The organism is Candidatus Nomurabacteria bacterium (genome assembly GCA_023898525.1).
Taxonomy (GTDB): Bacteria; Patescibacteriota; Minisyncoccia; order Phycocordibacterales; family UBA918; genus OLB19.
In genome coordinates, this window is record CP060227.1 from 1 (window position 1) to 57,671 (window position 57,671).

The following is a 57,671-nucleotide window of genomic DNA, read 5'->3' on the forward strand; positions in this document are numbered from 1 at the left end:
CTTGCAAAGGGGGCTATGTAAGATGTGGCATTTTTATGCGTCTAAAACAGTTCCTATTTAGATATGAAGGATAGAATCACAAAAACTAACGAGATTATTCCAAAATCACCTTGGGCTTTTTTTTTGGTATGCGATAACACCGCATAACAAGTGGGGAATTTTAGCGGTTTTATCAGTTGTGTTGGCGTCCAGTATTTATGTTAGCACCAGCTACGTATTTAAATTGATAATTGATGCCGTAGAAAATGGGGATATAGATAAGGTTATATTATGGGGGTTGGTTTTTCCGGTGATATTGTTCGTATTTCAGGCTTTATATAGATTAAGCGGATATTTTGCCGGTTATTGGATAAATAATACCGTGAAATCAACCAGTGACGATTTGACTAAATATATTCTGCATCATAGTCATGGCTACTATGTAAACCGCTTTGCAGGTTCTGTTACCAATAAGGTACGTAATGTTGTTAATGCTATTGACCAGATGTTGCCTGACATATTATGGGGACACCTTAGCTTTCTGGTTAGCTTTCTGGTTACTTTTGTGCTGATTATGAAAGTTGATTTACTCTCGTCTATGTTGCTTGTGCTCCTCATTATAGTTCTCTTTTTTGTAAACAGAAAGCTATCTGTTAAAAAAACTTTGTTATCTAAAATTTACGCTGATTCAAATACTGCTCTCCAGGGTAGATTGGTTGATGTTATTACAAATGTTAATACTATGAGGCAATATACTCAAAGCAACTTTGAAATAGGGGGGTTAGAAAAATTGACAGAGCACAAACAAAAGTCAGGTATTAACAGCTTTCACTATACTGAAATATTGCTAATTTCAAACGTTTTTGTTTTATTTTTATTTTCAATTGGGATTTTTTGGATATTGGTTAATAAGTGGGCACTAGGTTCTATCTCAACTGGTGATTTTATCTTGTCGCTTTCTTTGATACTTAATATTTCAGGTTCCTTGGTATTTATTGGACGAGCTTTTAATGCGACTGCTCGTATGGTTGGGGAATTGAAAGAAGGGCTGGACGATTTATTGATTGACTATGAAATTGTTGATGATATTGATGCAAAACCACTTAAAATTGATAAAGGTGAGATTGTTTGGAATAAAGTAAATTTTAAATTTGATGATAACGATGTATTTTCTAATTTTAATCTAGAGATACCTGCTAGTCAGCGTGTTGGCTTAGTGGGGTCATCTGGAGCAGGGAAGACTACATTTGTGTCACTGTTACTTAGACAGCACGATATTGATGGCGGTGAAATTCTGATTGATGGGCAAGATATTTCTAAAGTAACACAAGATTCTTTGCGTCAGGCCATTGCGGTTGTGCCACAAGAGCCAGCCTTGTTTCATCGCACAATCAGAGAGAATATTGCTTATGGTCGGTTGGAGGCTAGTGATGAGAAGATTATTCAGGCCGCCAAACAAGCCCATGCCCATGAATTTATAGAAAAGTTGCCACAGGGATATGACACCTTGGTGGGTGAAAGAGGGGTAAAATTGTCTGGTGGTCAGAAACAAAGGGTGGCTATAGCCAGGGCGATACTTAAGGACGCTCCTATTCTTATTTTAGATGAAGCGACTTCAGCTTTAGATAGTGAAAGTGAGACTTTGATTCAAGAAGCACTCCATGAACTTATGAAAAACAAGACAGTGATTGCTATTGCTCATCGTCTGTCAACGCTAAGAGAAATGGATCGGATCATTGTTTTGGAAAATGGGGCTGTTATTGAAGACGGAGATCATAATAAGCTGAGACAATCCGGTGGGATCTATGAGAAGTTATGGAATCACCAATCTGGTGGGTTTGTGCAGGATAATTAGAAATTTGTAACTGGTTGTTGTTTGCCCTGTGTAAGAGTATTAGATGCACGTGTTCACTACGGGTTATAATATTCTGTATGAATAGTAATGTATGCTCCACTATAAGATTTGGGCTACTTCTTTGTGTAATTGTGTTAGGATTTTTTTCTGTCTCCCAGTTAGCCTTGGCCAAAAATATAGTTGGCTACAGTGATCTGTTGAGTGATTCAAGCCCCAGTACTGCTTCTAACCACACCCTATCATTTACACTAAATACGACTATTTCACCTGGTAGCTATATTGAGGTTACTCTGCCCAGTGATTTTGAGACGCTCGGTACCTCTACTTTTGCGGCGGAGAGAAATGTTGAATTATATGTAGACGGTTCACTTCGAGATGCTTCCAGTACTCTAGATACAACTGTTGACTTAGTACAAATTACACCTGGTACACCTGGACTTATACGGTATACACTTAACCCAACTGTCGGTATTTCTTCTGGCTCTAAATTAGAGCTAAGAATTGGTAATAACACTTCCAAGAGAAATGTATATAGTCAGTCATATGCAACCTCGACTGGAACAACGACAGTTGAAGCTGATGTTAAGCCAATCGTAAATGGTCCTACGACTGGAAATAAAAAGGTACAGTTACGGATCTATGATGGTGCGCAAATAGCTGATGCTGATTTTGTAATCTATGTGATAGATAGTGTTACAGTTGGTCCGGTTGATACCACTGAGGAAATACCACCTCTTCGTTTTAATGGATCACCAACCACCACTATTACAGGTATTACGGCTAATGTTGAGATTTTTTTAGAAACAGACGAATTTGCTATTTGTAAATGGGACTCGTCTCCCAACATCGACTATTACTCTATGTCAAACACCTTCTCTGGAACAGGTCTTCTCTATCACACTCATATAGTGCCTGTAATTCCAGGTACCCTTAATACTTTTTATGTGCGGTGTATTGATGACGAGGGTAACTTTAACATTGATGATTACCTTATCCAGTTTGCGGTTAGTGATAAGCCGACCGGAACAGCAAATACAGATGGAAACATTGCTGGTGATGGCACTGGCTCTGGAAATGATGGTACGGGTACTGGTACTGGTGGTGGTGGTATTTCGGGATCGTCTGATGGTGCCTCGCCTGGTTCTGGTAATTCATCAGGTGGCGGTGGTTCGGGCGGGGGGTCAGGTGGAGGGACGGGTGGTGGGACTGGTAGTAAAGGTGGTGGTGGTTTTGAATCACCCGACGCTCCTTATAGAAGTGGAGACGCTAGGGTTATAATCAGCGGCTACGCTTATCCTAATAGTGAAATAGTTGCCCTGGTTGATGGTACTGAAGCAATCAGAGACAAGGCTGATGCACAAGGTATTTATTCAATTACAATTGATAATATTGCCAAGGGGGTCTACACTTTTGGGGTATACGCTATAGATTCCAAGAAGAATAAATCATCAACTTTCAGTACATCGTTCACGGTTAGTGGTGGTAGAACTTCTGAATTGTCCAACATTAATATTTCTCCTAGTATGGTAGTAACGCCAGATCCTGTAACACCAGGACAAACACTACAAATTAGCGGTTATGCTTTGCCAAACGCAAAAATAACTCTGGAAAACGTTAAGGACGGTGGGTCCATTACCAAGATCTTTAGTACAAATTCTGACGGTAGCGGTGCTTGGTCTACTGCTCTGGATACCTCGGGATTTTCAGTCGGAACATATAAGCTTAAAGTAAAAGCTGAACAAGACGGTGCTGTTGTTACTAACTTCTCAACCTTTCTTTTTTACGGGGTGGGGCAAAAGGCAGTAAAGCCATCAACAGCTGACTTGAATGTCGATGGTAAGGTAAACCTGGTAGACTTTTCAATTCTTTTGTTCTGGTGGAACACCGATGGTGGCAATTCTAATCCATCAGCTGACATTAACGGTGATGGGAAGGTTAGTCTTACTGATTTCTCAATCTTGCTCTTTAACTGGACTGGGTAAGTAATAAAAATTTGTAGATGAAACTTTACTGTGGGTAAAACCTAAAGAAATTTTAAATATAAATTATATAATTAAAACAAGTATGTCATTTTTGCAACGTCTGAAAAATCGTGGAGTCCGTTCTGATCAAGCTTCTTTACAGTCGGAAGCTGAAGAGACGGCGGTTGATAAAGTCGCTCAGCTTGATGTGGATGTATATCAGACAGAAAAAACAATTGTCATATTTGCGCAATCAGCCGGAGCGGACATGAACGACATTAATGTTTCAATTGAAGGAGACGCAGATATTGTGCTAATTGAGGGGAGAAGAATACGTCCAGAATACTTAGTCTTTTCTAAAAAGAAGGAACAGGGTGCTTTCTTTGCACAGGAATGCGTTTGGGGTGATTTTTATCGCAGAATAATTCTGCCTGAAAGTGTAGATATAGAAAAAGCAGAAGCTAAAATCAAAAACGGAGTGTTAATATTAGTGTTACCACTTCTTAAATCGTCTGAGAAGGAGCGGGTTCGTTTAAGAGTTAAGCAAGACCGTCGGTCAGTAAAATAATTTTATGTTTGGAGAGTACTTTAAAATTGGAATATCATATAAAATACTGGCAGCAATTATTGGCGTCACTATGTTTTTTGTTGTCTCATCAGTAGCTCTCGCTGCAACTTTGCAACTTAATCCTGGTACTGGTACTTATTCAGCTGGTCAAACTTTTACAACAGTAGTTAAGGTTCAGCCTGGTGGCAAAAGCATAAATGCTGTTGAGGCTACTCTGAAGTATGATCCGGCGACTATTAGTGTGGTCAGTGTAAGTAAAACCGGATCAGCTTTTTCTCTTTGGACGGTTGAGCCAACCTTCTCTAATAGTGCTGGGACAGTTACTTTTGGTGGTGGTAGTCCAACGCCTTTTTCAACGGTTTCAAATCTAGTATCTATTACCTGGCGTGCTGTTAAAGAGGGTGATGCTAAGGTTTCTTTTTCTGATGTGTCGGTCTTGGCAGCTGACGGACAGGGGACTGATGTTTATGAGACATCTTCCCCTGGTACCTTTACCATTAATGTCGCAGCTACACCAACTCCAACTCCTCAAGCCAAACCCCAACCAGTTGTTGAGCCAACAGCCGAGGAGGATGAAGCTATTGTTTACGGCGATCCTCCTCGGGCACCTGAAGTCGGTTCTCAAGCTTTCTTAGATGCTGAGGTCTGGTACAAAATTACAGAAGGTGTCTTTAGTTGGACATTGCCGTTTGATATAAATGCTGTTGCGGTAGAGATATCAACCTCAAGTGACAATAAGCCGGAATTAAACGAAGACGCTATATTTGAACCACCTATTGATGATTTTCGTGTAACCGGAGATATGCTGACTGATGGTGTGCAGTATATAAGTGTCAACTTTGAGAATCAGGTTGGCTGGGGAGTGCCGACTAATCGTAAGATTCAGATCGATACAACACCTCCAGAGCCATTTGAGATTTTTATAAAAACCGGTACTACTCCATCCTCATTCCCGACCGTGGTCTTCGATGCGGTAGATGAAACATCTGGTGTAGATTACTACGAAATGAGAATTGCTGATAAAGAACCAATAAGAATTACTCCAGATGAAGCCAAGCTAGGTTACTTGCTCAAAGAGTTAGAGGATGGAACTTACACGATTCAAGTTAAGGCTTTTGACAAAGCTGGTAATGTGCGTGAAGGTTCAAAGCCAGTTTTGATTACCGCAGGCTGGACAAAGCCGGTGGTAAGCGAGGAAAAGAAGTCTTTTTGGAGCTTTCTAACGCCCGCTAATATATTTATATTCTTCCTGATAGTGATTATTATTCTACAAGCGGTATATATTTGGTATGAGAGAAGACAAATGAGAATCAAGGAAGAAAAGCTGCGTAGGGAGACTAGGGAAGTACAAGACCAAATGGAGAAGATATTCTCAGCCTTACGTGACGAGATCTATGACCGGGTTAATATGATTACAAAACGCAAACGACTGTCTAAAAAAGAGAAAGAGGCGGTAGAGGGACTCAATCAGGCTCTTGAAGTCTCAGAAACCTTGATTGAAAAGGAGATCAATGATGTAAAGTCAATTTTGAAATAATAGCTACTAAACAAAATCCACAGAAAATAATTAATACCGCGCATGTTTAAGCAATATGCGCGGTATAATTATGATAGGGCATATCTTATTTGTGAAATAAGATGTGACCTTGTGTGTATTAGTAGAAAACTTTGGAAAAACAATATTTTTACAACACAATAGACAGTTTTAAAAAAAAGATGCTTGATGCGAAAAATGAGAATTCGTGGCTTTTTGTCGTGCAAAAAATTGGTATAAGCACCTTGTTTTTTTTGACATTTATTTCTTTTTTATTTACAAATACTTTCCCGAGTGTGTACGCTGGTACACTGAAGCATCTGGATCCTGATCAAGTGCCAATAAATATTTTTCCTTCCGAGGTAATTTCAGAGGGTTGGAATAATCTTAATGCTGTAACCAGTCAAGATCTTAAAGAATATTCCTTGTTTCAAGAATTTAATGAGATAAACTCAGTCTTTATAAATTCTAAGAGTATAAAGACAGATGTCTTCACTGAAGATAATGTTGTTAATGGTATTCCAAATTTTTTAAATGATGAACAAAAACCATTCTCAGATGTTGTGCCTGGTGCCTTTATTGCTTCAACGACTGTTCAAGATTCGGAGTTGTTTGAGGTAATTGAAGGTGAGTCAGTTCTTCAAACTGATGTCCTTAATAAAAATTCTGGTGAAACACTCGATATTGATAGCGTAAACATAGTATATCCAGTTGAACCCATTACCGAAATTAAATCAGAATCTGATCCAGTATTTGAATCAAAACCAGAATTTGAAATTGTTCCGAAATCAGAGTTAGAACAAGAAATACAATCTCAATCTGAACATGAAATCGTTGACGACCAGTCTGCTGCTATTGGTTTTCCTTCAAATTACCTTGTTTTTAATAAAGTGGCAAAATTGTATCGTTTTGCTGTTGCTGAGGTGATTGAGATAATATCTACATCGACAGATACAATTGAAAAACTAGAGACAATTGAACAAGAGGAATTGATTAAAGAACAAGTATTTGATAAGTCAGAATTTATTAATGACGAAACTGAAAGTTTGTTTGTAGAAAATTTAGAACAAAAGACAACTGAAATTGAAGACATAATTGCATCTTCTACCAATTTAGAAGAAATTAGTATAACTGATGAAGAAATCAGTTTACCCTTAGATAATACAAGTAATTCCGAATCAGGTGATTTGATTGCAGGGAAAAAGGAGGTTTTGAATCAAGTACCAAACTATATTTCTTTGAGTGGGTTTGATGTTCCAAATTTGGTGTCTGGTCAGTTTATAGATAACTTACAATTAAGATTATCTTTGGCTGGACAATATGATTTAATCGACGGTGAAAATATCCCATCAATTGAGGTTAGTTACTCGTTCGATACTTTTTCAAAAGAATCAGGTAGTATTATTATTGATGGTGAAATATCAAATGCTATAAATGGTGGATATTATTTAATATCCCTACCCAGTATTTCAGATCCTGCATTGTTATCTGATCTCACAATTAAGATTTCCTTTATAGGTGATATAGAGAGACTTAATGCACTTTACGTTGATTCTGCTTGGTTGGAAATGAATACAGTTATTTACGATAAAAATTTGCTGGCTTTGCGGTCGAATTTGGATGAAATGTTGAAACATCTTAAATCTCCTATGATTATGAAATTTATGAGTGATGAGATCGATTTTACTCGTACTGAGCTTCCACGATTTAATTTACGATACGAATCACAAAGAAATTTCCTAGTACAGACTTTTCGAAGTTTTATAGGAAAAGATTTAGCGACAATAGACAAAATTTCGTTCAAACACAACAACTTCCAAGAAATAGGAGTTTCACCTAAAGTGTCTATTACATCTGATGGTTTAATTTCTATTTCACTTGATGACGAAGATAAACAAAAGCTACCTCCAGGGGTCTACACAGTTGAGGTATCCGTTGATGAGGGTGGAGTTATTACAACTGATACTTTTGAATTTCAATGGGGTTTACTTTCTGTTAATACAAATCAAACAGAATATGGTAATGGGGAACAAGTAAAGATATCTATGGCTGCTCTAGCTTCAAACGGAAGTACGATATGTGATGCTAGATTAAATCTATACATAACTGATCCAAAAGGTTTTATTTCATCTGTTCCTGTACTTAGATCTGGAAAATGTGAGGGCGATAATGTGGTTGATGTTCCAGATTATAGTTCATTAATTACTACTGGCGAATTCGGTGAGTACGAGATTTATTTAGAGCGTGTAAATAATTCTGGTGATGTTTTGTCGCATGTTACAGAAACTTTTTACGTTGTACCAAATCAAGATATTGTAATTGAACGAAATGGTCCAACTCGTATTTTCCCACCCGCTTCTTACAGAGTAGATCTTTCTGTACATGCTCTTGACCGATCATTTGATGGTAAATTAGTAGAACGTGTTCCAGCTGATTTTGTAATTAGTGATACTAATGCGGAGATAATAAAAAACAATAATTATACTGAGTTGGTGTGGGATATGACAATGTTAAATGGGGTAACCAAAACTGTATCATATGAATTTAATGCTCCAGATTTATCTCCTTTTTTGTTTAACTTAGGTCCTGCAAAATTAATAACAACGGAAGAAATAGAGATTGTGACTGAAGTTGCTACTGAAAACAATAATATCCAGTCCATATCAACCGAAATTTCCATTCCATCATCTACTGAATCAGTTCATGTACCAGAGACAGTAGGTGCTACTGAGTTTGTAACTTCAACTCAGATAAATGAAATAGTTTTGTTTGAGGAACATCGTCAGTGGCAGATTGCATCTGATGCTTTGCAACCAAATATTCCAAGTTTATCTGAAACTCCATCTTTTGATAACTTACTTTCAACTACCACTACTCCTACTATTGGTGGTTTTGCAACAATTGATCCAGATGGTGATGTGGTCGAGTATGAATTCCAAATTGATGATAATTATGACTTTAGTTCTCCTGCTACCACTACTTATTCATTTAATTTTCCAACTGACGCCGGTTGGAGCGCTGCCACCTTCGCTTCAGGTGCCACTACCACCTATACCATCCAACCGGCTGACGCTCTAACTGATGGTGTGACGTATTGGTGGCGAGTGAGAGCGAAGGATCCTACTGATACTGACACCTGGACTTCATATAGTCAGACAAGAAGTATTACCATCGATACTTCTCTTTCCAGAAAAGAATGGCATCAGACACTTGGTTATCAATTTGAAAGGGACTCACTGGTCAGTATTGCTACAACTACCGGCGCCGCCGGATTAGCTACTGGGCTTGGACCTGTCCCCACCATAGAAAGCTTTACCTCAAACACCGCTCTCACTACTGGAGCTTCTATTACCCTTACCAAACCATCAGGAGTAGAAGTGGGAGACTTGTTATTAATCATGGTAGGAAATGACGATAATACCGCTACTGCTCAGTGGGATAATGCGACTCTTAAGCCATCTGGTTTTACATTGATAAACGAAGCTGGAAACGCTACGGCTGATGCACATACAGCTGCTTTCTACAGAATTGCTGACGGTACCGAAGGAGCAACAATCAATGTACCTTCACAAGCTAACGCTGATTACTGGGGATACTACGTTCGCGTTTCTGGAGTTGATCAAGTGACTCCAATAAACGTAACCGGAGCAGATTATATGTCTGGTAATAACACCAATCATTCAGTCACCAGTGTTACTACTGTGACTGACAATTCATTGGCATTTTATCTTTTGGCTGGAGACGGTGGTGATACTTTTCCATTTACAGTTTCCGGTACTGGCTGGAGTGAAAGTTCAGAAATACAAGCTGGTACCGGCTTTGGTAATGCTGCTGGTGCTTGGGGAACTCGTGATATGACAACTGCTGGTGCTACCGGTAACGCTACTGTGGGTATGAGTGTTAGTGATGGTGCGTCTGGTTTTCAATTTGCTTTGACGCCGGCGTCTATAACTTCAGGAACGATTATGTCATCAGAAGTTGATTTTGATTGGGTGTCTAATGAAGACGATTGGGGAGATATTAGTTGGAATGTCACTGAGCCGGCAGGAACCGACACATTTTTAAGTGTATATTATTCAAACGCTACTACTTGTGATACTTTGGTTTCTGATGTGGATTTACCTGGTAACAGCGTTGGATTTGATGCGACTTCAACCGGGATGGTTATATCCTCACTCTCCACCTCAACCTATAATCGTATTTGTTTAGAGATGACGCTTGATTTGGGTACGGGTACAACTTCACCAACTTTAAATGATTGGAGTATTAACTGGGATTTGCCAAATCAGGTGCCAAATATACCAGAGTATGATGTTCCACCAGCTTTTGATAACCTTCTGGCTACTTCAACACCTATTTTAGGAGGTTTTGTATCTACTGATTTTGAAAGCGACAACATGGAATACGAGTTCATCTTAGACAATGACTTTGATTTTGGCTCGCCGCTCTTAACTAAACAATCTTCAAATTATCCAACTGACGCCGGTTGGAGCGCTGCCACTTTCGCTTCAGGTGCCACTACCACCTACACCATTCAACCGGCTGACGCTCTAACTGATGGTGTGACGTATTGGTGGAAGGTACGAGCTCGTGATCCGAGTGGGTCTAATGAATGGTCTGATTATTCTGAAGCTAGAAGCGTGACTATCGATATTTCAGTTCTAGAATTAGCTTGGCACCAAACATTGGGATATCAATTTGAAGACGGAGTATTTGATAATGCAGCAACGACAACGGGAGGTGTTTGGCTGGCTTCTACCAGCTCTGCAAGTAGTGTCCCCACCATAGAAAGCTTTACCTCAAACACCGCTCTCACTACTGGAGCTTCTATTACCCTTACCAAACCATCAGGAGTAGAAGTGGGAGACTTGTTATTAATCATGGTAGGAAATGACGATAATACCGCTACTGCTCAGTGGGATAATGCGACTCTTAAGCCATCTGGTTTTACATTGATAAACGAAGCTGGAAACGCTACGGCTGATGCACATACAGCTGCTTTCTACAGAATTGCTGACGGTACCGAAGGAGCAACAATCAATGTACCTTCACAAGCTAACGCTGATTACTGGGGATACTACGTTCGCGTTTCTGGAGTTGATCAAGTGACTCCAATAAACGTAACCGGAGCAGATTATATGTCTGGTAATAACACCAATCATTCAGTCACCAGTGTTACTACTGTGACTGACAATTCATTGGCATTTTATCTTTTGGCTGGAGACGGTGGTGATACTTTTCCATTTACAGTTTCCGGTACTGGCTGGAGTGAAAGTTCAGAAATACAAGCTGGTACCGGCTTTGGTAATGCTGCTGGTGCTTGGGGAACTCGTGATATGACAACTGCTGGTGCTACCGGTAACGCTACTGTGGGTATGAGTGTTAGTGATGGTGCGTCTGGTTTTCAATTTGCTTTGACGCCGGCGTCTATAACTTCAGGAACGATTATGTCATCAGAAGTTGATTTTGATTGGGTGTCTAATGAAGACGATTGGGGAGATATTAGTTGGAATGTCACTGAGCCGGCAGGAACCGACACATTTTTAAGTGTATATTATTCAAACGCTACTACTTGTGATACTTTGGTTTCTGATGTGGATTTACCTGGTAACAGCGTTGGATTTGATGCGACTTCAACCGGGATGGTTATATCCTCACTCTCCACCTCAACCTATAATCGTATTTGTTTAGAGATGACGCTTGATTTGGGTACGGGTACAACTTCACCAACTTTAAATGATTGGAGTATTAACTGGGATTTGCCAAATCAGGTGCCAAATATACCAGAGTATGATGTTCCACCAGCTTTTGATAACCTTCTGGCTACTTCAACACCTATTTTAGGAGGTTTTGTATCTACTGATTTTGAAAGCGACAACATGGAATACGAGTTCATCTTAGACAATGACTTTGATTTTGGCTCGCCGCTCTTAACTAAACAATCTTCAAATTATCCAACTGACGCCGGTTGGAGCGCTGCCACTTTCGCTTCAGGTGCCACTACCACCTACACCATTCAACCGGCTGACGCTCTAACTGATGGTGTGACGTATTGGTGGAAGGTACGAGCTCGTGATCCGAGTGGGTCTAATGAATGGTCTGATTATTCTGAAGCTAGAAGCGTGACTATCGATATTTCAGTTCTAGAATTAGCTTGGCACCAAACATTGGGATATCAATTTGAAGACGGAGTATTTGATAATGCAGCAACGACAACGGGAGGTGTTTGGCTGGCTTCTACCAGCTCTGCAAGTAGTGTCCCCACCATAGAAAGCTTTACCTCAAACACCGCTCTCACTACTGGAGCTTCTATTACCCTTACCAAACCATCAGGAGTAGAAGTGGGAGACTTGTTATTAATCATGGTAGGAAATGACGATAATACCGCTACTGCTCAGTGGGATAATGCGACTCTTAAGCCATCTGGTTTTACATTGATAAACGAAGCTGGAAACGCTACGGCTGATGCACATACAGCTGCTTTCTACAGAATTGCTGACGGTACCGAAGGAGCAACAATCAATGTACCTTCACAAGCTAACGCTGATTACTGGGGATACTACGTTCGCGTTTCTGGAGTTGATCAAGTGACTCCAATAAACGTAACCGGAGCAGATTATATGTCTGGTAATAACACCAATCATTCAGTCACCAGTGTTACTACTGTGACTGACAATTCATTGGCATTTTATCTTTTGGCTGGAGACGGTGGTGATACTTTTCCATTTACAGTTTCCGGTACTGGCTGGAGTGAAAGTTCAGAAATACAAGCTGGTACCGGCTTTGGTAATGCTGCTGGTGCTTGGGGAACTCGTGATATGACAACTGCTGGTGCTACCGGTAACGCTACTGTGGGTATGAGTGTTAGTGATGGTGCGTCTGGTTTTCAATTTGCTTTGACGCCGGCGTCTGGTGTAGTGGGGTCTGTGATTTCACCGGAAGTTGATTTTGACTGGGTATCTGGACAGACTAATTGGGGTTTAATCGAATGGAATATCACAGAACCAGTTGGGAGTGATACATTGTTACAGGTTTATTATTCCAGCAGTACTGTTTGTGACACTTTAATACCTGACGGTGATCTTTCTGGAAATGCTGTCGGCTTTGGTATTGATCAAAATAATTTGTTTATTAATTCACTCTCCACCTCAACCTATAATCGTATTTGTTTGAGTGTGTCATTTGACCTCGGAGTGGCCGCTAGTTCACCAATTCTTGACGATTGGACTATAAGATGGGTAATACCAAATCAGGCTCCAAATACACCAACTTTATCGGAGACACCAGCTTTTGATAATTATCGCGCCACTACTACGTTACCAAGTTTAGGAGGTTTTGTATCTACTGATTTTGAAAGCGACAACATGGAATACGAGTTCATCTTAGACAATGACTTTGATTTTGGCTCGCCGCTCTTAACTAAACAATCTTCAAATTATCCAACTGACGCCGGTTGGAGCGCTGCCACTTTCGCTTCAGGTGCCACTACCACCTACACCATTCAACCGGCTGACGCTCTAACTGATGGTGTGACGTATTGGTGGAAGGTACGAGCTCGTGATCCGAGTGGGTCTAATGAATGGTCTGATTATTCTGAAGCTAGAAGCGTGACTATTAGTACTGCTATTACTATACCAGAGTGGTTTCAGACCACTGACGATCAATTTGCTTCAAACTTTGCATTAATAAACGCCACTACCAGTGATGGACTTTCTATTGATGCAAGTCCGGTATTGGTAGCAGAGTTGGATGGTTGGTCGACTGGTAACACAAAAACTATTAGTGATGGTAGTGATAGAGCTTTAATAGTAACTATCATTTCTGAAGATTCTGGAACAAACACAAATGTCGATACTGTCACATATGGTGGGCAAACTCTAACTGAGATTGATGATCAGCAAATTGGTACCGGTTTCAGTAATGGAGCTTGGGTTGGTTATTTAGACGAAGCTGGTATTCAAGCTGCAGTTGGCACCACTATTACTCCAAGTTGGATTGGTGGTGCACCTGGTAATGGTTTGCAGTACATGTCTGCTGTTTACGAAAATGTTAATCAAGATAATCCTGTTCGAGATTATAGTGGTAATGCTTTGACTTCAGGTACTACAATTACTCCAACTGCTTCAATTGATGTTTTTTCCGGTGACATGATGATTTATGTAACTGAGACAGAGGATAGTTTAACCCACACTGCCGCCACAGGTTACACTGAAGGAGTAGAGCAGGATACTGGTGGTAATGGGTTTGTAAACGCCAGTGCTTACAAAGCTATAACTAGTGATGGTAGCGAATACCCTGAAGCCAATTGGTCTGCCTCAGGTAACAGATTATTGATGATAGCTTTTGCTTTACAACCAAGTCCAGAAACTGGTTCTGTAATGTCCTCTGAAGTTGATTTTGATTGGGTGCCAAATCAAACTGATTGGGGTGAGGTTATTTGGCATGTGAATGAGCCGACGGGCACCGAGGTGTTGTTGCGTGTTTACTATTCTAATTCTGCTACTTGTGACACATTGGTACCAGACGGTATTTTAGCAGGTAATTCAGAGGGAATTGTTTCTGGGGGAAGTCCGCTTGATATTTCAAATCTGTCAACTTCAACCTATAATCGTATTTGTCTAAATGCTACCCTTAGTAAAGGAATAGCGAGTGTTTCACCAGTCCTTGAGGATTGGGCGGTAAGTTGGGAGAAAAGCCCGATTTATGAGCAAAATGGTTTCTGGTGGTATAATAATACTAATGCTGTTACGCCAACTGATACTTGGCCACCAGGAGCCACGACCGGGGAGTTGTTACAAAATGAGGTAATTAATAGTACTTATCCAACTAAAACTGGTGATGTGCTACGTTTACGTATGGGGGTCGGAGTGACATCAGTGAATTCTTCTGGATCTTCATTTAAATTGCAATATGCTGCTGGAGATATTTGTTCAGAATCATTGGAATGGAGTGACGTAGCTCCAATAGGTAGTAGTACAGCATTGTGGAGGGGATACAATAATGTTTCGGTTAGTGACGGAGATACTTTACCAAGTGCTAGCTTGTCCGCAACAGACAAGTTTGAAACTTATGAAGAAGAAAATGATACATCAGCAATACCTAATGCTATTAATACAGGAGAATACGGAGAATGGGATTGGGTTATAGAAAACCAAGCTGATTCTGGTACCTCGTATTGTTTCCGTATGGTAACACCTGATGGTAACCGTTTTAAAACCTATACGAATTATCCAAGATTGGTAACCAACCAATCTCCGACTGTGGTGTCATACCCTGTACCATTTGATAATGAAAAAATGGCTAGCACTTCGCCCTGGTTTGAATTTACTGGAGTTGATCCGGAAGGAGAGAATATAGACTATCAGATTCAAATTGATGATGATGTTGACTTTAGCTCACCTGTTGCCGACCACAATTCTGTATCTAATTCAATTTACTTTGAAAACCAAGATACGATTTCTGATAAATCACCGTTTAACGATAGTGAGGAAATACGTTACGTAATACCGTCAACTCTTTCAAATGATGTAACTTATTGGTGGAGAGTCAGAGCTATTGATAGTGAAGCTTCGGCTAATTATGGAGATTGGACAACAGCTAAGAGTTTCACTATTGATACAGGAGTTACAATATCTACTTGGTTTCAAACCACTGAAGAACAATTTGATACTGACACGTTGGAACAAACAGATGCTACCATATCTGACGATGTTCAGTTAGCGAGTGGACAAAGTTTTGGTACTACAACTAGTAGTATGATTGATTTTGATTGGGTAACAATCGGAAATGCTTGGGGTGAATTTTCATTTACTGAGACAGGATCTGCTAATGATATTCTTTATCATATAGAATATAATAACGGATCTTCTTGGCAATTAATTCCAGACGCTGATTTAGCGGGGAATGCTTCTGGCTATGATACTTCACCAGTTGATCTGATTGATCTAGATACTGAGACATATAATCAAATCAGGATTCGTGCTAATTTTGAAAACGGCAGTCCGTCAATTCAGGATTGGACTGTTAATTGGGGGCTTCGAGTTTCGGTACCAACACATCAACTTTTATTTGATAATGAAAAAACTGGTACTACGTCTCCAACATTTACTTTCTATACCACTGACCCAGAAGGTGATGACTTGGAGTATGAATTTTCATGGTCGACTGATGTTACTTTCGCATCTGGTTCTACTACTGTAAATTCCTCTTCTTCACCAGGTTTCGTTAATATCGACAACGGTGCTGACACGTCACCTTATTTTACTGGAAATACTATCAGTTACACTATGCAAAGTTCACTAACAGATGGTGTAACTTATTGGTGGCGTACTCGTGCTAAAGATCCGACTGGAGGTAATAGCTATTCGTTCTGGTCTGAGCCTTGGAGCTTTACAGTTGATACCACTGCTACCACTTCAACATGGTTTCAGACCACTAAAGAGCAATTTGAGACAGACACATTGGCTAGTACTATTGCTTCTACTACTGATTCAATAAGCACTATTCCATCTTCTGTGGTAACTTACAATTTTAATGGAGTTACAAGTCCGAGCGCTACACATGTCGGGCGGGATTTTGAGGTAGATGTGCTTGATCCAACTGATCCACCAACCGTTGACGCAATAGATACTCTTACTGTGCTTGGTACTTCTGCTAGTACTCCAAACTTACGTTCTGGAATCGCTGGTTATGCAAGCGATGCAGAAGCCACAAATGGTCAATATACTTCACTTTCCTCTAGTGATGATAATAGATGGACTATTACTGACCCAAACGCTGGTGACAACGCTGTTTTTTGGGCGGAATTTGATATTGCAGAAGATCCAACTAATATAGATCAAATAGATATTACACTTGAAGGATTTCAAGGAGCTGCAACCGATGTGGCTTGGCTTGGTATTTGGAGACCAGGAACAACTACTCCGTATTGGCAGGAATTAGATCGTTTTCAGCAGACCGTTACTGACGGTACTTATACAGGTACTATAACAACTAATATCTCAGAATACTTTGATGGTAACAATAAAATTCATGTAATTTTCTTCAATGAAGATGATAATGACTCGCTGTTTGTTGATTATGTGGAAGTGATAATTACTAGTAATAGTGCCAGCTCTGGTTCGGTTATAGGTACACCACTTGACTTTGATAATGGAAGTGGACCAGCTTGGGGCAGTATGTTTTGGAGTGATAGCGAGCCAGGTAGTAGTTCCTTATATTATCAAGTTGAATATTTGAATGGTATTGGTGAATGGGAATTGATACCAGATTTAGATTTGTCTGGTAACTCTGCTGGATTTACTACTTCACCAATAGATTTAAAATTACTTAACACTACTACATACAACGAGATTAGACCGGTAGCAAACTTTACCTGTGTAGCTGCTGATTGCCCAACCTTAAACGACTGGACTATAGAATGGTCTCGTGGGTTCACTGTTTCTGGTACAGCTTATGAGTATGATGGTGTGACTGCCTTAACAACAGGTACTGTAGCGGTAGCAGTAAATGGTGTGTTGCAAACAGGTAAAACTGCAAGTATCTCTGCAGGTAGTTGGACTATTGATAACGTTACATATTTTGAAGATGATATCGTTACTGTTTTTATAAATGGAGCGACTGATGCTGAAGAAGCGGTTGCGGTAACAGCATATGATGGTGTTCCTGATATAACCGGCATGAGATTACAGCAACGACATCTTACAATTGGTTCTGATGATAATGTAGCTATTACTAATGCAAATTTACATACTTATGACTTTACTAATGACGAGGATCTTTTCTTTGATGTGGATGGCAGTAATGTGTTGAGTATGTGCGCTGATGTTAGTTGTGAAGATGCAGGTATTGTAGTGTTACCAAACAACACCTATAACCCAGGCGCAAATTTAACAACACATGATTTTACCAATGCCGGGACACTAGTGTCAGGAGTGAATACCTTAAGAGTGTCTGGCTCTTGGGTAAACTCAGCTACCTCCACTATGACTGGCTCAACTGTCATTTTCACCGCTACTTCTACTACTGAAACTATAGATTCAACTGGTGCGGTCAGTCCAGCGTTTAATAATGTGACATTTGGAGAAACTGCTGGTACTGCTACTTGGACTCTCGGTAGTCTGTTTGATGTTAACGGTGTTTTGACTATTGATTATGGTACTTTAAATCGTGGAATAGAAGAAATTTCGGTGGCCGGAAACATTATTACAAATACTAATGGTTATTGGAGCGGTATTGGTACAACTACCATTGATGGTACAAATCCAACGACTTGGACAGATAACAATGCTGTTAACCAAAATATAGGGTATGTAGTAGTTGATGGGGTAAGCAAGGTTCTGTTGGCTGGTAGTAATATAACTATGCAATCTCTAACCATTGAAGCTAATGATATATTTGATTTAAATAACCAAACAGCAACGATAAATGAAGGATGGAATAATCTAAATACTTTCACTCCGCGGTTGGGAACGATAATATTTGCCGCTACCACAACTAACCATTCAATTACTGTTGGCGGTGATTCATTTTATAACCTTACTTTCAATGGTTCGGGTGGTAGTTGGGCGTTTACAGAGCCTGCACTTGTAGTTTCAAATGACTTTACTATCGCAACAGGAACTGTGACTATGCCTACAGCTACAACTACAATTTCCGGTTCTTTTGATTCCACAGGCGGAACTTTCGCTCATAATAACGGTGTGATGTATTTTAATTCTGGTTCGGCTGAGACAATTACTTTTGATGGTGGTTCGTTCACTAATGCTTCTTACGATTTAACTTTTAATGGAGCTGGAAATTGGACTGTTAATGACGTAAATGCTACCAGCTCAAATGATGTAACAATTACTGCTGGAACACTTAATTTTCCTACTGGTGTGTTTTCAATTGGAGGGACGTTAGTTGATACTGGAGGAGTTTATAACGGAGGTAGTGGTACAGTTTTGTTTTATAGTAGCGCCAGTGAAATTCTGACTGCCGGTGGTTCTGCTTTTAGTAATCTTGAGTTTGATGGAATTGGAAATTGGTCGTTTAGTGACACAAATGTTACAGTGTTTGGTGACTTAGTCGTTACTCAAGGAGCTTTAACTTTACCGAACGGTACTTTTAATCTTGGTGGATCGTACACTAATAATAGTACTGTAAATCCTGGAACAGGAACTTTGAAATTTAATTCAAACGATATTGGTGAGATATTGAATTTTGGTAGTTCATCACTTTATGATGTTGTTTTTGACAATGTGACAGGAGGTTGGACTATTTCCACTCCAGCCACAACCACGAACGATTTTACTTTAACAGATGCTAGTGACTGGACTTTGGCCAGTGGTCAAGTTTTATCGGTTGGTGGAGTATTTACTAATAATGTCGGTGGTGCCTCGACTACTTGGACAGGTACGACTTTATCGCTTGAAAATGGAAATTATAGTATAAATACTAAATCAGACTTAGGGGATAATTATGAAACATTAAGTATTGCTACGAGTACCCATGTTAGAATGTGGAATTCATTGGCTAACTCTCATGTTGTTGACTCCGGTGGTTCACTTTATTCACAAGATCACAATTCTGTGGATGGAGATTTGTATATATTTGGAAATTATATAAATACAAATGGCGTGGATTATTGGAGTTATGCCACTGACTTTGACGGTGCAGACTTAAGTGGAAGTGAACGTCAGTCAAACGTACGTTTTGCAAATGGTGCAAAAGCAACTTTTGTAAATAGTATAGTAGATATTATTGGAACAACTTCAGCTTCAACAACGATAGCTAATCAAGGTGCGGGTACATATACGGTTGATTTTAGCGGCGGAACTACTACAGTTCAATATTATGACTTTACAGATCTGGGTAGCACTGGTGTTTCATTTTTGGATTCAGTAATCGTTCCTGTTTTAAGAAATGGATCTTATACTGTATCAACACCAGGTGGTTCGGCCATAACTCTGTCTTCAACTACAATTGATATCAATCCGGCTAAGCAGGTTTATAATGTTACTTTCGCCACCACGACTCCTATGAGTGGGTATAATATCAGTCAAACTGACGGTACTCCTACTTCGTATTGGTGGTTTAGAGAGGGATCAGGTAATCTTAATGGTGAAGCGAATGATAATGATACTGGTGATCCTGGTTCAGTTCGTTTTGATGATAGTTCACTTACTATTACTGTTGCTGGCGCAGTGTATCAAGATGATGGAATCAGTCCGATTATTGGTGGTACATGTGATGGAGTTACAAATAGTGTTCGATTGGTGGTTAATGGAAGTACTACATATGATGGCTCTTGCAGTAATATAGATGGTACATATAGTATTTCTGGTGTGGTGATAGTAGGTGATCCAACTTTGACTATTTATCTAAATGATGCATCAGGCGGAGAGAAGGGGTCAGTGATAACCCGAACACCAACATCTGATATTCTGGATCTAGATATATATGCCAACCGAGTTATTGTTCGTAACGAAGACGTTGATGCTGTAACGATAGCCAATATGGCTACGTACGATTCAGACGATGATATTGATCTAAGTTTCACTGCTTCCACAGGAACCACTCCTGTGCTTGTAACTAATCAAAATACAGAACTTTATGTTTGGCAAAACAAAACCTTTGTTCCTGGTGGAGCAATTACTCTTAGTGCAAACAGTCAAGCAAATAGCTATGATGGTTCTTTGGTGTTAGCAACATCATCTACGTTTGTTGCTAACGGTACCAGCACTTATATTATTGGTGGGCGGTTGGTGCAGGGTAGTGGAGCTTCTTTCGTACCGGCTTCTTCTACTGTCATTATGAATGCAACTACTAGTGGTAAGAGTATTACTGCTAATGAATTGGTCAATTTCTACGACCTAACCTTTAGTGGAATAGGTGGTGGTTGGAACATTGGAGCAAATATAGAGGTGGATAATAATATGCTTATTTCCACCGGAACAGTTACTGGTACTGGAGATATAACTATCTTAAATGGATCGTTGACTGGTGACGGAACTTTGTCATTAGGAGGTGGAACCACCACTATGTCTGTCAGTAACAATTTGGGTGGTAATACCGCTTGGACTTTCTACAATTTAACTCTCGGTAACGGTCTAGTAGTCGGAACTACTACTCCATTGTTTACAGCTACTACCACAGTGTCAGGTACTTTAACAATCGCTAATGCACACTTCTTGGATGCAGGCAGTACGATTTGGGATTTGGCAGGAACAGGTACTGTCTTTACTGGATCTGGAACTTTTATTTATGATACTAGTACTGTGCGTTACAGTGGAGCAGGAGCTGATGTAACGTCACTTAATTACTACAATCTTGATATAAATGCTGGATCTGGTTCGCAGACTTATACATCTACTGGTCTTGGGATCTCTGTTAATAACAGCTTAACCATCGGTGGAGAAGCTAGTACTACTTTTGACCTAAACACCAATGATGTTGCTGTTGCTGTTTCTGGTGACGTGGTTATTCAGAACAATGGTTCTTTTATAGCTAGTGATAGTGCATTACTGTCTGTGGCTGGTGATTGGTTAAACTATGGTAGTTTTACCCATAACTCAGGTACAGTAACCTTTGATACACCTACTGCTACAAATATAAATGCTGGTTTATCAGCTTTCGGTTCTGTTGATATCAATGGGGTTGGTTCATTTACTGTGTTGTCGCACGCTACAGCTACTAATGCTTGGTCACTTTCTAATCATTCTTCATTTACGCTTTCAGGTGGTCAGACTTTAGCAGTGGGTGGAATTTTCTCAAATAACCTGGCTGGTGGCGCTACTACTTGGAGTAGTTCTACTTTAGCTTTGTATGGTGGTGGTAATTATGAGATAAATGCTTCGACCACAAATGACACATATGGTACATTGGAAGTTAGAGATACAACACAGATTCGAATGTGGAATTCCGATGCTTCTAGTTACGACGTTAATTCAACTGCTTCTTTATATTCACAGGATCATGGTAATGTTGATGGAACGTTAAATATTTATGGAACATACTCCAATTCTATACTCGTCGATGAATGGAGTTATACCATTGATTTTGATGGTACCGATTTAACTGGCGGAAATGAGCGGCCAGTTACTGTACAATTTGCTTCTGGTTCAGGTGTTGTTTTGTCAGCTGGCGGAACATTAAATGTTATTGGTAATCCAATTGCTTCAACTACTATCACAAATCAAGGGTCAGGTACGTATGGTATCTCTGTAACTGGCGGTAGTACAAATTGGTCTTACTACGAGTTGCGTAACTTAAATGCCACAGGTCTTTCGTTTTCAGGAACTCCAACAGTAACCACATTATCTAATGGAGATATTGAATTAGCTGTAACTGGTGGTACAGGAATTTCTGTAACTGATTCTGTTATAGATAATAATCCAGCTAAGACCTTTACTGGAAATAGATTTGCTCTTGGCGCTGCAGCTACAGGTTTTAATGTGACTGCGACTGGTACTTCAGTAAGCTCTTGGCGCTTTACTAATCACTTTGGTGGCTATGATGGTGAATCTTTTGATAATGATCCTGACGGTGATCCGGGGTATATAGTCTGGGATGATTCAGCTGCCTTAATCACAATATCTGGAAAGGTTTATAGTGATGAAGGTTCTACCATATCCACTATTTGTGATGGAAGTACTACCAATATTTCTCTGGAAGTGGCTGGTTTAACAAATTACCTTGCAAGTTGCGATTCCGGTACTGGTTCTTATAGTATTACTAACGTAGCTTACAGTCCTGGAGATTCATTTGTAGTTTATATTGATGGAGAATCTGCTAAAGCTGCTACTGTAAGTTCCGCTCCAATTTCTAGTATTGGCAACTTTAATCTCTATGAAAATAGAGTAATTGTGCGACACGAGGGTGTTGATCCTTTGACCATTGATGATATGTCAGTATGGGATTCTTCTGATGATCCTGATATACCATTTACAGCGATCAGTAGTAGTCCAGACACTCTTGATTTGCCAGCTAACTATAAATTGATAGTTTGGACAGGAAAGACTTTTACTCCCGAAGGTGATGTGACCATTGCTGGGGGTGGAGCTGGTCAACCTTATGATGGAACTTTGGAATTATATGCTAATTCAGTCTTTGATTCAGGAACCGGCAATACACACACTATCGGAGGTAGTTTTGTTGCTAGTTCAACAGCGACCTTTAATGCCGGTACTTCCAATATAATTTTGACTACTACTGGTAGTAATCGTTCTGTGTTAGTTAATGAAAACCCTTTCTTTAATTTAACCTTCAACGGAAGTGGTAGTTGGTATATTATTGACCCTAATATTTATGTCAATAACGATGTAACTATTACTAGTGGTGTAGTTACTATGCCGATTGCCACCAGTACTTTTGCAGGTTCGTTTGAAAATAATGGTGGAAGCTTTGTCGCGAGTGCAGTCTCCTTGTTCACAAGTACTTCATCAGGTAAAAATATTAGATTTGGCGGTTCTAGTTTTACTAAAATGCAGTTTACTGGTTTTGGTGATTGGACCATTATCGATACAGATGCTACATCAACTGGTTCAATAATTAAAACTGATGGCGCGCTTACTTTGCCGTCAGGTCAGTTTGCTGTTGGTGCAGATTTTCTAAATGAATCGGGTAGTATTGATCATAATAATGGTGAGCTTGTATTATTCAGTACTAGCTCAAATATGCTTCAGGCAACAGGTTCAGACTTATACGCAGTCACGTTTGCCGGTAATGGAAACTATACTATACTTGATACAAACTTAACTTTAATAGAATCGTTAACGATTTCAACTGGAACAGTCACTTTCGCTTCAGGAACTTTGTCGATCGGTGGGTCGTTTGATGCTAGCGGTGGTTTATTCAATAATTCAACTGGAACTGTGTTGTTGAACAGTACTACAACTGGAAGAATTATTGATCCAGGAACTAGTGCGTTCTATGATCTGCAAATAGGCGCTCCAGCTGGAGGATATACGTTAATAGCTTCTGCAACCACCACGAATAATTTCACTATTGCTTCAGTTGGTAATTTTGTTACCCAAAGTAGTCCTACCATATATGTGGGTGGGGTGTTCACGAATAGTGTGGGTGGAGGAGCGACTGATTGGGTGGGGAGTACTTTATATCTGGATGGTCAAAGTGCTTATACTATTAACACAAAAGCAGTTGGTGGTGATAATTATAATGTGTTGAATATTGGTGTTAATAGCGATATAAGAATGTGGAATTCTGCAGCTACTACTACACAAATAGATACAAACGCTTCCTTGTATTCACAAGATCATAATGTTGTGGATGGGGATCTGTATATTTATGGTGATTTTACTATTGCTACTACTACTGAGTATTGGAATTACGCGACTGATTTTGATGGTACTGATATTTCTGGTTTTGAGCGTCAAGTAAATGTTCATCAAGCTACAAATTCAACCACTACACTACAAAGTGGAACCCTTAATGTTGTTGGAGTGAATGGTAATAAAACTAATATAACCAATCAGGGAAGTGGTACATATGCCTTTGATTTAACCGGCGGTACATTTAATGCTTTATACTATGCTTTTAGCAATCTTGATGTTAACGGTTTAAATATTTCAGGTACGCCAACTCTTACTTCTCTCTCGAATGGTGATTTTGAATTAGCTGTAAATGGAGGTACTTTAATTAAAGTAACCGATCAAGCATTAAATGCTAATGCTTCAAAAGTTGTTACTGGTAATAGTTTTTCTACTACGACCGCGATCGCTGGAGCGAATGTGACTTTAGTTGGGTCGACAACCAACGTGTGGACATTTGTCAGTCATACCGGAAACTTAGATGGTGAAGATTTTGATGTAGATGATGGTACAGAGTGTGGATCTATACGGTGGAGTAACAGTTCGTGCCTTTTGACGCAACAAACAAATTTCCGTTGGCGAAGCGATGACGGAGGAGCGCAGGTTCCAGACAATGAATGGTTTGATGTTAATTGGAATGCTCGCAAACAAGTTCGTATTAAGAATGTTGATCCAGCTACTTACACCGATGCCGCTATACAAATTTTTGTAGCTTATGACACTGATATGCAAGCTGACTTTGATGACCTTAGATTTACTGATAGTACCGGAATAAGTGAGATACCTTATTGGTTAGGTTCGACTACTAATGCTGTGGCTGCAGAGGTATGGGTAAAGGTGCCAAGTTTAACCGCCAATGAAACTACATCAGTTTTCATGTATTACAATAATCCAACTGCCACATCTACTAGTTCAAGTACCCAGGTATTTATAGCCACGGATGACTTTGAAGATAATAATATTTCTGAATACAGCGGTCAAACAAGTCTATTTGGAACCGGAACTAGCTATAATTATGATGGAACATATGGCCTAGATAATCTAGGGAATGAGTCTGGTCGTGCTAACCTTGGTGGTATTTATAGATTTGATCAAACTGTAAGTCAAGGTGAAACTTTCAGATATTTACAATATATTGATACATCAGCTGGTTCTGGAGATGAGGTTTGTACTATGTTTGGTGTTCAGTCACCTGGTTCAACTAACCAAAATTACGCAGTTTGTTTGGAACAATTTGGTATTGATAGAGTGTCTTTGGTGAAAGATGTGGTTGATAATGATAGTTCAGGTACGATTCTAGCCTCGTCTACTATTACATATTCAACTGGTTGGTATGAAGTGGAAATTGATTGGGGAACCGATAATAATATTTTTGTTTCTTTGTATGATTCTGCCAACACTTTAGTAGCTACAACATCAGTAACTGATAGTACTTATACGTCTGGTGGTTATGGTTTTACTTATTGGTTCCACAATGGTGGATGGGATAGTATCAGTTCACGTCCAACTTTAACAAACGAGCCAACTATTTATTTTGGAGTTGAACAAGTTGATGGTGGTGCGACTTGGGAGGCTGCGCAAAATAGTCCTACATCATTTAATGTTAGTGATGTTGCTCGACTTAGAATATCAATTGATAATACCGGTTTACCTATTACAAACCAACAATTTTTGCTTGAGTACGCACCGCTTGGTGTAGCTCCAAGTTGTGAAGCTGTCGCTTCAATTGGTTACTCATCTGTTCCATCGCAAGCTAGCTGTGGAACATCCCCAGTCTGTATGCAAAGTTCAACACATATTACAAATGGTGAATCTACAGTTGATTTGCTAACAAATGTAAGTGGAATATTTGTTCCAGGAGAAGTGAGAGAAGATCCGACGAATATTACCAGTAATCTAGATGTTGACCAAAATGAATATGTAGAGTTGGAGTATGTTATTATACCGACCAATAATGTGGTTGATGAGAACTTATGTTTTAGAGTAACAAATAATGGTGTTGATTTGGATACATATTTAAGTGTTGCAGAACTTCAATTAAAATTTGACCCGACTTTTGGAGCGGTGAATTTAAATAGCGGTCTTGATATTAGTTTAACTTCAGGAACTACTACTTTAGTTTATGCAACTGGGACAGTGACTGATCTTAATGGTTATAGCGACTTAACTAATGCTACAGCCACTATCTACCGCAGTGGTGCTGGAGCAAGTTGTACAGCTAACAACAATAATTGCTACATATTAAGTACCGAGAATAATACTTGTAGCTTTACTGACTGTTCCGGTAATAGTTGTACTCTGTCTTGTGTCGCTGATATGCAGTTCCATGCTGATCCAACCGACGCTGATACCTATGAAGGAGAAGAATGGTTGGCTTATTTGGAGGCAGAAGATTCAGTTGGGGGTTATGATTTTGCCTCTGCGCCAGGAGTTGAACTTCTGACCTTGCGGGCCCTGGCGGTAGACTCAAGCATAGACTATGGGTCCCTGACCCCTAACTCTGACACTGGTAGTTTTAACCCGACCACTACTGTGACGAATCTTGGTAATGCACCGATTGATGTTGATGTTACAGGCAGCGATATGACTGGCGGATTATCTTCAACCATTCCGGCTGATCAGCAAAAAGTAGCCACCTCCACCTTTACTTACAGTGCATGCCCAACTTGCCAGCAGTTGTCGTCGACTACTCCGGTGACACTTGATTTAAATATGTCAAAACCAGCTACCACTACACCACCGGTAGAGTCTGATGTGTACTGGGGAATAAATGTACCGTTCACCACCGGCAACTCAGCTCACTCCGGAGTTAACCTTTTCACGGCTATTGGTATTTAGAGTTAGTCTAAGGAATGATATGATTAGTTTAATGTACAAATCTAAGGAAAAGTTCTTTGTCACATTCCTGGCTTTAGCTATGGTATTCACTTTTATACCTCCTACTTTTCTTTCTTATGCACAGAATAATGATAAAGAACCTCCGCAAATATCGAATGTTGAAGTGGCTGATGTGACTGATAGTGAGATTACTATTACCTGGGAAACTGATGAAAACGCTGATTCAGCTGTAAACTTTGGTCTCCAGCCTGATTTGGGTATAGTTCGTATACCGGTGCCTGATCGAACCAAACATTCAATTACCTTGCAAAACCTAGAGTCTGGTAGAGTTTACTATTTTCGTGTAGTTTCTGCTGATGATAACGGTAACCAAGGGATTTCAGCTGATTATAAGATTCAGACTAGCGGTAAGCCAGAAATAGGTTCAGCGGAGGGAAGTGGCAAAGCTGATACTGAATTCACTACCAACAATCCTCCAGCTAAGGAAACTAGTACTCAAGAAATAATTAATCAGATAAATCAAATTACCGACCCACTTCAGCTACAAGAAATTGTAAATGAAGTAGTAAAGGCCATTCAGGGTATCACCGAAGATCTTACTATTGTTGGTCCGCCAACAGTAATTCCAGAAACAACCAGTGCATTGGTTAGGTGGACTACTGACCGTGAGTCCACCTCTGAGGTATTGTTTTCACCTAAGAAAGGATTTGATGGCCTAAACTATGCCTATTCTCAAGCATCTACTGATGCGCCCACAACTGAGCATGAGATTAGATTGATTGGTCTAGATCCATTCACGGACTATAATTTTAAGGTCAAGTCGGAAGATAGCTACGGAATTATTGGTGAAAGTAGAAATTTTACTTTTAAGACCAAAGCTTCATTGCCAGAAATTAAGAATCTGCGCGTAGTTAAGGTGGAGGAGAACGCCGCTACTTTAGCCTGGGATACGACTGTACCAGCTAAGGCGTTGGTGGAATACCAAGACCAAACTACCGGTGAACAAAATTCTGTCGGTAGACCAACTTTGACCACCTCTCACCAGATGCGCTTAGCAGACCTTACTTTGGGTTCGCGGTACGTGGCTTATGTAATCTCAGAAAACTCCGGTGGCGATCGGGTACGGAGTCAGCCAATTCAGTTTGTGACCATGCGGGACATTGCCGCTCCAATCATTTCAAACGTAACTAATGAGTCAACTCTTTTTCCGGGTGGAGAATCCAGAATACAGACGATCGTTGAGTGGGTGACTGACGAACCGGCCGACTGTGTTATGACTTACCGTGAAGGGGTAGCCGGTGGTACCGAACCGACTGTACGAGAAAAAGAACAGGCTGAGTACGAAGTTCAACACGTAGAGGTGGTCGTGGACTTTGCACCGGCTACCGTCTATCAGTTTTGGCTTAATTGTGCTGATGAGGCAGGTAATGATGTACAATCTGAAAATTTTGTACTCTTCACACCAATTCAAGAGAAAAATATCATTGACTTAATTATCGAAAACTTCCAGAGTACCTTCGGTTGGGTTAAGAATATTGGTGGGTAAAATTAGCAAATAAGCGCAGCGACTAGTGCGAATTTTCGCGAGTAATTTTTATCGAAAAAAAATACAGGAGAATTTTAAATTGGGGATAGTGTGTGCAGATTATAAATCTCTGTAATGGCATAATTAGGTCATGGCGAAACCGCTGATTGTTTGTCGTGACCTATCGATTATTTACAACAAAGGAAAGTCAAATGAATTTAAGGCTCTGACCGGGGTAAATACAGATATTTATGAAGGTGAATACATCATCTTGTTTGGTGCGTCTGGTTCTGGTAAATCTACTCTAATGTATTCCATCCAAGGCTCTTTACCCCCGGGAGAGGGTACGTTATTGATACGCGGAGATGATATATATTCTTATCCACCAGAAGACCGTGTGTATTTTCAGCGTTACGTAATGGGTATTATATTTCAATCCTTCAACTTGATTCCCTCGCTTTCAGTCTTAGACAATGTGGCTCTGCCAATGATCTTTTGTGATGCTGACAAAGCCAGTCGCGAGCGGCGAGCTCAATCGTTACTAGATCGCTTTGGGGTTGGACATGTCTCCCACAAAGTACCAGCCATGCTTTCTGGTGGTCAGCAGCAGCGTGTGTCAGTGGCACGGTCTATGGTTAATGATCCAAAAATTCTTTTGGCAGATGAGCCGACTGGTAACCTAGACTCAGTTTCAACTCAGCAAGTGATGGATAAGATAGACGAAATTAACACATTTGATCGCCGCACGGTAATTATGGTGTCACACAACGCGGCACACCTAAGCTACGCTCATCGTGTGTACTATTTAAAGGATGGCCATATTGTGCGAGAGGTGGTAAATCCTCAACGTAAGCAAATAAAACCTGTGAAGGAAGGGGAGACGATAGTGACTGAGCTTGAGCAGTTGGCTAGACTTTTTCCTTATGACTCGGTTGATACCCTTCGAGTAAAAAGTATGGTTAATTTTTTGACTCAGTCACTTACGTATGACCAGCTTATCCGATTGGAGCGGGCCATAGTCTTGTTTATTAAAGGTAAGCTTGATAAAAGAGCTTTCATTAAAGGTCTCATTGAAACAGAGGAAAATGGTGGGGTAGAGGTGTCATTAGCAGAAGCCAAAAGAATGGCTTCAGTAGCTGAAAAACTAATTACTCAGTCGGACGACATTAGACGCTTTAGAGCAAAAAAAGATAATGCTGACATTTTCTTCAGTCAACACCAGCTGGCTGAGCGTTTACGAGACCATTTAATCGGCACATTTAAGATTAAGCTAAACAAGGATCAAAACAACAACCTAGTTGAATTAATTGCTGATCGGGTGACTGGTGTAATAGAAGAAGCAGAATTTAATGAATACCTGAGTAAAAGTATTCGTAATGATGGGTTGAGTTTAGATTCAAAGGAAGCCGATGAACTGACACGTTATTTTGAAAAACTAATTGCCCAGGGAGTCGATGTGAGTTATAAGAGTTAGTGAGTACAACTTGAGATTTATAACAACTTTTGATGTTACTATAATTATAGTCGCTAGACACTTTGTTTAAATGGTTTGTTCAGGAAAGGTTTGGTTGGTGTTACGATTTGGAATATTATAATTATAAGTTTGTAGAGATGTTTTAATTTTTTGCGTGCGTTCGACCACAAGCGTCCAGCAATTTTCTCAGGGAAAGAAAAAATTGGGACGTAAATTCAGAATAGTCGCTACGCTCGTTTCTTCATTTAATGCGAGTTCAAGACCTAGCTCAACTTTCAACCAGAATGTTTAAGACCAATCCAATGCGTACTTGGTTGACGATTTTAGGTATGGGTGTTGGTACTGGGGCGGTAGTGGTCCTGGTGGGTCTCGGCTTTGGGTTGCAAAAAATAATTCTTGAGCAAATTGTATTTGGTGAGACCTTACTTTCTCTGGGCGTGTCCTCTACAGGAAGTCAAAATTTAAAACTAACTAACGATACTTTAGAGGAATTTCAAAAAAAACCTGAAGTTTTAGATGCTTCTCCTATGGCTAGGTACCCAGCTCTGGTTACGTACAAAGGACTAACTGGTAATGTTTTTATTCAAGGCATTGAACCACCATATCTACGTTATGCTGGTATTACAGCCACTGATGGAGAGGTCTTTACAGATGATGATGCGGGCAACACGGACTCGGTTATGCTTTCACCAGCTATCATAAAACTATTTGGCGTTGATGATCCAGCTTCGTTTGTAGGTGAAAAAGTATCATTTCGACTCTTGGTACCAACAGAAGATGGCTCAGGAGATATTCAAGAGGTGTCGATTGATAAAGAGTATACAGTCCGTGGAATTACCAAAGAGGAAGGTGTTTTGAACGTTATCATGATGCTGCCCGAACTAAAAAACTACGTGACTGTCGAGGAGTATGAAAGAGTCCAGGTTAGGGTGGATAGTAATGAAAATTTACCAATTGTTGAAAAAGATCTTATCGAAGAAGGGTATAGGGTGACTGCCTTATCTAAGACAGTGGAGCAAGCTTCTAAAATATTCCAAGGAATTCAGGCCGTTTTAGCAACTTTTGGTGGTATTGCTCTAGTTGTGTCGGCAATTGGTATGTTTAATACCATGACTGTGACACTCTTAGAGCGAACCAAGGAAATTGGGATCATGCGAACGATTGGTGCGTCTCCAAAGGATGTAAAGAATTTGTTTATTTCGGAGTCAATTGTAGTTGGTTTTTTAGGGGGAATAAGTGGAATTGTGATGGGTGTTGTTATAGGCGTTACCATCAATGTACTGCTTAATATTGTAGCTGGACAATTTGGTGGGCAGGCAGTGACGCTATTTTCTTTCCCCATCACTTTTCTTCTTTTTATTGCACTTTTCTCCGGAGCAGTTGGGTATCTCACCGGTGTTTTTCCCGCCCGTCGGGCTGCTACTTTAAACCCACTTGATGCGATACGTTATGAGTAAAAGAGTATAGATAAAAGTTGTGTGTATAACTAGCAAGCTATTTAAATAACAATTAGATACAATTAGCAAGTAAATTAAATTTAAATATATTCAAATCATGTTGTACAACTTACTAGGGAATTCAAATAAATTGCATACAGCTGGGAAAATCACTATTCTAACTGCGGCTACCGGACTACTTATATTCATGTTTGCTTTTGTTTTTAATGCCGGAAAGACTGAGTTAATGAAAGTCGAGGCCCAAACAGCCACTACTACACTGACTGTTTTGAACACTCCTCCACAGTGGATTAGTACGACTACTGAAGAAGTTGAATCTTCGACTTCAACACCAACAAACTCTGGAGACGAAGTTTCCTGGATTGCTGTAGCTGACAACTCTGGCTCAGCTCCTTATTTTTTGCTGATATGTAGCACAAACGCAACCCCTACACCTAATGCCGCAGCTGATCTTGGGAGTTTAGGTACGGCACCGCCAGACTGTGGAGGAGGGGTACAATGGGGAGTTTCCACAGCAACGGCTGCTTTATCACAAGCTAGAGTAGCTACTACCACCACTGAGGCTATGTCGGAGAGTAATGACTGGTTTGCTTGGGTGTGTGACGACGATCCGGTAAATCCAAGGTGTAACGATACATATACACAAGGTACAAATGCCACAAACTCGTCACCGTTTATAGTAAACCACCGTCCAGTATTTACTACGTTCTATAATAATTCTCCAGCTGATCCTGGCGTTACTTTTGACTTTTTCTCTACATCATCGGATCCAGATGTACTTGGAGGTGATGACGCCATTAAGCTTTATGTTTGTAATCTAAACGATTTTGTTGCCACATCATCTGATTGTGGTCCGGGGGGAACAATTGCCAGTACCACGATTACCATTAATGACAACGCAACATCCACCTACACATTACCGAGTGTTATACAAGATGATGTTTATGATGCATGGGGATTCATTATAGATGAACATGGTCATACAGCTTCTGGTGGTGCACAAGCCACGAATGTTGGTTTCACAGTCAATAACGTAGCGCCAACAACTGTTACTGGTAATGTCAATATAAATGGAGGAGTCGATATGCCACTAACAGTAGATAATGGTGAGACAACCGGATTTACTTTAGACTTTGAACTTTCAGATGCTAACAGCTGCCAGAATGTCTCAGCTGGTGACGAAATCACAAATTTCACTGTTGCTCTACAGAGATCTACGGCTGCCTGCGATGGTACATCTGCCTCTTATGATCCAAATAATTGTTATACGAATCAGGTCGCTACAACTACATGGAATTTGTCATGTACAGCGTCAAGTACTAGCTGTACCGGTGCTACAGATCCAACCATGCGCTGGGATTGTACCTTCCCACTGTGGTTCGTGGCCGAGCCAACCGATGCTCCGTCTCCGTACGCTGCGAACGACTGGATTGCTGTTATTGCTGGCGTAGATGATAATAATGCTACAGGTACAGCCGCTACAGGAACTATTCCGGTAGAGCTACTAAGTTTCCCGGCAATTGATCTTCTGACAGCAGAAATACCATACGGGGCACTTGAACCAGGAAACAACACTGGAACACTGAATGCAACTACAACCGTTCAAACGGTAGGTAATACTGGCCTTAACGAAAACGTTGATGGTGATGCCATGTGTACAACATATACACCAAGTACACCATGTCCAACCTCAGCTACGTCTACTATTCCTGACTTTGAGCAAGAGTTCGGTACCTCGTCAGTGTCTTATGGATCTGGAACTAGTTTGTCATCTAGTACGCCGCAGCTAGTTCTGCTAAAGGTACCAAAGACCACTTCAACCTCTACTCCTAATTCAGGAATTACATACTGGGGTATCAATGTTCCTTCTTCAATTACATTATCAGGTGCTTACACTGGCCTCAACACGTTTGCTGCAGTTGTCTCTTCTTCGACGGATTGGTAACTAGGCATTAGTGAATACATATTGTTTCAGCCGCTGTTATCCAGACAGCGGCTGTTGCATTTTATTGTTATTTTTCGGATAATTATATGTGTGTATCAAGCACGAGTAATTTTTAAAATTAAAATATTAGTGGCTGCTTGTCTGCTGTTTTTTATGGTGGGCACACAAATTGCTAGTGCTGGTTTTGGTATTACCCCTCCATATGTTCGCAATACAAGTTTGACAAAAAATTCGACTTACGAACAACAAATACTCCTAGTTCGTGGTGACCCAGATGTTCCGCTAAAGGCTCAAATCACGATAGATGCTCCGGAGATTCAGGATTGGATACAAGTTATAGAAGGTACTTCAATTCCGCTACCTCGTGGAGAGCAAAAGGTGCCCATGACAGTCCGTGTTGTTGTGCCAGATGACGTTGAGTTTAAAAATTATAAGGGCGTTCTAAGAATTAAAACCCTTCCTGATGACACGCAGGTGGCAGCGGGTGCGGTCAATATTTCTCTAGGGGCACAGGTTGATATTGATTTAACAGTGATTGATCGAGAAATCAAAGATTTTCGCGTTCGTAAGATATCAATGTCTGACTTGAATGAAGGACACAAGCTGGCCTGGCTCTATTTTCCAGGAAAGATAAAGTTTGGAATATTACTTGAGAATACTGGTAATGTTGATATAGCACCGTCAAAAGTTGAGCTACGCATCTTTGATTTTTCTGGAAATGTTCTACTAGAGGAGACAGCTCAGAAGGGTAAGATTAAAAAAGTTGCACCATACTTGACTGATGAAGTTATAGCTGAAATACCAACTAGACTCCCGGCTGGCAATTACGTGGCTAGATACACTATTTATAACGATGATGAAATAAAACAAGAGGGTGAAGTTAGTCTAAGTATTTTGCCATATGGCACGCTGCAGGAAGCTGGTTTTGGTTTTGGTGGATTATCTCTCGCTCACAAAATATCTGTACTTCTACCAATCTTTATAATAGTAATTTTAATTCTTTACTTTATACATAATCGTAGACGGTCGAATTAGTTAGATATGAAACTGTATTCTTTCCTGTTTCTTTATCTCTTCTTAATTTTATTTACTGCACCAATTACACTAGCAGTTACTGAAGGGACAGCAACCACAACCCTTACTCTAAGTATATGTGGTAATTCATTAGTTGACCCTGGAGAACAATGCGATGCACCTGGAGAGACTGGTGTATACAGCACAACCATTGTTGGAAGACAGTGTAATGCTTCATGTAATTTTGGCCCTTACTGTGGTGATGGTGTATTACAAACATTCTACGGCGAAGAATGTGACGACGGTAATAATGATAATTCAGACTTTTGTTCTGCAATCTGCAAAGTTGAACCAGCTGGATCGGGTGGTGGCGGTAGTAGTGGTGGCGGTGGTGGCGGTGGAGGCAGTAGTCGTGATCTAGGCGATACGCAAATTAGTGTAACTGGTATCGCCTACCCGGGTCGCACGATAAACATATTATTGGATTCAGAGCCGGTTGGAAGTGTTCGCACTTCAAACTCAGGTACCTTTGATTTTGCGACTGACGCATCACCCGGAACAGCTTCGCTTAGTTTTTGGTCAACAGATGTTTCGGGAGTTCGCTCAATCACATTGAATACTACTTTTGATGTAACACAGGGTGCAATCACGAATATATCAGGAATTGTATTGCCGCCCACGATTAGTGTAGCAAACCAAAATGTTAATCCCGGTGATATTGTTACTGTAACAGGGCAGTCGGCTCCAAACGCTACAATTGAGCTTCATGTTAATAATAGTGAGCTAGTTGAAACTGGTACCTCAAGTGCTGATGGTGTTTGGTCAATTAAACTTGATACTGGTAAATTACAGGTTGCAGAACATACCATTAAGGCTCGCTCAATATCTAAGTCTGGTCAACTTTCTACTCCAAGTAGCTTTAGTACAGCCTTACAGTTATTTGTGGGCGTAGAAGGAAAGATGACCACTCCATCTGACCTAAACCGTGACGGTAAGGTAAATTTAATTGACTTTTCAATCTTGATTTTCTGGTGGGGCTCAGATGGAGGTAACTCAAGTCCGTCGGCTGATATAAATGGAAATGGTAAAGTAGGGATTGAGGACTTTTCAATTCTTCTGTTCAATTGGAGTGGTTAGGAAGCATTTATGTTTTTACTCGAGGACTGTCTGCGTAATTGTGTATAAGTTTATCTAATATTTCTTTCTTCAAGATACAATATAAAAGTACTTGTATTGGAGGTAACCAATTAGTGTTGCTGCGAATAAGGTCGCGATTGTTCGGATACTTCAGCCGAGTATTACAGTGCAGGTATGTTTGCAGTGCATTATTTGATGCACAGTGTGGAGACTGTTCATCGTATGAACATTTTGTTCATCTGAATGAACATGAAGTCGCGGCATGTCGAGTTCAGACTGCAGACTAAAATACAACGTAGAGCATATGATAAGAACGCAATCTTCGTTCTCATTGCTCCAAGCTACTGCAGTACTAAGCATAATAGCGGTCATTCTTTGGTCGCTAGGTGCCCCTGGTATCCGTTTTGCGGAAGCTGCAAATGTCAATTCATTTACTGACACACTCTCGGATTCGGCACCATCAACAGTATCGAACCACACGATTACTTTTGTAACGCCGACCGGACTGGCGGCTGGTGAAGCAATCACACTGACTTTCCAGTCAGGATTTACAGGAATTGCATCACTGGTTGCTCAGGACCTTGACCTTTTTGCGTCAGGAACTGAAAGAACGCTTATTGATGGAGCTGCATCGGGTGCTAGCTGGAATGTAACCGCATCAGGTCAGGTTATCACTATTACAAGTGGTACCGATACTATCGGAGCTAACGCTACAGTCACCATTGAGGTCGGTACAAACGCAACGTCTGGTGGAACCGGTACTAATCAAATTAGTAATCCAACCACTGGATCGTACACGATTGATGTTGCGGTCGGTGCTAGTGACACCGGAACAACTATGGTTGCAATTGTAGATACAGTTACTGTTACAGCCGCTGTTAATACCATTTTCAACTTTACGGTTAATGGTGTATCTAACGGACTAACTGTAAACGGTACTACAACAACCGGTACATCAACATCTACGACTGTACCTTTTGGTACTTTGTCAGCTGATACCGCCGCAACCGTAGCTCAAGATCTGGTAGTAAACACTAATGCCGCCAACGGCTTTATTGTTACTGTCCAGACTGACCAGCAATTAAAATCCGCAAATTTAGCAGATATTGATGGATTTGCGAATGGTGCGTTCACTACCACACCAACATTTTGGTCCGGGCCATCTCAGACCATAGGTCAAGAAAATACTTATGGACACTGGGGTATAACGACAGATGATGACACAATCACTGCATCATTGACTGACCCGTTTGATGTTGGTGGTTCTGGACAAAAATATGTGTCTGCTTCAACTACTCCAGTTGAGATTTTCAGAAATGATGGTCCAGCGAATGGTACTACTAGTGGAGTTGGTACAACTCGAGTAGGTTATACAGTTGAAGTAAGTTCACTACAGGAAGCTGCAGATGATTACACAGCTACGCTGACATACGTAGCAACACCAGTATTCTAAAATATTGGTACCAAGCTTGGGGTAAAACAAGAAACCTATCTCCCACCACGAGACGGGTTTTTTGTTTATCCTTTGCTGTGTACAGTCCTAATAAGCAAGGAGGTAATTTTGTTATAATTTCAAAATGATAAGAACATTAGCAGCTTTGCTTATTTTCATTTTTGCAACTCCGGTCGCTCTTGGGGCTACGTTATATATTGACCCAGGAACAGCAACTTTAAACCGCGGTGATGCTGTTACGTTAGCTGTTAGACTGGTACCTGACAAAGATAAAGGGGAGTGTATAAATGTGGTAGATGCTGAACTCAAGTATTCTAACTCAATTCAACCCGTGGATGTATCAATTGGTCAGTCTATACTGAGTGTCTGGCTTGATGAACCGACGATCAATCGTGACCAGAATACAATTACCTTTACTGGTGGGATTCCAAATGGGTACTGTGGCCGGGTGAGTGGAGACCCAAGAATGACAAATATTGTTGCGGAAATAATTTTTAGGTCACCCGGAATGCAGGTAGGTGTGTCAGCTGCTTCCAGTGAGGCAAAAGTGGAGTTCACACCCAAAACCCAACTTCTTCTAAATGATGGTCAAGGTACAAAAGCTGAGTTACGCACCTTAGGTGCAACCTTTGCTTTGACTAACTCAGCCAGTTCAACCGTATCGGACGTTTGGAGACAGAACGTTAAAAGTGATACCATACCGCCCGAGGAATTTAGTATAGAATTAGTAAAAGATAATGATGGAATTGATTTTAATGGAAGATATTACATAGTTTTTACTACAACTGATAAACAAACCGGAATAAGCCACTACGAAGTAATGGAAGAACCCCTCTCTAAGTTAAACTCGTTTACTTGGGGAGGCGCAGATGTACCATGGAAGAAACCAGATCATGCAAATGTCTACGTATTAGAGGATCAAAGTCTTAATAGTACAATCCGCGTCAAAGCCGTAGACAAGGCCGGAAATGAATACATAGCTACGCTGGTACCAGATGAGTCATTAAGAACTATCACCAACAATCAGATATTTAACTGGGCGATTCTCGTGGGAGTGATAATTATCCTAATTATACTTGGTGTCGTTGCTGTCATTATTTTACGCAGACGTAGAAACTCAGAGACTAGCGTAGATTCTGCAGACAGCAATGATCCTGATTTAACGTCAAGTAACTAATCGTTTATGTGCAATTTTTTTTCGCTAAAGCTACCTGAATTAATTATTCTCGCCGTTATCATTTTTTCTCTGCCTAACTTTAGTTTGGCTGCTTCACTTTATGTAAGTCCGGATACTGGCGTATATGTGGCTGGTAAGACTTTTACAACCAAGATTGCTATAAACACCAACGGAAAACCTATCAATGCTGCTGAGGGAACACTGAAATTTAACCCTCAAGAACTGAAAGTATTGTCCATTAATAAAACAGGTTCAATTTTTAATCTCTGGGTCACTGAGCCTACTTTTTCTAATTCGGCTGGTACCATTAACTTCAGCGGTGGTATGCCGAGTGGTTACACTGGGAGTTCTGGAACTATTTTCAACGTAACCTTTACAACTACAGCAGCGGCTACAGCAAAACTGTCATTTACTAATGGGTCAGTTTTAGCCAATGATGGAATGGGTACTAATGTACTCACAGGTATGAAGGGTGGTACTTACACTATACAGCCACAGACTTCACAGCCAGCTGCTGAAGTTGTTGAATACGTTCCTCCAGCTAATACTCCTGGAACTCCGCAGATAAAATCAACAACACATGTAAACGGGGAGTGGTCAAAGAATACTACAGCAGATTTATCTTGGACTATACCGGCTGGAGTCACAGCTGTTCGGACCAATTTAGATAATTCTCCCAACACCATTCCAACCAAAGTCTATGAGCCTGGGATCAGTCAAATAACTTTACCTAGTCTTGATCAGGGTATTTCATATTTTCATTTACAGTTCCGCAATTCTGATGGTTGGGGCAAGGTGGCCCATTTTCAAATAAAAGTTGATACAGAAAAACCACTTTCAGTTAATTTAAGTTCACCGGCTGATGCTGATTTTACAAATCCGGTTCAGCAAATAAAAGTTGAAGCTAAAGATGAGACTTCGTTGGTCTATAGTTATAAAGTTAAGATTGATAATGAGGAGCCTTTTGATTACATAGACGAGAATAGAGAAGGTGTTATTGTTTTGCCACCACTTCTGCCAGGGTATCACTCTGTGATAATAGAGGCTTTTGATGAAGCTGGTAACGGTCTTGTAGCCACGCACTCTTTTACGATTCTAGCTTTCGACAAGCCTACTTTTACTGAATATCCTTCCGAAATAAATGAAGAAGTAATACCGGTAATACGCGGATTGTCGAGACCAAATGCTGAACTGGAAATTTTCCTAAAGAAGTCAGGCGCAGAGCCGGAAACCTACAGTATTTTAGCCGATAATGGAGGTATATTTACATTCATACCTTCAGGCACATTAAGTGTTGGTGTTTATGAGCTCTCAGCTCGAGCAACTGATGAATTTGGCGCTCAGTCAGAACTTTCAGATATTGTTAAAATAGCGGTGCAGCAACCAGGGTATGTGAGGATTGGAAATTGGTTAATTAGTCTTCTTTCTATTGTTATTCCACTCGTTGCTCTTCTAATATTACTAATATTATCAGTTCTATACCTCATTAATAGAGCTCGTCGCTTCAGAAGTAGAGTAGCTATAGAGTCTAGCGAAGTTACACAAATTGTAGAAAAAGAGTTAGCTGGTCTACAATCATTACTAGATTTCCATAAACTAAAGTTAGAACAATCAAGAAAGACAAACAAGCTTACAAAAGCCGAAAGTGGTATGATAGAGGAGTTAAATAAATCATTAACACAAGCCAAGACCAGAATCAGTAAAGAGGTAGCAGATGTAGAGCAGGTAGTAAAAAGGAAGAAATCTAATAACTAATATAAATAATACCTATGACAAATTTTTTCAGAAAGAACGGAATATATGTAGCAGGGGTTTTGGTAGGTATATTTGTAGTACTTGTCTCAGCACAAGCAATAACAAATCAAAAACTGAGCAGTCTTAGGTACCATATAGATAATGAAATTACTCTCCAGACTGCCAAAGTCGAGAATTTAGCGAAATTAATAGGGAATGGAAAATCTAATGCTAAGGCTGAAGCACTGGTTAAAGCTTGCGCCTCGGCTGATAACGACCTGTACGAAAACCTTTTATCTAAGTTAGATAACGGTCTTGGACAATCAGACTTAAAGACACTAAACAGCTTATTTGATGAATGTGGTTATGTTTACGCAAACAGGAGAGCTGATATGGTCTATCAGTTTGAGTACGAGGTTAATAATTTACTTTTCTTAGTCCAAGAAAGGAATTATTTTGATGGAGAAAAGGTTGGCTTACTAGATAATTCTCTCAAATGGAATGAATTGCTTTTGATAGAAGATAATATCAGAGACAATTTTCTTGAGCTGGTTGTAATTCAAAAGCACATCATAACGACTCTACTTGCTGGAGAAACCAAGGATTCTTATGCGGTTCAAGCCTTACGTGAAGATGCTGAGGAGGTTCGAACTAACTTGTCAGAATCAACCAAAAAGGCATCTACGCTAAGATCAGAACTTATAAAATCATGAAATCAGTAATTTCTCTTTGGAAGAATATAAGAGGAAAGACACCAAATACCGCATCAGTCAGGACTATAAAATACATGTTTCCAATGTTTTTTGGGGCAATTGTAGTTTTGTTCGCCAGCATAATTGGCTCTGATAAGTCGTACGTAAAACTAGTACCATCTCAAACACTGGTAATGCAAGGAGAAAATTTTTCTGTGGATGTCTACGTGAATGCTCATATTCCGGTTAACGCCATTGATGTTAGAGTAGCTTTTCCAAAAGATAAGGTTCAAGTTCTAGGTATAGATAAAGGTGGTTCAGTCTTAACCATTTGGACTGAGGAACCGATAATAGAAAACAATACAGTGAAATTTAGTGGCGGTACATTTAAACGTGGTTTTCTAGGCGAGCATTTGATTGGGACTATCAATGCTAAAGCTAAATATACCGGTAAAACAGAATTTGCTGTTACAGAAGCTCAGCTTTTGGCGGGTGATGGGGCAGGAAGTGTTGTGGCCATTGATAACGAAAGTACAGAATCTAAAACCAGCTTTTACATTTATGACCAAAATGAAGATCCAACTAAAATATCAGCCGAAATTGGCGTCAATATAGTCGGTGACCTAGATGGTGATGGTAGTGTTAGTATTAAGGACATCAGTGTCTTCATGGCAAATTGGCGTTCGAAAAAGATGGTCTATGATTTTAATAGTGATGGCAAAATGAATTTCATTGATTTCTCAATAATTTTAGCTAGATCTTTCTTTAATTAACAGTAGACCGCCAATACGCTTATTTACTATGTGTTCATGTTGATAATAAGCAAATAATTACGGAATATTATTTGGTATTATTATATAAGTGATGGGTGGGCTTACTCTCTGCTACGCATGGCTGCTATCTGATGAGTAAAAAAATAATTAACAATTCAGTTGTAAGAACTAAGACAAAAGCCAAGTCAATTGGGCGGCGTTTTATTCGTGCTCCGGTTATTGGCACAGACAAAACTGTAATTCAAACAGTTCCTCTATATCGCTACGTCTACTCAAGCCGATACTCATTATTGGTGGTTTTCTGGTTGCTTGTGTCATTGTTTATGCAGGGTATTCAGCTAGCATATGCTAATGAAGATACGTTACAAATAGAAAATGAAGCTGAGGTTCAACAAGAGGAGTCGCCAGTACAAACGGCAACGGAACCAGTGACTGACTCTGTAGCTGAGGAAGAAGAGTTGGTGGAACCGAAAGAAGAAAATATAGACAGCTCAAATGATCAAGAAAATATATTAGTTGATGAACCAGAGCCTGCTATCGAAGAAGAATATACACAAAACCCAAACCCCTCAGCTCCTTTGCTACAGCAACAAACTAAACCGGATAAATCAACCGAAACCACAGAACCTACGAACCTCTTGCTTGATTCTGATGTTTTGGAGGGAGATGATACAATACTAAACCTGGTAACATCTGAGAGTGAACTTACAGCTAGCGGTACAGTTTTGGATATAAATAAGCAAACTACAACCAACGAAACACCATCTTCTTCTACCTTAGAAAGAGATACGGCTATCAGTACTGAAATTTCTTCAGCTACCACAAACACAAATTTAGAAACAAGTACACCGTCCAATAATTCTGAGCAGCCTGTAGACTCAACCGATCAAGTCAAAGACCTTGATACTTCAGGAAGTGGAAACAACGGAGATAGTAGCTCGGATAATTTAGACAAAAAAATAATCAAAGAGCTTAATAACTCAACAACAACTGAATCTGAATTTCTAGCGACGACTGGCCCGGTTCAAGAAACAAAAGAATCTGTTTCAATAGTACAAAGTGATAGCGACTATGCTTTTAACAAAAGTGAGTGCACCGAAGTGGCTGACGGGTCTTTTTACTGTCATCAGCCCAAAGCTACTATACTGGACGACGCTCTATTTTCTGCCCCCGACGCTGATGGTGACTTAGAGATTTTTGTTGTTAGAGAGGGGCAGCAAACTCAAGTTACTCATAACAAAATAGATGATGCATCACCTTATTACGATAGTAAATCAAACACTATCGTTTGGCATAGGCTTATAAATGATCGTTTTCAAATTATTTCTTACGACCTAGAGACAGGAGAAGAAGAACAAATAACCACAGGCAAGGTTAACAATATGGAACCAACTAGACAAGGTAAATATATTGTCTGGCAACGATGGATTAATAACAGTTGGAATATTGTGTTGTTCAATGGTGAGGAGGAAATACCGATCACAGCTGATGACAGTCATAACATATCCCCACATATACAAGGTTCCCTAATTATATGGAACAAGCACACTCCTAGTGGTGATAAAAAAATCCAAATGTACAATCTGGATAGTCAATCCTATGTAACTGTTAATGATCCCGACGGGCTGACGGTCGATAATCCAAGGATGGTGCTGGTCTATGACTCACTTCATGCCAACGGAGACATCATTACAAAAGGGTTTGATATAATGACAGGCGAATTCATTGATCTAGATACTCTACCGAGAAAAGTACCGGAAATCCCCGATAGCGAATCAACTCCAGAGACTAGAGCCTTAATACAGGCCAAGCCAGAGATTGAACATATAAGTAAGGATAAAGCTGGATCAGTTCCTCTTGATCAAGATCCTGACCAGATTGAGAATCTAGAACAGTCTACATCAACAACCGTACCAACTCTGGATCTAAGTACCGGAACATCAACAAATAACATTTCCACAACTTCTGATGGTACCATTGAGGATATTAAAGATTTGGAAATTAGTTCTCTAGTGACCGATGAGGAGCTAGCTAAGGAAGAAAGAGTAGAGGCTATCCCTGACTTGGAAATCCCACCATTTGAAACTGAAGATACTCAATCAATCAGCCAGGGCATAGCTACATCGACTGAACTTGTGCAATAAACACTAAAAGTAAAACAACTTGTAGGTTACAATTAGACAAATGGGTATGAAAGTCCTAGGTGTGTTAAATGCGTCAAGAAAATCTACAACTACTATCTTGGTGGGTGTCATTTGCTTACAATTACTTGGCGTAACCTTGATACAATCTCTTTTATACCCGCTTGTGGCCGAGGCAGCTGTAGTGGTAATTGAAGGAGCTCCCAGTAGCACTGGTGACGATCATACGGTAGCCGGCTCTGACACTGTATTTATTGACGATAATGTTGGTTACAAGTTTTATCGTTCAGGAAGTGGGACTTGTGATTACAAAAAAACCACTGATAAAGGGGCGACTTGGGGAACGGCGGTTACGGTTGATAATCAGACCGACTGCATAGGAGTAGCTGTTTGGTACGATCGCTGGACACCTGGAGACACTGGTAGCTATATTCATATTGCGACACTTGATACTTCACTGGATGAAATGTTTTACAATCGATTAGACACGACAAACGATACGCTTTTAGTAAGTACTTCAATCAGCACAACTCCAGCATCAAGCGCGGTTTACACCGCGTCAACTAACCGTATAAATATAAGTAAAGCAACCGACGGTAAGGTGTATATGGTAGTAGATGACGGGCAACAAACAAATCTGGTCTCGTGTACCTCGAGCTGCCAAACATCGGGTAACTGGAGTGCTGTTGGTACGGCGCCAGAAGGAAACGCTGATAGTTGGAGTATTTTAATGCCTTTAGCTTCAGGAGACATGATGCTAATCAACCGCAGCACCAGCGATGTATTAAGATCCAGTAACTGGAACGGCTCGTTTTGGTCATCCATGAACACCATTGACGCGTCAGCTATTCGTAGTACTAGTTATGACGTTGGTATGGCAGCTACAGTAGACATAGACTCGGGAGACATATACTTAGCGTATGCCGCAGATAATGACAACTTCAACACGGCCGACCATGACGTTCGTAGTGCAAAATATTCAGGTGGTAGCTGGGCTCTTAAGACAGATCTGATTACTAACTACTCGGGCGCAATACTACAAGTGGCTATAAGCCGAGACCAAAATACTAATGATATTTATGTTGCCTATACGGCTAGGTCGGCTATAAAGACTGCTGGTTCAGCTAATTTGTATTATAAAAAATCTACTGACGGCATGACTACTTGGGGAACACAGCAGGGTCCGGTCAATAGCACCTCCGGTGATTTTTATGGAGTTGATATGAATATCATGTCCTATGAACGTGTATACGTTACTTGGTTTGATAATATTACTGCCGTCCGTGATATTTTTGGAGAAACAATAGCTGACCTTCAGCCGGACACGATACTTTCATCTTTAGGCACACAGAAATCTCAGATACGAGACAATGTGACAAATACCTACATTGGTGGCTCATTTGCACTACAAACTAATACATCTAAAACAGTTAGCAATGTGGTACTTACCGAAAGCGGTACAATAGATGCCAGTGCTAACTTAGCTAATATTAAGCTATATTATGATTTAGACACGTCAACTCCTTATGACTGTAATAGCGAATCTTATAGCGGTACCGAAACCCAGTTTGGTTCAACTGTCACTGGTGGTTTTTCAGGAGCTAATGGTACGGCTTCATTTACCAATACACCAATATCAATATCAACCACTCAGAGCATATGTTTCTACGCTGTAATGGACGTATTAAGCGGAGCCAGTGACGGTGATACTATAGAGATTAGCGTCAGTAACCCAAAAACCGATGTTATCGTTTCAGGTGGTGTATATGTCTATCCATATGAAGAGGTAGCTATTGCTAGTACCACAACAGTTGTTAGTCCGGATCTGACTCAAAATGCTTATCATTTTAGAAACGATGACGGTACAGAATCAGGTGCTACCTCAGCGACCGGGGGAACCGAAAACACACCACTGGCAGCTATGCAAGCAAACGACAATATAAGAATTCGCTTCGCTTTAGCCAACCAAGGTTCTACCTCGTCCGTCCCAACCACATACCGTCTTGAGTACGGAGCTGCGGCGCCGACATGTGCTGACGCTAGTTGGTCTGTGGTTAATGACACTAGTGCTCTTTTTCTAATGTATGATTCATCAAACTTAACTGACGGCAACAACACAACAAACATTGCTACGAGTACTGGAGGGGTTTCAAATCTCGGCTCTAATTTTATAACGAGTAACGGCGGTATGCGTGATACATCAGTAAACACAGGCACCTTAACTTTGGATGTTAATGACTATATAGAGTTCGAATATTCAATAATTGCGTCATCCACTGTAGTGGAAGGTGAGACTTACTGTTTTAGAATTACCGCTAATGGTACAGCCCTTAATAGTTACACAAACTATCCGAGTGTAACTATTGCAGCTGATGTCACGGTGGATACTTTTGGTACCCAAACTACTAGCTTTGATATACCAACTACCACAGCTTATATTGGAGGTGGTTTTAGTATTAAAGAGAACACAGTGGCAAGAAATATAACCAGCATCACAGTTCATGAAGCTGGTACAGTAGCAGGTGACACCGGTATCAGTAACCTGCGTCTCTACTATGAACTTGATACCTTTGCTCCTTATGATTGTGCCAGTGAATCATATAATGGGACAGAAACTCAATTTGGTGCTACAAATGCTGGTGGTTTTTCTGACACAGGAGAGAAAGCTACCTTCAGTGGCACGATCCCTATCTCACTTATTAGTACCGCCTGTATTTATGTTGTTATGGACGTAACAGGTCAGGCAGCCAACGGCGAAACTATTAACGTGCAGATCTCATCACCAAATTCAGATGTTGTGGTTAGCGGAGGTGGTTCAGTTGGTCCGTCAGGTCTAATTGAGATTGCTAGTACAACAACTTTACAAGGAGGTATATTAACTCAATCTAACTACCACTTCCGTAACGATAATGGTAACGAAACGGGAGCAACATCAGCTACCGGTGGTAGTGAAAATACTGTTATAACTGATTTTGCTCAAAACTCGAGTATTCGTGTTCGTTTTGGTGTAACCAATACCGGTTCCGTTACATCGGTTCCAACGCGGTTTCGCTTGGAATATTCACCAAAAATAACTACTTGCAATGTAGCAACAGTGTGGACAGATGTAGATGCGGCTGGTGACGGTTGGGAAATGGAGGACTCGATAAACTTAACCAATGGTGAAACAACAACTAATATCGCTGTTGCCAATGGTGGTGTGAGTGATGGGGTAGGGACATTTATCGGAACTAACGGTGGTGTCCGTGACACCGAATCACAGTCTGCCACTACTACTATTACATCAAATGACTTTTTGGATTTGGAATATAGTATTAAATCAAACACTTTGACCAACTATGACACAACCTATTGCTTTAGAGTGTCCGCTGCCGGCACACCTATTTCAGCTTATACTAACTACGCAGAGATAACTACATCACCCAAGCGAGATTTCTTTATCCAAAGAGGCTCCACTCAAGTTTCTGGTGCCTCGGCCACACTTCTACCTGGAACAGATTACACTGCCCCAGCTAGCAACACCCGAGCCTTTGTTCGTATCACCAACTCCAACATAACCGGAGCCGGAAAGGATAGCGGAGGAGGTGCACAAAACGCTGACGACACCACTGCCTATATATCGTCATCAACAGATTTAGCTGCATCTGGTTTTACAATCTCTCGCCCGGCTGCTGCCGCCAATAATACGAGGGTTGATTGGGAAATAGTCGAGTTTATCGGGTCACCGGGTACAGATAATGAGATAGAAGTGCGTACGGTAGACACCGTACAACTTGGTAGTACAGCAACCACAGCTACCGGCACGTCCTTGAGTAACGTTGCCGATGACACAAAAGTGGTCGTATTCATAACCGGTTCCAGCAACGAAAATACTGCCAGTAATTTTTATGCAGGACAGGTTACAGCCGAGTGGGACACAACCACACAGTCACCGGTATTTAAACGAGGTGACAACGGCTCTAGTATCGTAGACGTAAGTTATGCAGTGGTTGAATTTGTTGGTGTCAACTGGAATATACAAAGAGTCGAACATAATTACACCGATCCCGGAACCACCGAAACGGAATCAATCACTTCAGTTAACAGTTTGGCAAGAACCTTTATCCATGTGCAAAAGCGAATGGGTGCGTCAGCTAATGTTTTAGACTTTGGTCACGAGGTCTGGATGTCCAGTATTGGTGCCGTGTCATTTTATCTTGAGCCAGGTGCAGCCACCTCTACCGGTCAAACTTCTGTAGCTTGGATAATAGAAAACACACAAACCAGCAGTGGCGCTATGCAGGTACAACGTTCCAACGGGCTCACAACCGGTGGTACAACCCCATTTGCCCTTTCGGTAGTTCTAACTACACCAGTAAGTGCTACCAACAACTCATCCATCACTGCTACCACAAGAGCGGCTGGTGCTAACACCACCTACCCACGACCAATTGCTGGCTTTACTATAACAAGTACCTCGACTTATCAATTATGGAGAAGTAACACCGGATCAGATATGTCGTATCGAGTAGAAATTGTTGAGTGGCCCGTGGCTTCACTTGCCTTGAGGCAGAATTACTACCGTTTCTATGATGATAACGATGCTCTAAAACCAACTGACCCATGGCCTCCCGGAGCAAGTGATTTAGGAGAAAATACTTCAATCACGGACCTTGATGAGCCACTTGGTGTAGGTGATCAGATTCGTGTTCGTATGACAGTTCAGATATCAAATGCAAATATGCCAGCTGGTTTTCAAGATTTTCGTTTACAATACGGACTTAGATCAACCACCTGTTCGGCAATTCCGGTTAATGACTGGATCGCGGTTGGTGGAGTTGGCAGTTCAACAGTGTGGCGCGGCTATAGCGGTACCGGCACCACAGACGGGCAATCGCTATCTACTGATCCTCCAACCGCTGGTGATTTAGTTATTTCAGTTTCTGATAGAGCAGGGACATTGGAGCACGATGGAGTATCAGCTGCAAACCCATTTTTAATATCTCAAGGTGAAAACGTAGAATATGATTGGTATTTAGAACACAACGGTGCTAATGCCAAGAGTACATACTGTTTCCGTATGATACGAAACGACGGTACCACTCTGGACTCATACAGTAATTACCCGCAAATTAGAACCGTTGGTTTTTCACCAGCCATCAAAAATTGGCGTTGGTATAGTGACCAAGAAAATGAAACACCAACCTCAGCACTAGCGGCTGAGTCAGTGGCCCCGACTGGCACTCCAGATAATGATACATTAGCACTCCGAGTAAATGTTAAAGAGAAAAAAAATATCAATGGTGATAATATTAAGTTTAAATTGCAGTATTCAAAAGACATAACTTTTGCCTCAGTCTTCGACGTTGTATCAACCAGTAGCTGTACCGCTGCGTCAGAGTGGTGTTACCTTGAAGGAGGGGGAGTTGATAACCAAACTATAACAACTGCAGTATTGAGTGACAGCGACACCTGTCTGGTCGGTGTCGGTAACGGCTGCGGTATCCACAACACGATACCCAATTCAGCCAGTACACACAGTCACCCAGCGAGTACAACAGGGGAGTACAGTTTTACTATTACACAAAACGACGCCGGTTACGGATCTGTCTACTACTTCCGCCTCTATGACATAACAAATGATTTACCTGTGGAGCCTTTAGCGAGCAGTAGCTACCCGTCACTCGTCACTGAAAGCACAAATCTGGTATTTACTGTAGCTGGAGTTAATTCAGGTACCACAACAGCTGGTGTAACTACCAACATTTCAACTACTCCAACTAGTATTGGTTTTGGGGATTTACTCTTTGGCACTGAGCATATTGGAGCTCATAGAATTACCATTAACACAAATGGAAAGCAGGGTTACCAAGTATTAAAATACGCCAGGCAACAACTATTAAACTCTTATGGCACCTCAATACCTTCTGTATCCGGAACTAACCCATCTCCATTAGCTTGGTCAAACGGCTGCACCGCGACTTCAACCGGATGTATTGGCTATCACACTACCGACGGAACCCTCAGTAATGCATCAACACGTTTTGCTGCCGACGACACATACGCTGGATTAGATACCAATCCGGCCGAAATTATGTACAGCTCAATTCCTATCAACGACACTCATGATATAGTGTACAGAATAAAAGTAAACGAAATGCAGGAAGCGGGAGATTACCAAACAGAAATTGTTTATTTAGCTATACCTTCATTTTAGTAATATGACTTTATCCACCTTCAACAGAGCATCACTTGGAATTTTCTGGTTAGCAGCTGTTTTCTTCTTTTTTTCTATATCAGAAGCTTACGCAGAAGAAAATATATCAGTATCGCCACTTATTATTGATCATGTAACCGAAGCTCGTGACATCTTGAAGCAAGACATAACTATTAAAAACAACGGTGATAGACCGGTTCGTTTATATGCAACTGTTCACGAAATAAAAGTTGGTGACGACAATGAAATACAGTCCTTCGTTCCGCCGTCTATGACTGATCGCAAAACCTCCATAACCAGTTGGCTGGAAATCTCAAGAGCACGGATCAGTTTGCAGCCGGGTGAGGAAACTAAAATACCTCTTACTATTAGAATAAATCCAAACGCTAAACCTGGTGACTATCACGCTTTTGTCAGTTTTCCAAGTGGTGCAAACGCGGATATCGCTGAGGCCAAAGCGATAGCTGGTGAAGCTGAAGGTTTAGTGGTAAGAGTGTCCATTGATGAAAAACAGATTGAGCTCCTCAGATTAACTTCATTTGATGCCGATACGTTTGTGCTTGATGACAGCCACAATTTCACTTTTTCCCTGGAAAACGCCGGCGACATAGATGTCGTTCCCAGTGGTGAAATAATTATTTACAACTCTAAGGGCCAAGAATTAACAGCCATACCAGTAAATGACAATAATGTAAGTATACCGCCGCAAGCTAAAACAGATTTCTCTATACCAGTACCACAACTAGATGGTTTTGGTAAAAATAAAGCATATTTGTCGTTAGAATATGGTGAAAAGAATCTCGCTACCGTCTATGACACTATTTACTACTACTCTATACCGTGGCTATTAGCAATAATAATGTTATCATTACTCATAATACTTCCGGTAATCATGACGCTTGTCTTTCATCGTATCGCTAGGCCAACCTATCCGGATTATGAACATATTGACGAGGGTATAGAATTGCCACTTTTTGTCCGAAAATCACATGACCACAAAATTCACGACCATGATATTGACCTTAAAAAGAAAGACTAAAAAATACATATATCTTGCGACTGTACTTTCTTTAGTATTACTGTTTAGTATTCCTAACTCTCTAAAAGCTCAAGAGTCTTTGACCCTTAGTGTTTCTCCAACTTTGTTCGATATGTCTGCCGAACCAGGACAACATTGGCAAAGTGGAATAAAGATCATAAATGTAAATAACTACGATTTAACAGTTTATGCCAATGTAGTTAATTTTGTGCCCCGTGGAGAATATGGTGAGGCCAGCTTTATACCCACTGATCCAAACGACACCAAAAAAGACAGCTTAGCAAAGTGGATATCTATAACAAATGAAGCCATTATTATTCCAAGAGAGCAAACTGTAGAAGTACCGTTTTCAGTTGATGTACCTACAGACGCTAGTCCAGGTGGCCACTATGCAGCCATCATGATTGGTACCAAACCTCCGAGGGAAGAGAACAAAGAGACAAGAGTACAAACATCACAAATCGTTACAGCCCTTTTATTCACCAAAATTGCTGGGGACATAATTGAACTTGGAGATATTCGCGAGTTCCGTACCACCGAAACTTTTATGGACAAACCAGAGGCAACGTTTGAAGTTCGTTTTGAAAACAAGGGTAACGTTTATATTCAGCCACAAGGAGAAATAAAAATCACTAACATGTGGGGAGAGGAGAGAGGAATTATTCCAATAAACCAAAATTCTCAATACGGTAAGATCCCACACAAAACCGATAACACTAGCGGTATAAGAAAATACACTTTTAACTGGAAAGGTGAGTGGTCATTGGCTGATATCGGACGATATACTGCCACCGTTGCTCTTGGTTACGGGAGTGCTGAGAAGAAATTTGCTAATGCTAAGACCACCTTTTGGGTTATCCCATTTAAATTACTTCTTAGTTTACTTATTGGCATAGCAATCTTTGTGTACGTCTTTATTTGGCTTGTTCGACTCTATATAAGAAAAATGCTAACGATGGCTGGTCTTGATGTTCAAGAATACAACAATTTTAAAAGATCTCGATCGACTACGCAGGAGTACCCTCAAACACAGCATGATCTAAGGATTCACGCCCCGGTCAAACAAGGTATCAAAGACCTAAAAGATCAATTATCTTTAACTTCAAATACCATGGATTACATAAAAACCTTCCTGAAGTTCTGTTACAAAAACCGTCTATTTATACTAGGTGTTGCTATGGTGATAGCGCTAGTCAGTTCACTTATTTGGTACTTCAAGAGTGCTAATACTGATCACCGAGCCTACGAAGTAACTTATGTAAACTCTGATGAGAATGTTAATCTAAGTTCAGAGGATATAATTTATAACGAACTTGTTTCTGACGACCCTGCAGATAGTATTGTAATTTCTGAAGAAATTAATAAAAAGACACCCATTACCATAATTAATCGGAGTGGTGTACCGGGGATTGGGGCAGAAGCCAAAATTACCGCGGAAAAGAATAGTTTTGCAGTCAGCGAACTAAAAGCTGATTTTTCTTCATCACAAGCAAAAACTGTCATTCTTTATACCTCAGACAATCAAGAAGAAGCTTTACGTTTGAGTAAATTATTTAATAACGCACTTATTTCAATCAATGATGAATCAGAACACACTTCTGGCGACTTAATAATATATCTAGGTAGTGATATGGCAGACTAAACAGTGTATAATTAAACAATTGCACACTTAAGATAAATAATTATGTCTAAACGTTCAATTATACTATCGGTAACAACTTTCATTCTTCTGATTACTGGTATGTTTGCATTTACTTATATTCAAAAATCTAATCAAGATAAGAATGTGATTGTGACCAACAACACAGCTCCAGCAGCCGAAGACAAGGAGCTACCGTGGTACTTTGCTGATGGAGTAACAGCGAAACACTTTTACATAGATGGTACACATACCTTGGCTGGAGAAGTAACCCTACCAACACCCTGTGATTTATTAGAAACGAAAACAGTAGTACGAGAATCATACCCAGAACAGGTTGAATTACAATTTTCGATTATTAATACAGCCGATAACTGTGCTGATGTCCTCACCACCCAAAGGTTTAAGGTTAGTGCAGTTGCTTCTAAGGATGCGGTAATATCAGCCACTTACGATGGTCTTCCTGTCAACCTAAACCTTATCCCAGCTGCGCCAGGAGAAACACCGGAGGAATTTGAAATTTTTATCAAAGGTTAATAATTAAACTAAACGATGACAAACAATTACACTTACATAGCAGTTGCGATTTTTCTTGGTTTTGCCATGATTGCCGGAGCTATTTTATATAAACTTCCATCACCCTCTACAAATACCCAGCAATTAGCTAATCACAATTCTCCCACCGCTAATTTAGTTAATTTAACTAAAGACGATATTGTCCGAGCCGAAGATCGTCATTATTACGGTTCACCCGAAGCAAAGATTACAATTGTTGAGTTTTCTGATTTTGAATGTCCTTTTTGTTCGCGACTTCATCCAACTCTAAAGCGAATTGTAGATGAATCTGCTGGTGATATTGCCTGGGAATACCGACACCTACCACTACCCAATCACCCAAACTCCTTTGCTGATGCAGTGGCGAGCGAATGTGTTTCTAAACAACTCGGTAATGATGCTTTCTGGTCTTATGCTACAACACTCTTCAATAACCAGTCAGTCCATAGTGCGGATTTTAGACTAAAAGAAGCTTTGGCCTTAGGTGTAGACGAAGTAGCTTTCGAACAATGTATTACAGACCAAAGTATATCCGAATTAGTACAGAGCGACTTAAGTGTTGCCACTAAAGCCGGAGGTTCCGGTACGCCTTACAGTTTAGTCATTGACTCAACCGGTAAAGTTACTCCTGTTTCAGGAGCTGTACCATACGAAAGCTGGAAAAAACTACTATCGGCACTAGATAAATAGCAATGACTAGTAAAACCGTCTACCTGACAATAATGAGTACAGTGCTTCTGCTTGTAGCTGCCGTAACATACTATGTTGTTTACCAAAATAACCATTCAATAAATAAAGTCACGCAGGAGATTTTTGCTGAACCCACTGCACCTGAGGCCGAACCATACACTGACCTTGAAGGGAACAAATCTGATCTGGAACAATATCTCGGCAGAACAATGGTAGTAAACTCTTGGGCGAGCTGGTCACCATTTTCTAAGTCTGATTTGGAAACTTTGGCGATGCTGGCAGAGAAGTATCAACAAAAAGATGTTGTTTTTTTGGCAATCAATCGAAAAGAATCAAAACAACAGGCTCAGCGCTTTTTAAACACCATACTCGGTAACACTAATGTTCAACTTGTATTAGATCCGAGAGATCACTTCTACAAATCCATTGGTGGCTATGCTATGCCCGAGACAGTGATTTACGATTCCCGCGGTAACATGGTAACTCATATTCATGGCTCTATAAACCAAAGGGAAGTAGAAGCTGCGCTCGACACTCTCTTGGAGAATTAACAGGCTCTATGTAGCTGAACTAGTGAAAATCTATTATTATTGCTATAGTTATGACCATGTCAATCGGACGCATTGTTGAATATGTGTATTTTTTTGCACTCCTTGTCGGTGTCGGCTATTTAGCTTGGCTTGTCTTTTCTCCATTTATCTCAGCTTTAGCTCTCTCTCTTATAACAGTAGCTATTGCTTACCCTTTGCATGAATACTTTCAAGCCAAATTTTTTAAAGAAAGAAAGGGATTGGCTGCTCTATTTTCTACCCTAGTAGTAGTAATTGTCGTTATAATACCGCTTTTATTTATCGTTTCTGTTTTTGTCCGTGAATTTACAAGCTTTTACCAAGCCTTGAGTAATGGCAACGAAGTCTCAATTGAGCACTATCTTCAAACTGTGGAGGATACTGTACGTTTAGTTGTTCCAGAATTTGATCTGGATCTTTCCGCCCAAGTAAAAGAAAGTGCTGAATGGTTTGTAAAAAATCTGGGTAGTATTTTTGCGGGTACGATAACCACCATCTTTATGGTGTTTATATCATTAGTAGCCTCCTTCTACTTTTTTAAAGACGGTAAAGAACTACTTAAGGTTATCGCTAAAGCCAGCCCGCTACCGGACCGCGAAGACGCAATTATATTTTCTCGAATCGCCCAAGCTATGCGCTCGGTAGCAGTTGGAGTCGTCCTAGTTTCCATAATACAAGGTGTCGTGGCCGCTATCGGTTTTACTATTTTTGGCATAGACAGAGCTATTTTATGGGGGGCGATCGCTGCACTGTTAGCTATGTTACCTGGTATTGGTACCAGTGTGATAATGATACCGGCTATTATTTACCTCTTTGTCACTGGATCGCTCTTTAATGCAATTGGACTACTTATATGGTCCATCATTGCAATAATTGTAATTGACAATATAGTCGGGCCGCAGCTTATGAGTCGTGGAAACAACCTCCATCCGCTTCTAATTTTATTGTCAGTTTTAGGTGGAATTTCCATGTTTGGGCCACTTGGATTTATAATTGGCCCGGTTATTATAACCCTATTTATGGTATTGCTTGAGATTTATAATCAATATATAGTGGGCAACTCTACAAGCGAAAACCAGAGTCGAAAAAATCTTAAATCATGATACAGCGTAGTCAATTAGAATCAATCCTAAAAATTAATGGGGTTAACCCAAGTTCATCAGATGAAGTTATTCGTTCGGTTTTAGTTAGTGCTAGATATAACGACGACGAGATTGATACAGCCATGATGGTTCTTCGCGAAAACACTAAAGACAACACCACCAGGGTAGATGGCCTACACAAAATTTTTCGGACTGACGATGCCCTAAGACCAAAGGAAATATCAGCCCTCTTAGGAGTTGAAGTTTCAACGGAGGATCCTGGTGAAATCCGTGCGCAACAAAGAAAACAGTTGTTTTATGTGCAGACTATTCTCGTCATAATTTTCTCTGTTATTTTGGCGGCAATAAGTGTTTTGGTGGCAATGTATATTTACAAGGTCGGACTTTTTCACGAGACAGCTTCAGCCTTTCAATACTAAATCATTATGCATAGGACATTGCTATATAAGCTGACTTTTGTCTTAGCGGTCTCACTGATGTTGACTGCAATAAATCTGTACTCAGTAATATCAATTAAATCGGGTCTGGATTTCGTACTGGGTAAAATTGATAATATTACTCTGAAAAAATCGGATTCCTCACTGGAAACCGTATATTGCGACGGGGATATTTATTTTACGGGAGACATAATGTTAGCTCGGCATGTGGAAACTTTGTCCAGCGAACATGGCTCAGACTATATGTTTGAGGGCCTTGATTTTCTAAAGGAAGCTGACTGTGTAGTTGCTAATTTTGAGGGCAGTATACCAACAGAACATGTACAAACCCCTGATTTCACCTTTAATTTTTCGGTAGACAATACTAACATAAGTGCTTTAACTAACGCCGGGTTCACACACTTAAGTTTAGCAAATAACCACAGCTATGATTTTGGGGAGCTTGGCTACTCTAACACTCTATCTGTACTAAAAGGCGAGGGCTTTACCTCCTTTGGGCATCCAAATACCATAGCCACATCATCGGTAACCTTTATAGATACTAATAACTCAAGAGTGGCTCTGATCGCTATAAATACTATAGGTCAGACAATTGATCACGAGGATACCAAAAACACACTTAGTTGGGCAACAACACAAAGTAGTAAGCAAATCGTTTACATTCACTGGGGTAATGAATATAAGTTAAACCAATCTGAACAACAACAGGACTTGGCTAAGGAATTGATAAGTGACGGAGCTGATCTTATTATTGGACACCACCCTCATGTGACTCAAGGAATTGAACAAATTGACGGAGTACCTGTAATTTATTCATTAGGAAATCTTGTTTTTGACCAATACTTTAGCCAAGATGTACAGCAGGGTCTAATTGTCGCAATTGATTTTCAAAATAATCTTACCGTAAACCTCTATCCGATCACTAGCATGCAAAACATATCGCAACCACACCTAATGTCTGAAAAACAGAAAGTGACCTTCTTAGAAAAACTCACAAAACATAGCCCACCCAACCTTAAAGACGCAATTATCTCTGGACAGATAACCCAGAGGTCAGAGCTTGCAAGTTCACGAGAAACAGTTATTATGACTCCATAATCAATAAAATATTATGTTAAGCAAATTTGAGGTAGTAGGCATTGGCCTCAGTATTGTATTTATGGCACTAGCACTATATTTAGTGCGTGTAGAAAACGTTTTCTTTAAGACTGTTGGCTCTAACTCACAACCAGCTGGAGTAGCTAATTCCGGAATTGTGTTTGTAGGCGAAGGTGGCGATCAAAATCAGGAACGTGCCAATGCGCTTATCACAGCAGCTGATAATAGTAGTAATTTAAAAGATATGGTGATTGATGATATTGTAATTGGTACCGGAGAACCAGTTAAAGAGGGAGACACTGTTTCTGTTCATTATGTAGGAACACTTCAAGACGGTACTGAGTTTGATAATTCAAAGAAACGAGGCCAACCTTTTGTTTTTACAGTGGGTGAAGGTAAGGTTATTAAAGGCTGGGAGGATGGCCTGATCGGAATGAAGGAGGGTGGTCAGAGAATTTTAGTTATTCCACCTAGTTTAGCCTATGGAGACAGACAGATTGGTCCAATTCCAGCCAATTCAACTCTGGTTTTTGCTATAGAATTATTAGAAATCAAATAATTCTATAAACTAATAATTATTAAGTTTTTGAAATGTCGGTGTTAACACCGACATTTGCGCTTATGAAACCAATCAGTTTTACAATTGAAAATACGAGTAAAAAATCATTAGCGCGAGCTGGTGTCATTAGTACACCCCACGGAGACATCAAAACTCCGGCCTTTGTAGTAGTTGGAACAAAAGCTACTGTCAAAGGCATTAAACCTGACGATCTCTAT

28 protein-coding genes (1 of these 28 running past the window's edge) are annotated in these 57,671 nt (G+C 40.3%); all 28 read left to right on the top strand.

The window, feature by feature from the left end; translation table 11 throughout:
- The first annotated feature begins 178 nt into the window (after positions 1–178).
- On the top strand, positions 179–1,834 hold the full coding sequence (locus H6779_00005; protein USN87818.1) for an ABC transporter ATP-binding protein: 1,656 nt from the start codon (positions 179–181) through the stop codon (positions 1,832–1,834).
- Between the two features lie 77 nt (positions 1,835–1,911).
- A complete protein-coding gene (locus tag H6779_00010) occupies positions 1,912–3,816 on the top strand; it encodes a hypothetical protein (protein ID USN87819.1) in 1,905 nt (634 codons plus the stop codon).
- Positions 3,817–3,898: 82 nt separating this feature from the next.
- A complete protein-coding gene (locus tag H6779_00015) occupies positions 3,899–4,363 on the top strand; it encodes an Hsp20/alpha crystallin family protein (protein USN87820.1) in 465 nt (154 codons plus the stop codon).
- A gap of 4 nt (positions 4,364–4,367) precedes the next feature.
- Entirely contained in the window at positions 4,368–5,900 is a 1,533-nt protein-coding gene (locus tag H6779_00020) for a hypothetical protein (protein ID USN87821.1), read from the top strand.
- Positions 5,901–6,031: 131 nt separating this feature from the next.
- Positions 6,032–27,046 (top strand): DUF2341 domain-containing protein, encoded by a 21,015-nt coding sequence (locus H6779_00025; protein ID USN87822.1) that lies wholly within the window; start codon positions 6,032–6,034, stop codon positions 27,044–27,046.
- 31 nt (positions 27,047–27,077) lie between these two features.
- Positions 27,078–28,592, top strand: a complete 1,515-nt coding sequence (locus tag H6779_00030) for a hypothetical protein (GenBank protein ID USN87823.1) — start codon at positions 27,078–27,080, stop codon at positions 28,590–28,592.
- 130 nt (positions 28,593–28,722) lie between these two features.
- Positions 28,723–30,045 (top strand): ABC transporter ATP-binding protein, encoded by a 1,323-nt coding sequence (locus H6779_00035; protein USN87824.1) that lies wholly within the window; start codon positions 28,723–28,725, stop codon positions 30,043–30,045.
- A gap of 248 nt (positions 30,046–30,293) precedes the next feature.
- Positions 30,294–31,502, top strand: coding sequence for an ABC transporter permease (locus tag H6779_00040; protein USN87825.1), 1,209 nt, complete (start codon positions 30,294–30,296; stop codon positions 31,500–31,502).
- 97 nt (positions 31,503–31,599) lie between these two features.
- Positions 31,600–33,447 (top strand): hypothetical protein, encoded by a 1,848-nt coding sequence (locus H6779_00045; protein ID USN87826.1) that lies wholly within the window; start codon positions 31,600–31,602, stop codon positions 33,445–33,447.
- Positions 33,448–33,600: 153 nt separating this feature from the next.
- On the top strand, positions 33,601–34,482 hold the full coding sequence (locus tag H6779_00050) for a hypothetical protein (protein USN87827.1): 882 nt from the start codon (positions 33,601–33,603) through the stop codon (positions 34,480–34,482).
- A 6-nt stretch (positions 34,483–34,488) separates the two neighbouring features.
- Positions 34,489–35,598, top strand: coding sequence for a DUF4215 domain-containing protein (locus H6779_00055; protein USN87828.1), 1,110 nt, complete (start codon positions 34,489–34,491; stop codon positions 35,596–35,598).
- A 304-nt stretch (positions 35,599–35,902) separates the two neighbouring features.
- Positions 35,903–37,051: a hypothetical protein gene (locus H6779_00060; GenBank protein ID USN87829.1), complete on the top strand. Its 1,149-nt coding sequence runs from the start codon at positions 35,903–35,905 to the stop codon at positions 37,049–37,051.
- 124 nt (positions 37,052–37,175) lie between these two features.
- Positions 37,176–38,228 (top strand): hypothetical protein, encoded by a 1,053-nt coding sequence (locus H6779_00065; GenBank protein ID USN87830.1) that lies wholly within the window; start codon positions 37,176–37,178, stop codon positions 38,226–38,228.
- 6 nt (positions 38,229–38,234) lie between these two features.
- Positions 38,235–39,983 carry a hypothetical protein gene (locus H6779_00070; protein USN87831.1) on the top strand — a complete coding sequence of 583 codons (1,749 nt, stop codon included), beginning with the start codon at positions 38,235–38,237 and terminating at the stop codon, positions 39,981–39,983.
- A 14-nt stretch (positions 39,984–39,997) separates the two neighbouring features.
- Positions 39,998–40,675, top strand: a complete 678-nt coding sequence (locus H6779_00075; GenBank protein ID USN87832.1) for a hypothetical protein — start codon at positions 39,998–40,000, stop codon at positions 40,673–40,675.
- Entirely contained in the window at positions 40,672–41,427 is a 756-nt protein-coding gene (locus H6779_00080; GenBank protein USN87833.1) for a hypothetical protein, read from the top strand. Before H6779_00075 ends, H6779_00080 begins: the two co-directional genes overlap by 4 nt.
- Before the next feature lie 131 nt (positions 41,428–41,558).
- A complete protein-coding gene (locus tag H6779_00085) occupies positions 41,559–43,571 on the top strand; it encodes a hypothetical protein (GenBank protein ID USN87834.1) in 2,013 nt (670 codons plus the stop codon).
- Between the two features lie 46 nt (positions 43,572–43,617).
- Entirely contained in the window at positions 43,618–49,764 is a 6,147-nt protein-coding gene (locus H6779_00090) for a hypothetical protein (GenBank protein ID USN87835.1), read from the top strand.
- Between the two features lie 4 nt (positions 49,765–49,768).
- Positions 49,769–50,803, top strand: coding sequence for a hypothetical protein (locus H6779_00095; protein ID USN87836.1), 1,035 nt, complete (start codon positions 49,769–49,771; stop codon positions 50,801–50,803).
- The gene (locus tag H6779_00100; GenBank protein USN87837.1) at positions 50,754–52,445 is read left to right on the top strand and encodes a hypothetical protein; all 1,692 of its coding nucleotides are present in this window, start codon (positions 50,754–50,756) and stop codon (positions 52,443–52,445) included. Before H6779_00095 ends, H6779_00100 begins: the two co-directional genes overlap by 50 nt.
- A gap of 42 nt (positions 52,446–52,487) precedes the next feature.
- On the top strand, positions 52,488–52,979 hold the full coding sequence (locus H6779_00105) for a hypothetical protein (protein USN87838.1): 492 nt from the start codon (positions 52,488–52,490) through the stop codon (positions 52,977–52,979).
- Between the two features lie 15 nt (positions 52,980–52,994).
- Positions 52,995–53,687, top strand: a complete 693-nt coding sequence (locus H6779_00110; GenBank protein ID USN87839.1) for a thioredoxin domain-containing protein — start codon at positions 52,995–52,997, stop codon at positions 53,685–53,687.
- 2 nt (positions 53,688–53,689) lie between these two features.
- Positions 53,690–54,238: a TlpA family protein disulfide reductase gene (locus H6779_00115; GenBank protein ID USN87840.1), complete on the top strand. Its 549-nt coding sequence runs from the start codon at positions 53,690–53,692 to the stop codon at positions 54,236–54,238.
- A 50-nt stretch (positions 54,239–54,288) separates the two neighbouring features.
- Positions 54,289–55,359: an AI-2E family transporter gene (locus tag H6779_00120; protein ID USN87841.1), complete on the top strand. Its 1,071-nt coding sequence runs from the start codon at positions 54,289–54,291 to the stop codon at positions 55,357–55,359.
- On the top strand, positions 55,356–55,778 hold the full coding sequence (locus H6779_00125; GenBank protein ID USN87842.1) for a hypothetical protein: 423 nt from the start codon (positions 55,356–55,358) through the stop codon (positions 55,776–55,778). Before H6779_00120 ends, H6779_00125 begins: the two co-directional genes overlap by 4 nt.
- 6 nt (positions 55,779–55,784) lie before the next feature.
- Entirely contained in the window at positions 55,785–56,894 is a 1,110-nt protein-coding gene (locus H6779_00130) for a CapA family protein (protein ID USN87843.1), read from the top strand.
- 61 nt (positions 56,895–56,955) lie between these two features.
- A complete protein-coding gene (locus H6779_00135; protein ID USN88291.1) occupies positions 56,956–57,453 on the top strand; it encodes an FKBP-type peptidyl-prolyl cis-trans isomerase in 498 nt (165 codons plus the stop codon).
- Between the two features lie 62 nt (positions 57,454–57,515).
- Positions 57,516–57,671, top strand: partial view of a tRNA guanosine(34) transglycosylase Tgt gene (gene tgt / locus H6779_00140; GenBank protein USN87844.1) — the 5' portion only. 1,074 nt of this gene lie beyond the right edge of the window; only the first 156 of its 1,230 coding nucleotides appear in the window; it begins with the start codon at positions 57,516–57,518; its stop codon lies off the right edge, out of view.

Excerpts from the sequence above, each read along its gene's own strand:
- H6779_00090 (USN87835.1), top strand. The coding sequence starts at position 43,618 with ATGAAAGTCCTAGGTGTGTTAAATGCGTCAAGAAAATCTACAACTACT.
- H6779_00055 (USN87828.1), top strand. The coding sequence starts at position 34,489 with ATGAAACTGTATTCTTTCCTGTTTCTTTATCTCTTCTTAATTTTATTT.
- H6779_00030 (USN87823.1), top strand. The coding sequence starts at position 27,078 with ATGTACAAATCTAAGGAAAAGTTCTTTGTCACATTCCTGGCTTTAGCT.
- H6779_00095 (USN87836.1), top strand. The coding sequence starts at position 49,769 with ATGACTTTATCCACCTTCAACAGAGCATCACTTGGAATTTTCTGGTTA.
- H6779_00050 (USN87827.1), top strand. The coding sequence starts at position 33,601 with ATGGTGGGCACACAAATTGCTAGTGCTGGTTTTGGTATTACCCCTCCA.
- H6779_00015 (USN87820.1), top strand. The coding sequence starts at position 3,899 with ATGTCATTTTTGCAACGTCTGAAAAATCGTGGAGTCCGTTCTGATCAA.
- H6779_00100 (USN87837.1), top strand. The coding sequence starts at position 50,754 with ATGACCACAAAATTCACGACCATGATATTGACCTTAAAAAGAAAGACT.
- H6779_00070 (USN87831.1), top strand. The coding sequence starts at position 38,235 with ATGTGCAATTTTTTTTCGCTAAAGCTACCTGAATTAATTATTCTCGCC.
- H6779_00115 (USN87840.1), top strand. The coding sequence starts at position 53,690 with ATGACTAGTAAAACCGTCTACCTGACAATAATGAGTACAGTGCTTCTG.
- H6779_00020 (USN87821.1), top strand. The coding sequence starts at position 4,368 with ATGTTTGGAGAGTACTTTAAAATTGGAATATCATATAAAATACTGGCA.
- H6779_00060 (USN87829.1), top strand. The coding sequence starts at position 35,903 with ATGATAAGAACGCAATCTTCGTTCTCATTGCTCCAAGCTACTGCAGTA.
- H6779_00075 (USN87832.1), top strand. The coding sequence starts at position 39,998 with ATGACAAATTTTTTCAGAAAGAACGGAATATATGTAGCAGGGGTTTTG.
- H6779_00120 (USN87841.1), top strand. The coding sequence starts at position 54,289 with ATGACCATGTCAATCGGACGCATTGTTGAATATGTGTATTTTTTTGCA.
- H6779_00065 (USN87830.1), top strand. The coding sequence starts at position 37,176 with ATGATAAGAACATTAGCAGCTTTGCTTATTTTCATTTTTGCAACTCCG.
- H6779_00035 (USN87824.1), top strand. The coding sequence starts at position 28,723 with ATGGCGAAACCGCTGATTGTTTGTCGTGACCTATCGATTATTTACAAC.
- H6779_00045 (USN87826.1), top strand. The coding sequence starts at position 31,600 with ATGTTGTACAACTTACTAGGGAATTCAAATAAATTGCATACAGCTGGG.
- H6779_00105 (USN87838.1), top strand. The coding sequence starts at position 52,488 with ATGTCTAAACGTTCAATTATACTATCGGTAACAACTTTCATTCTTCTG.
- H6779_00110 (USN87839.1), top strand. The coding sequence starts at position 52,995 with ATGACAAACAATTACACTTACATAGCAGTTGCGATTTTTCTTGGTTTT.
- H6779_00080 (USN87833.1), top strand. The coding sequence starts at position 40,672 with ATGAAATCAGTAATTTCTCTTTGGAAGAATATAAGAGGAAAGACACCA.
- H6779_00010 (USN87819.1), top strand. The coding sequence starts at position 1,912 with ATGAATAGTAATGTATGCTCCACTATAAGATTTGGGCTACTTCTTTGT.
- H6779_00135 (USN88291.1), top strand. The coding sequence starts at position 56,956 with ATGGCACTAGCACTATATTTAGTGCGTGTAGAAAACGTTTTCTTTAAG.
- H6779_00130 (USN87843.1), top strand. The coding sequence starts at position 55,785 with ATGCATAGGACATTGCTATATAAGCTGACTTTTGTCTTAGCGGTCTCA.
- H6779_00125 (USN87842.1), top strand. The coding sequence starts at position 55,356 with ATGATACAGCGTAGTCAATTAGAATCAATCCTAAAAATTAATGGGGTT.
- H6779_00040 (USN87825.1), top strand. The coding sequence starts at position 30,294 with ATGCGAGTTCAAGACCTAGCTCAACTTTCAACCAGAATGTTTAAGACC.
- H6779_00085 (USN87834.1), top strand. The coding sequence starts at position 41,559 with ATGAGTAAAAAAATAATTAACAATTCAGTTGTAAGAACTAAGACAAAA.